The organism is Streptomyces sp. NPDC001544 (assembly GCF_042894285.1).
Classification (GTDB): Bacteria; Actinomycetota; Actinomycetes; order Streptomycetales; family Streptomycetaceae; genus Streptomyces.
Genome location: NZ_JBIAVN010000022.1, coordinates 33,047 through 90,717 on the forward strand (window position 1 = coordinate 33,047; position 57,671 = coordinate 90,717).

Sequence of the window (57,671 nt, forward strand, 5' to 3'; positions counted from 1 at the left end):
CTGTGCCTTCCCGGGGGGCGACCCCCGGACCCCCAGCAGATGCACGGCCGGCGCGTCGTCATCGTCTGACCTCCCGCCGCAGCCGTCGGATGTTGCTGTGCCTTCCCGGGGGGCGACCCCCGGACCCCCAGCAGATGCACGGCCGGCGCGTCGTCATCGTCTGACCTCCCGCCGCAGCCGTCGGATGTTGAACAGCATCACCGGGATCACCAGCAGCAGCAGGAACACCGCGATGGCGCTGGCGATGCCCGGCTGGCTCTCCGCGAAGCCCTTGCGGTACAGCTCCAGGGCCAGCACGTTCGCGTCGTCCTGGGAGGAGCCCGGCGCGATGATGAAGACCAGGTCGAACACCTTCAGCACGTTGATCATCAGGGTGACGACGACGACCGCGAGGACGGGCGCGAGCAGCGGCACGGTGACCTTGCGGAACACCTGCCACTCGTTGGCCCCGTCCACCCGGGCGGCCTCCAGCAGTTCCCGGGGCACGCCCGCGAGCCCGGCCGCGATCAGCACCATCGCGAAGCCCGCCCACATCCATACGTACGACCCGATGATGGCCGGGGTGACCAGTGACGGGCCGAGCCAGTCGACGCCGTTGTACGGCTCCTTGAAGTTGCTCGCGGGCAGCCGCAGTTGCGCCCCGTCCGCCTTCCCGGGCAGGGAGAACGTGCCGTCGTCGGCGGCCTTGGTGGAGGCCACCACCTCGCCGCCCTTGACCGCCTCGATCCGCATGCCCGCATAGCCCAGCTCGGACGGGTCGGGGGCGCCCAGCCTGCCGACGCCCTTGCCGCGGGTGAAGTCCTGCCAGGTGGTGCCGGTGATCTTCCCCGGCTCGGACTTCGCCGCCACCGCCTTCTTCGCGCTGTCCGGCATCTGGTCGGGGGCCACCCCGACCAGCGGCAGGGAGACGACCTGGCCGGTGTGCACGGGCGCCGAGGTGATGAAACCGCCGCCCTCGGGCCTGAGCGGCGACTCGCGGCCCGGGTGCGCCTTCGGGAACGCCGACGACTGGGCGAAGGTGTCGTGGACGCCGACCCACACCGCGTTGGCGACCCCCTTGTCCGGGTCCTGGTCGTACACCAGCCGGAAGATGATCCCCGCCGCCAGCATCGAGATCGCCATCGGCATGAAGACGACCAGCTTGAACGCCGTGCCCCAGCGCACCCGTTCGGTCAGCACCGCGAAGATCAGACCGAGCGCGGTGGAGACCGTCGGCGCGAACACCACCCAGATGATGTTGTTCTTCAGGGCGGTGCGGATGCCGTCGTCCGTGAACAGGGCCTTGTAGTTGTCTATGCCGGCGAACCCGTCACCGTTCGCGTCGTAGAAGCTGCGGATGAGCGAGTACCCGATCGGGTAGACCACGAGCGCGCCGAGCAGCACCAGGGCGGGCAGCAGGAAGAGGGCTGCCACCGCTTTGCGGGTGCCGGTCACGCTCTTGCGGTTCTTCGGTGCGGCGGGGCCCGGTGGGGCACCCGCCGCCGCTGCCGACGCCATGGCCGGATCAGCTCCCGTTCCCGTACGCGGCCGCCGCGTCCTTCTCCAGCTTCGCCTGGGTGCCCGCGACGTCCTTCGGGTTCGCCAGGAAGTCCTGCAGGTCCTTCCACTCGCCCTTGCCGGGGGTGCCACCGAAGGCCTGCGGCGCCTGGTCGGACATGTCGAAGCGGAAGTCGTCGCCGGCGGCGATCAGCGCCTTGGCGATCGTCTGCTGGACCGTGTTCGGGTACGCCGAGTTCGGCACGTTCTTGTTCGGGGACAGATAGCCGCCGAGCTTCGCCTGGATCGTCGCCGCGTCCGGGGAGGCCAGGAAGGTGACCAGCGCCTGGGCCGCCTTGGAGTCCTTCAGGACGACGGCCGCGTCACCGCCGGAGACCACCGGCGCCGAGGAGCCCACCGCCGGGAAGGGGAACACCTTCGCGTCCGTGCCCACCTTGGCCTTGGTGTCACCGATGTTGACCTGCGCGAAGTCGCCCTCGTAGACCATGGCGGCCTTCGGCTGGTCGCCGCCGGTGAAGGTCTGGGTGACGGACTGTGGGAACTCGGTCTGCAGCGCGCCCTTCGCGCCGCCGGCGACGTAGTCCTTCTTGCCCCAGATCTGCGCGAGGGTGGTGAGCGCCTGCTTCACCGAGGGATCCGTCCACTTGATCTTGTGCTGGGCGAGCTGGTCGTACTTCTCCGGGCCCGCCTGGGACAGGTACACGTTCTCGAACCAGTCGGTGAGGGTCCAGCCGTCGGCGCCGCCGACGGAGAACGGGGTGACACCGGAGTCGTACACCGCCTGCGCCGTCTTCAGCAGGTCCTGCCAGGTCTTCGGCTCCTTGGCGCCCGCGTTCTCGAACGCCTTGGCGTTGTACCAGACCAGCGACTTGTTGGCGGCCTTGTAGTAGGCGCCGTACTGCTTGCCGTCGACCTTGCCGATGTCCTGCCAGCCCTGCGAGTAGTTCTTCTGCAGCTCCTTGACCGCTTCCGCGCCCAGCGGCTTCGCCCACTTCTTGTCCACGGCCTGCTTGATGGCGCCGGGCTGCGGCAGCATCGCGACGTCCGGCGGCTGACCACCGGCGATCTTGGAACCGAGGAAGTTGATGATCGGGTCCTGGGCGGGTACGAACGTGACCTTGGCGCCCGTGCGCTTCTCGAACTCCGCGAGGACCTGCTTGAAGTTCTTCTGCTCGGTACCCGTCCAGACGGCGGCGATCTCCAGCTTCGCGCCGTTCAGCTTCGGGAGGGAGACGGTGGAGCCGTTTCCGGTGGCACCGGTGCTGCTGCCGCCGTCGTCCTTCTTGTCGTCGCTGCCGCCGCAGGCGGTGAGCGCCAGGGCCCCCGCGAGCAGCGTGGCGATGGTCGCGACGGCCCTGTTTGTCCGGATGGTGTTGCTTTTGCTGCGCATCACTGCCCCGTTCTTCGTTCTTCATTGAACGTATGAGCACTGTCCCGTGACGTCCGGTCTACGCCGGGTGACTTGACGCCTGCAAGAGCGCCTGCCGTGTCGACCGGGAGATCGTGACCGGCTCGTGATCACGCCCGCGATCACGCCCCGAGGCCTTCGGAGTTACGCCCTGAGGCCTACAGGAGGGACGGCACTTCCGCAGCCGCCACTTCCCGTGCCGCCCGCTCCACCGCGCTGGCGAGCAGGGCCAGGTCCGTCGGACCGTTGCCCAGCTCGCGGACCGGACGGCGGGTCGGCGGGTCGCCCATGCGGTGCCAGTCCAGGGGGACGACCGTGGGGCGCTGGGTGGCGGTGCGCGGTATACGGCCGGTCACGCGGCCCCCCTGGAAGGGGGTTATCTGCCCGTCGGCGCGCGTCAGGCGCCCGCGCCCCGGCGCCGGCTCGTCCGGGCCGGAGGACGGCGCGTCGAGCATGACGCGGAGGGTGGCCCGGCGGGCCGGTTCCGTCTCCGCCGTGCGTCCGCCGGGGCCGGTCGCGGCCACCAGGTGGACGCCGAGTCGCTCGCCCTCCTTGGCCACGGCCTCCAGGGCGCGTATCACCGAGCCCGCGGCGGGCCGGCCCGGTGAGCCGAGCGCAGGGGAGACCAGCGCGTCGAGGTCGTCCACGACCACCACCAGCCGGGGCAGCGGCGGCGCCGCCTCGGTCCGGCGCCGGGAGGCCGCTCCCGGCCGCAGCCGCATGGTCGAACTCGGCGGGGAGTCGAGGTCCCCCGCCCCGCCGCTGCCGGACGCACCCGTCCCGGACGAGCCGGTCCCCGACCCCCCGGACCGTCCGGCGGGTGTGCGCTGCGCGACGATGCGGCCGGACACCTCGCGGTGCGTGTGCCACTCGGTGAAGTCGACCCGCCCGAGCAGCTCGGCCCGCCGCTTCAGCTCGGCGCTCAGGGACTGGGCGAACTCCCGCATGCGCACCGGGTCGTTGGCCGTGAGATGGGTGGTGACGTGCGGTATGTCCGTGCACGCGCGCAGGCCCTCGCCGTGCGCCGGGCCGGTGCCGACGCCGTCCCGGCCGTCGATCAGGACGACGCCGAGGCGGTCGGGGCGCTCCGCCGCGGCGAGCGAGGCAACCAGCGCGCGCAGCAGTTCCGTACGGCCGCTGCCGGGTGGCCCCTCGATCAGCAGGTGCGGTCCCTCGGCGACCAGGTCGGCGCTGAGCGGCCCGCGCGGCCCGGCGCCGAGCACCGCCCAGGCCCGCCCGCCGAGCGACTCCGTGTCGTCGGCGGCGTCGGCCCAGCGCGCCATCAGCGAGGCCGGGGTCGCCCTGGCCAGACCCAGCTCGTCCAGGAGCCGCGCCGACAACGGCAGCGGCGCCGCCACGCGCGCCTGCCCCTCACCGACGGTGCCGTCCGTCCTGAGCGGCGCCAGCGCCCGTGCGAACCGCTCCGCCCAGGCCGGGGAGACCGCGTCGACGGCGGCGACCGTACCGTGCCCCACCGGTCCTGCGGGGGCGGTGGGAGTGTCGGTCCGGGCGACGCGCACCAGCCGCAGGGCGGTGGCGACATCGCCGCTGAGCAGCGCGACGGCCCCGCACGCGCGGAACGTCGGCGCGGCCGCGCACGCCGCCTCGTACGTCTCCGTCACCGGCGAGGCCGGCGAAGCCGGTGCCGTCTCGGCCAGGCACACCACGTGGACCCCGGCCCGCGGTCCCTCCAGGGCCAGCCGCGCCACCGACTCGCGCAGACCGGCGCCACCGGGGTCGCCGTCCACGACCACCACCGTGTACGGCCCCGGGACGCCGGGGTCCTTCTCGTCCGCGCCGGTCTCGCCGCGCGCCCAGGAGGGGCGGGGGCGGTCGTCCGGCTCGGTGGGCCTCGCGGGACGCGGGCGGTCGAACGCCGTCCGGGTCACCGGGTCGTCCACGCGGCGCAGCAGCTCCTCGGTGCGGGCCGCCGCCTGCTCCCGGTCGTAGGCCAGCAGGAGGCGGCAGTCCTGGCCGTGACCGGGCCGTACATGGGGCAGCCAGCCGAGCCAGGACCACTCGGCGGTGCGCTCCTCCAGGGAACGGCCGCGATCCGGACTGATCAGCACGATCTCCAGCACGTCGGGGGAGTGCAGCGCGGCCAGCTGGGCCAGCACCGCCCGCGCCAGCCCGGACAGCCGTGCGCGGGGCCCGGCCAGCCCCAGCGCCCCGGCCTCGCGCAGATCGGCGGTCACCGGTACGGCGGGCAGCAGGCCCGAGCCGTCCGGCACGGCCCGGTCGGCGGTGCCCAGCCGGACCGTGAGCGTCTCCGGGTGGCCCGGCCCGCGCTCCCACAGCCGGGGCCCGGGGCCCAGCGCCGTGAGCAGCAGTGCCGCCGGATCCGGCCAGGTCTCCGGCTGCTGCGCCGGGACACCGGCCGGCGGCGGGACGGCTTCCCCGGCGCCCTCCTCCTCGTACGCCTGCGGGCCGGTCGCCGACGGCTCGCCCCGGCCGCCGGTCAGCCGCCGCGCCCACGCGCCGAGCCCGCCGCGTCTGCGGACGCCCTGCGGGATGTCGGTGCCGCGCAGCGGGGTGGCCTTGCGGCCGCCCGCGGCGGGGTCCTGGGGGCCTTGGGCGGTGGGATCGTCCGCCGGGGCCTGCGTCGCGAAGGCTCCGGCCACTCCGGCGACGCCGAAGGGACCCGCGTGCGTGTCCCCGCCGTCCCGGCCCCCGGTCCGGGGCGTCGCGCCGTGTCCCGGCACTACCGGCTCCGCGGGCCCGTGGTCCCGGGTGTCCGGTGCGGCGCCGGGGGCGCCCCAGCCCGCCGAGCCGTAGGCATGGTGCGTGGGCTCCGGAGGCGTGCCGCCCACGCGCGTGTGCGCCGTGCCGGTCCCGGGGGCGACCCGGACGCACCCCTCCCCGTCGGGTGTCGTCTCCAGCCGTGCCCCGGGTCCCCCGGACGGAGTCAGCCGCAGCGCCGACTCGCCGATCCGCAGCAGCGCCCCCGCGGAGAACCGCACCGGCCGGCCGTCCACGCGCGTGCCGTCCAGCGCCGTGCCGTTGGTCGAGCCCAGGTCGGCGACGGAGACACGGCCGTCGGCGGCGACCGTGACCGCGCAGTGCAGCCGGGAGACGTCGGGGTCGTCCAGCGGGACGTCGGCGTCGGCGGAACGGCCGATGGTGACCTGGCCGCCGTGCAGCAGATGGACGCCGCCCGCGTCCGGGCCCGCGACCACGTGCAGCTGGGTCGGGGCGTCGTCGAGCTCGGGATGCGGTTCCGGGTCGGCGGGAGCCCCGAGGGACAGCACGGCGCCGTCGACCAGCGGGGGCTCGCCGACGGTGGCCCGGCCGGCGTCCAGCCGCTCCGCGCCGGCGTAGAGCACGACCGGGGCGCTCGTGGCCTCCCGGCCGCCCTCACCGGCGACCGCCGCGGCCAGCCCCGACGCCACCACGGCCAGGGCCGTGCCGGCGGGCGCTGTGACCAGCACGTCGCGGCTCGCCGCGCGGCCCCGCTGCGGGGACGGGGCCAGCGGGTCTACGACGGTCAGCCGGATCTGCATCGCCGTCAGCGGTCCCTTCTGCGCGGGCGCGGAGTACCCCCCCCACCACACACGAGCACGTCGGCCAGTACGCCAGCATCCTCGCACCTGCCACTGACAACGCACCCCTCGCCCGGCGTCAAGTGATCTTGATTGGTCAGCTCTGCCCCAAAAAGTGCCTGACCGGTAATGCACCGGCGATCACTTGAGATCGGTCACGTCCGAGCCCGGCAACCTGGAGACCGAGGCGAGCGTCTTTCCTTCGAACGTGCACCGGAACACTTACGTAGTGCCTTGGGGGGCGGCACTACAGTGGGCCGGAACAGGTAGGCAAGCAGCAGGGAGCGCATGACGTGCGGCCGGTTGGCAGCAAGTACCTGCTCGAGGAGCCGCTCGGACGCGGCGCCACGGGCACCGTCTGGCGAGCCCGCCAGCGTGAGACCGCGGGCGCCGAGGCCGCGGTGCCCGGTCAGCCCGGCGAGACCGTCGCGATCAAGGTCCTCAAGGAGGAGCTGGCGAGCGACCCCGACGTCGTCATGCGGTTCCTCAGGGAGCGGTCCGTCCTGCTCCGGCTCACCCACCCCAACATCGTCCGGGTGCGCGACCTGGTGGTCGAGGGCGATCTGCTGGCCCTGGTGATGGACCTCGTCGAGGGCCCCGACCTGCACCGCTACCTGCGCGAGAACGGCCCCTTCACCCCCGTCGCCGCCGCGCTGATGACCGCGCAGATCGCCGACGCGCTCGCCGCCAGCCACGCCGACGGGGTCGTCCACAGAGACCTGAAACCCGCCAATGTGCTGCTCCAGCAGTACGACGGCCAGCTGCACCCGCTGCTGACCGACTTCGGCATCGCACGTCTGGCGGACTCCCCGGGGCTGACCCGCACCCACGAGTTCGTGGGCACGCCCGCGTACGTCGCCCCGGAGAGCGCCGAGGGCCGCCCCCAGACCTCCGCCGTGGACATCTACGGCGCGGGCATCCTGCTGTACGAGCTGGTCACCGGCCGTCCGCCGTTCTCCGGTGGCTCCGCCCTGGAGGTGCTGCACCAGCACCTGAGCGCCGAACCGCGCCGCCCGTCCACGGTGCCCGACCCCCTCTGGACGGTCATGGAGCGCTGCCTGCGCAAGAACCCGGAGGAACGGCCCAGCGCCGAGAACCTCGCGCGCGGTCTGCGCGTCGTCGCCGAGGGCATCGGCGTCCACGCGAACAGCGCGCAGATCGCCGCCGCCGAGGGCGTCGGGGCCCTGCTCGCCCCCGACCCGGCGCCGACCGCCGTCCCGGGCGTGCCCGGGGCCGCCGACCCCACCCAGGTGCTGCCCACGGGCTCGGCGCAGGGCACGTACGACCCGAACGCGGCGACCAGCTACCTGCCCCACACCGCCGGCCCGCCCGGTGCGGCCGACCCCACCGCCGTACTGCCGAACACCGGCGCCGCGGACCCGACCGCCGTCATGCCGCCGGTGCCGCCCGGCCCGCCCGGCGCCGGGCAGCAAGGTCAGCAGGGCCAGCAGCCGCCGGATCAGCCGCACCCCTGGCAGAACCAGATGCGCGCCGCCCGCGACCGCAACGAGCAGACGCAGGTCCAGTACCTCGACCCGAACGAGGACCCGCTGCGCCGCCGTCCGCAGCGCCAGGTGGCCCGGCCGCAGCAGCAGCCGCGCCAGCCGCAGCAGGGCCGCCCGCAGCAGCCCCAGCCGCGCCAGGCCCGGCAGCGCCAGCAGCAGGGGCCGCCGCCCGGGTACGCCCCGCAGCAGCCCCAGCAGTACGCCCCGCAGCAGCAGCCCCAGCGGTACGCCCCGCCCGCTCCGGCGGAGCCCCGGCGGCCGGCCCGGGAGCCCCGGGAGCCGCGGCAGCGCAGCGCCAACCCGATGAAGATCCCCGGCCTCGGCTGCCTCAAGGGATGCCTGTTCACGCTCGTCATCCTGTTCGTGGCGGGCTGGCTGATCTGGGAGCTGAGCCCCCTGCAGGACTGGATCGGGACCGGCCGGAGCTACTGGCAGGAGCTGAGCAATCTGGTCGGCACGGCGACCAAGTGGGTCAAGGACCTGGGGAACGCCGCCGGCAAGTGAGCGCGGCAACCGATCGCGAGGTTGGGGATTTGTCGACATCTGACGGGTGATTTCCGTCTCCGCCGTGAAGGTTGGCTCGTCGGACGCGTAGTTTTAACGACAACACGCGTCTGTAGGAGCAGCCTTGGCACGGAAGATCGGCAGCCGGTACACCGCCCACCAGATCCTGGGGCGGGGCAGCGCCGGCACGGTGTGGCTGGGCGAGGGGCCGGACGGCCCCGTCGCCATCAAGCTGCTGCGCGAGGACCTCGCGTCCGACCAGGAACTCGTCGGACGCTTCGTCCAGGAGCGCACCGCGCTGCTCGGCCTGGAGCACCCGCACGTCGTGTCGGTGCGCGACCTGGTGGTCGACGGCAACGACCTCGCGCTCGTCATGGACCTGGTCCGCGGCACGGACCTGCGCACCCGCCTCGAGCGGGAGCGGCGCCTCGCGCCCGAGGCGGCGGTGGCGATCGTCGCGGACGTCGCCGACGGCCTGGCGGCGGCGCACGCGGCCGGGGTCGTGCACCGGGACGTCAAGCCGGAGAACGTGCTGCTGGACATGCAGGGCCCGCTCGGCCCCGGCGGCGCGCACCCGGCGCTGCTGACGGACTTCGGCGTGGCCAAGCTGATCGACTCGCCCAGGCGGACCCGGGCCACGAAGATCATCGGCACCCCGGACTACCTGGCCCCGGAACTCGTGGAGGGTCTGCCGCCGCGCGCCTCGGTCGACATCTACGCCCTGGCGACGGTGCTGTACGAGCTGCTGGCCGGCTTCACCCCCTTCGGGGGCGGGCACCCCGGGGCCGTGCTGCGGCGGCACGTGACCGAGACGGTCGTACCGCTACCCGGGATCCCCGAGGAGCTCTGGCAGCTCCTCGTCCAGTGCCTGGCCAAGGCGCCGGCCTCGCGCCTGCGGGCGTCGGAGCTGGCGGCCCGGCTGCGGGAGCAACTGCCCGTGCTGGCCGGGATGCCGCCGCTGGAGGTGGACGAGCCGGACGCGGAGTCCTCCGAGGAGACCACGGCCGAGGAGCCGTCGTCCCCGGCGTCGCCCGGCGGCGAGCCGGTGCGGCGGCGCGGGGCGGTGTCCCTGGTGCCGGGGGCCAAGCCGGACTCCAACCGGGACACGCACACCTCGATGCGCGTGCCGGGGCCGGACGAGCTGGCCGGAGGCGCGCGAGGCACCGCGCGTGCCCCCCGGGCCTCCGGAGCGCCCCGCCCCGGCTCGGCACGGCACCGGGCGGCGGCCCGGCGGCGCAGGATCACCCTCGGGGTGGCCGCGGCCGCGCTCGCGGCGGCGCTCGGGGTCGGCGCGTGGCTGGCGACGTCGGGCGACGACTCGGAGACGTCCCCGCAGAACACCCACTCCTCTTCGACGCCGTGAGGAGAACGAGCCGAGGCGGGGGCCCGGTGGCGGCAGCCCCCGGAGCCCGCCCGCACCGGCCCGGGCGCCCCCTTTCGGCCAGGGACGCCTGAAGGAACCGTTAGTCTGGATGACGTGGCAGTCGTCGATGTATCCGAAGAGCTCAAGTCCCTCTCCTCGACCATGGAGTCGATCGAGGCCGTTCTGGACCTCGACAAGCTGAGGGCAGACGTCGCCGTGCTCGAGGAGCAGGCGGCCGCGCCGTCCCTGTGGGACAACCCGGACGAGGCGCAGAAGATCACCAGCAAGCTCTCCCACCTCCAGGCCGAGGTCAGGAAGGCGGAGGCGCTGCGCGGACGGATCGACGATCTCGCCGTGCTCTTCGAGATGGCCGACGAGGAGGACGACCCGGACACCCGTGCCGAGGCCGAGGCCGAGCTCGCCGCCGTCCGCAAGGCGCTCGACGAGATGGAGGTCCGCACGCTGCTGTCCGGCGAGTACGACGCCCGGGAGGCGCTGGTGAACATCCGCGCCGAGGCCGGTGGCGTCGACGCCGCCGACTTCGCGGAGAAGCTCCAGCGCATGTACCTGCGGTGGGCCGAGCAGCACGGCTACAAGACCGAGGTCTACGAGACCTCGTACGCGGAGGAGGCGGGCATCAAGTCCACCACCTTCGCCGTACAGGTCCCCTACGCCTACGGCACCCTCTCCGTCGAGCAGGGCACGCACCGCCTGGTGCGCATCTCGCCCTACGACAACCAGGGGCGCCGCCAGACCTCCTTCGCGGGCGTCGAGGTCCTGCCCGTCGTCGAGCAGTCCGACCACGTCGAGATCGACGAGTCGGAACTGCGCATCGACGTCTACCGGTCCTCCGGCCCCGGCGGTCAGGGCGTGAACACCACCGACTCCGCCGTCCGCATCACGCACCTCCCCACCGGCATCGTCGTCTCCTGCCAGAACGAGCGGTCGCAGATCCAGAACAAGGCCACCGCCATGAACGTCCTGCAGGCCAAGCTGCTGGAGCGGCGCCGGCAGGAGGAGCAGGCCAAGATGGACGCCCTCAAGGGCGACGGCGGCAACTCCTGGGGCAACCAGATGCGGTCGTACGTGCTGCACCCGTACCAGATGGTCAAGGACCTGCGCACGGAGCACGAGGTCGGCAACCCGGAGGCCGTGTTCAACGGTGAGATCGACGGGTTCCTCGAGGCCGGTATTCGCTGGCGCAAGCAGCAAGAGAAGTAACTTTGTCGACTTGGCAACTGCCGCCTTCCGGGCGGCAGTTGCTGTTTTGTCTGGGTTTTACATCACACTCACACGCTGCAACTCCCGGCATACGCACCACGGTCGGACATTGCGCGCGCAACGGCCTTGACGTTGCTTTGAAAAATGGAAAAGGTGAGCGTGGCATGCGTATCTGAGGGGCGCATGTGAACCGGGGGATCCACGCGGAGAGTTGAACCTCTCCAGCTGCCTCCGTCGATCACGGCAGACCCCGCGCGCCGCCCATTGACCGACAGCTACTGGGGGTAGCAACCATATGACGAAGAAGACGCGGATCCGGATCGCGCGGATAGCCGCCGGCGCCGTGATCGCCGCGGGTGCCTCGCTGACCGCCGCGGGTGTCGCCTCCGCCACGGAATCGGACTGCACGCTCGGCATCCTGTGCGCCGGCGAACCGGCCCCGGGCGACCCGACGCCCCCGTCCGACCCGACGGACCCGACGCCCCCGTCCGACCCGCCGACCACGATCCCGGGCGACCCGACCGATCCCCCCACCTTCGACCCCACGGACCCGACGGAGAACCCGACGGAGCCCACCGAGGACCCGACGGAGCCCACCGCCCAGCCCACCGCCGAGCCCACGCAGGGCGGCGGCCACCACGGCAACGGCGGCGGCAACGGCGGCGGCAACGGGAACGGGCACGGCAGCACCGGCGGCGGCAACAAGACCAACCCCGACGGCGGCTCCAACACCTCCGCCCAGGACGAGGGCACCTCCGCCCTCACCGACACGGGCTCGGACGCCACCCCCGCCGGCACCCAGGCCCAGGGCGGCGGCGACCAGCTCGCCGAGACCGGTGCCGGTCAGACCGCGTTCCTGGTCATCGGCGCCGCCACCATGATCGCCGGCGGTATCGGCTTCCGCGTCCTCCCGCGCCTCGTGGGCGGCCGTGGCGGTGCGGCTGCCTGACGGTAGTCATTCGGGTACCATGCGTGCCCACCGCTTCCCCCGAAGGGCCCGGAGCTTGGCGCTCCGGGCCCTTCGGGCGTACGTGCAGCGTCTTTACGCGGTCTGGTGCGCCAGCAGCGCCACCGCGGCGATCAGCATCGCCAGCAGCGCGATCAGCGCCATCGGGTTCAGCCCCGCGAAGAAGTTCTCCTGCTGCAGTCGCTCGCGGTTGGCGCGGCACACGGGGCACCGGCCTTCGTTGACGGGCGCCGCGCAGTTCGCGCACACCAACCGGTCGTACGTCATGCGCTCGCCCTCCTTGCACCGGCCATCACTCGTTCAACGCTTCCGGAACCGAGAACGTTCCCCCTCCACTGTGACAGGTTCCGGCGATTCCCGCGGGGCCGGAACGAAGATGCGGTGCGTGACCCGGGGGCACGTCACCCGGTACAAAAGCGCACAAGCCCCCCGCAAGCGCGACCGGCGACTGCGCTTCCATACCCGATTCGCGTATGGTCACGCACATCTACCTCCGGCGACCCGTGGTGCATCCGTGATCCGATTCGACAACGTCTCCAAGGTCTACCCCAAGCAGACCCGCCCCGCACTCAGGGATGTATCCCTGGAAGTGGAGAAGGGCGAGTTCGTGTTCCTCGTGGGGTCCTCCGGCTCCGGAAAGTCCACCTTCCTGAGGCTGGTCCTCCGCGAGGAGCGGTGCAGCCAGGGCCAGGTGCACGTACTGGGCAAGGACCTCGCACGCCTCTCCAACTGGAAGGTGCCGCAGATGCGGCGCCAGCTGGGGACGGTGTTCCAGGACTTCCGGCTCCTGCCCAACAAGACGGTCGCCGAGAACGTGGCCTTCGCGCAGGAGGTCATCGGCAAGTCGCGCGGCGAGATCCGCAAGTCCGTGCCGCAGGTGCTCGACCTGGTCGGGCTCGGCGGCAAGGAGGACCGGATGCCGGGCGAGCTGTCCGGTGGTGAGCAGCAGCGCGTGGCCATCGCCCGGGCCTTCGTCAACCGCCCCAAACTGCTGATCGCCGACGAGCCCACCGGCAACCTCGACCCGCAGACCTCCGTCGGCATCATGAAGCTGCTCGACCGGATCAACCGCACGGGTACGACCGTCGTGATGGCCACGCACGACCAGAACATCGTGGACCAGATGCGCAAGCGCGTCATCGAGCTGGAGAAGGGCCGCCTCGTCCGCGACCAGGCACGCGGCGTCTACGGCTACCAGCACTGACGAACCCCCAGAGGGGCCTGGATCACGGAAAGGCTTGACAAGACGCCATGCGCGCCCAGTTCGTACTCTCGGAGATCGGTGTGGGTCTCCGCCGCAACCTCACCATGACCTTCGCGGTCATCGTCTCCGTCGCCCTGTCCCTGGCCCTCTTCGGCGCTTCGCTGCTGATGAGCGACCAGGTCAGCACGATGAAGGGCTACTGGTACGACAAGGTCAACGTCTCGATCTTCCTCTGCAACAAGAGCGACGCCGAGTCCGACCCCAAGTGCGCCAAGGGTGCGGTCACCGAGGACCAGAAGAAGCAGATCCTCGCCGACCTGAAGAAGATGGCGGTCGTCGAGAAGGTGACGTACGAGTCGCAGGACGAGGCCTACAAGCACTACAAGGAGCAGTTCGGCGACTCCCCGCTGGCCAGCTCGCTCACCCCGGACCAGATGCAGGAGTCGTACCGGATCAAGCTCAGGAACCCGCAGAAGTACCAGGTCGTCGCGACCGCCTTCGACGGGCGTGACGGCGTGCAGTCGGTGCAGGACCAAAAGGGCATCCTGGACAACCTGTTCGGGTTGCTGAACGGTATGAACTGGGCCGCGCGGATGGTGATGGCGCTGATGCTGGTGGTCGCGCTGATGCTGATCGTCAACACCGTGCGCGTCTCGGCGTTCAGCCGTCGGCGGGAGACCGGCATCATGCGGCTGGTCGGCGCCTCCGGCTTCTACATCCAGGCGCCGTTCATCGCCGAGGCAGCGGTCGCCGGCCTGATCGGCGGCACGGTGGCCTGCGCGTTCATGGTCGGCGCACGGTACTTCATCATCGACCACGGCCTGGCCCTGTCGCAGAAGCTGAACCTCATCAACTTCATCGGCTGGGACGCCGTGTTGACGAAGCTTCCGCTGATCCTGGCCACGAGCCTGCTGATGCCGTCGCTGGCCGCGTTCTTCGCGCTGCGCAAGTATCTGAAGGTGTGACGCACGTCAAGAGGGCCGTACGTTCAACCGAGCGTACGGCCCTTCACGTTGTCCTAGACTCACCCGCATGTCGGGCCGCGACCTGTTCCGCCAGCCCCGCCGTTTCGGCCGCGGGGCCGCCCTGACATTGGTCTTCGCGGGCGTGCTGGTCGCCGGAGCCGCCACCGGCTCCCTCCCGGACGGCGACCACCCCGACTCCTTCGGACGCAAGGCCGCGCAGGCGGCCGCCCGCGCCGGCACCCGGCACGACGACGTCGCGAAGGCCGCCGCCGACGCCATGGCCGACGGCAAGTCCCCCATGGAGGCCGCCGAGCGGGCCGTCAGCCGCAGCGGCGACCGCTGGGGCGCGGTGTACTCCGAGGGCGAGTACCAGGAGTTCCAGGAGGCCCTCGACGGCGAGTACACCGGCGTCGGCCTGTGGGCGCGGCGCGAGCGGAACGGGCGGATCGAGGTGACCCGGGTGCAGTCCGGGTCGCCCGCGGCCGCCGCCGGGATCCGCAAGGGCGACCGGCTGCGCAGCGTCGACGGCCACAAGGTCGACGAGCGCCCCGTCACCGAGGTCGTCGCCCTGCTGCGCGGCGACGCCCAGGACGCCCCGGCCGGCACCACTGTCCGCCTCGGCCTCGAGCGTGGCACGCGCGCGTGGAACGAGACCCTGCGCCGGGCCCGCCTGTCCACCGACTCCGTCACCGTCCGCAGGCTCCCCGACGGGGTGACCGTCATCAGGATCGCCGCCTTCACCAAGGGCTCCGGCGGCGACGTCCGCACCGCCGTGCGGCAGGCCCCGGCCGACGGCGGCATCGTCCTCGACCTGCGCGGCAACTCCGGCGGCCTGGTCACCGAGGCCACCACCGCCGCCTCCGCCTTCCTCGACGGCGGCCTGGTCGCCACCTACGACGTCGACGGCAAGCAGCGCGCCCTGCACGCCGAGCCCGGCGGCGACACCGCCCGGCCCCTGGTCGCCCTGGTCGACGGCGGCACGATGAGCGCCGCCGAGATGCTCACCGGCGCCCTCCAGGACCGTGGCCGCGCGGTCGTCATCGGCTCCCGCACCTTCGGCAAGGGCTCCGTGCAGATGCCGAGCAGGCTGCCCGACGGCTCCGTCGCCGAGCTGACCGTCGGCCACTACCGCACCCCCGCCGGCCGCGCCGTCGACGGCCGGGGCATCACGCCCGACCTGGAGGCCGGGCAGGACGCGCTGCAGCGGGCGGAGACGGTGCTCAGGGGCCTGGGCGACCCGTCGTAAACGGCTTTCCCGGGGCCCCCTCCGTAGTGCGAAAATGGACGGCACTATGAGCAAGGGAATGTACGTACCGAAGGAGTCCCAGCCCAAGCAGGGCGGAGGGGCCGCGAAGGCGGCCAAGGACGGCAAGCGCAAGATCGTCGCGCAGAACAAGAAGGCACGGCACGACTACGCGATCATCGACACCTACGAGGCCGGGCTCGTCCTCACCGGCACCGAGGTGAAGTCGCTGCGCCAGGGGCGCGCCTCGCTGACCGACGGCTTCGTCCAGATCGACGGGAACGAGGCGTGGCTGCACAACGCCCACATCCCCGAGTACAGCCAGGGCACCTGGACCAACCACTCCGTGCGCCGCAAGCGCAAGCTGCTCCTGCACCGCGAGGAGATCGACAAGCTGGAGTCGAAGTCCCAGGAGACGGGTCACACGATCGTGCCCCTCGCCCTGTACTTCAAGGACGGCCGGGCGAAGGCCGAGATCGCCCTCGCGCGAGGCAAGAAGGAGTACGACAAGCGGCAGACCCTGCGCGAGAAGCAGGACCGGCGGGAGTCGGACCGGGCGATCGCGGCCGCGAGGCGCAAGCAGCGCGGCGCCTAGGTCGCCCGGCCGGGGGAATACGCTGGCACGGACCTGCGTTGGTCACGTACGATGGCAGCTGCACCGCACAGCAGGTGCACGAGCCTCTCCGGCCTCCGGAGGGGATTGAAAAAACAACATGGGGATGATCGGTTTCGACAGCGGCTGTCGAAGCAGGGGAAGCGTGTCGAGGAAGCGGCAATGATCTCGTAAACCATATGTCGCAAAAAATAATCGCCAACACCAAGCGCGATTCCTCCTCGTTCGCCCTCGCTGCCTAATTAGCAGCTAGCGAACTCTCATAGGAGTGTCAGCCCGGGGCTGTTCCCGACCCGGATCCTGGCATCAGCTAGGGAACTAAACCTTGATCCCGGTCACGGGGTGAAGAGGGAAACCAAACAGTGACTGAGCCCGTCGGAGACTTGTCCGCGTGATCTCCGGGGCCGAGAAAATCGAAGCGGACTGCACACGGAGAAGCCCTGATTCCGCACCGTTGGACGCGGGTTCGATTCCCGCCATCTCCACTCATCCCATGTGGCCGAGGCCCTGTCGCTCGCGAGCGGCGGGGCCTTTGTCGTGCACCGCGTCTGTCGGAGGTGTCCATTCCGCTGCGAGCCCGGGATGGCAGAAAGGGTGGGGTATTCGTCGTTGCGGCCATCGTGGTTGCTGCGAAGGATGTATGCCATGACGCAGCGATCCGTGCTGATTGCCGTCTTCGACGACGTGCAGAGCCTCGATGTGACCGGCCCCCTGGAGGTGTTCACGGGAGCAGGGCGCCACAGCGGTGACCCGTACAGGATCCGTACAGCCTCGCTCGACGGTGCTCCTGTCCGTACCTCGAGCGGTCTCACGCTCGTCCCGGATCTGGCACTGTCCGAAGCCGAGACACCGCACACCCTGCTCGTCCCGGGTGGCAACGGCACCCGCCGTCCGGACCCTCGTCTGATCGACTGGCTGCGTGAGCACGCCCGGCACGCCGAGCGCATCGTGTCCGTGTGCAGCGGAGCGCTGCTGCTGGCCGAGGCCGGGCTGCTCGACGGCCGTAGGGCGACGACCCACTGGTCGCTCTGCGATCATCTGGCCAGGACGTACCCGGACGTGGATGTCGATCCCGATCCGATCTTCGTACGCGACGCGCACATCGCCACCTCGGCCGGAGTCACCGCAGGTATCGATCTCGCACTCGCCCTGGTCGAGGAGGACCACGGAAGGGAGACCGCGCTCGCGGTCGCCCGCCATCTCGTCGTCTTCCTCCGGCGCCCGGGCAACCAGGCCCAGTTCAGCGTTCAACTCGCCGCCCAGACCGCCCGGCGTGAACCCCTGCGCGAGGTCCAGCAGTGGATCACTGAGCACCCGGACACGGATCTGTCCGTCGAGAGCCTCGCGGAGCGCGCCAGTCTGTCTCCCCGGCACTTCGCCCGCGCCTTCCAGCTGGAGACCGGTATGACACCGGGCAGATACGTCGAGCGGGTACGTCTGGAGCACGCCCGGAGACTCCTCGAAGACACGACCGACGGTGTCGGGCAGATCTCCCGTGCCTGCGGTTACGGCACCCCGGAGGCGATGCGCCGCGCCTTCGTGAAAGCCCTGGGCACCGCTCCGGCCGAATATCGCCGCCGTTTCCACCCGATCCACCGAACGAACACGTGAGTTGAAAGGCCGACCATGCAGATCGCGATTGTCCTCTTCGACCGTTTCACCGCACTGGACGCGGTCGGTCCGTACGAGATGCTCTGCCGCCTTCCCGGCGCCGAGACGGTCTTCGTCGCCCAACAGCCAGGTCCGGTACGCAACGATCACGGTGACCTCCGACTCGTCGCGGACCGGAGACTTGAGGAGGTGCCCGCCCCCGACATCGTGGTGGTACCCGGCGGACCGGGCCAGTCCGCGCAGATGGAGAACGAGACACTGCTCGGCTGGCTGCGCTCCGCCCATGCGACCAGCACCTGGACGACATCGGTATGCACGGGATCGCTCCTGCTCGCGGCGGCCGGTCTGCTCAAGGGCCGCCGTGCCACCTCACATTGGCTCGCACTCGACAGTCTTGCCGCCTTCGGCGCCGAGCCGACCCGCGAACGCGTCGTCAGCGACGGCAAGTTCATCACGGCGGCCGGCGTCTCCGCGGGAATCGACATGGGGCTCACTCTGGTAGGCAGGGTCGCCGGCGACGAGCACGCGCAGGCGGTGCAACTGGGGGCCGAGTACGACCCTCAGCCGCCGTACGACGCGGGTTCGCCCCACAAGGCCCCCGCGGAGATCGTCGACAAGCTCCGCGCCAGGAGCCGGTTCATCCTTCAGTAGCGCTGCTCCAGTGGCTTCCGGCGACTCCTCACGCAAGCGCCCGCCGCGCCGTGCTGGCCCGTTCCGTCATCCGGGGTGGCAGCAGCGTCGCCCCGGGTACGTCCGACCCGCCCAGCTTGGCGATCAGCAACTCCACCGCCCGTTCACCCAGTTCGGTGGACGGCAGGGCCACCGAGGTGACGGGGACGCGGAGGGAGGCGGCGAGTTCGTCGGGGCAGATGGCGGTGATGGACAGGTCGGCGGGGACGCGCAGGCCGAGTTGTTCGAAGGCGTCGATCAGTGGTTCCAATACCGCCTCGTTGTGCACGACGACGCCCGTCAGCGCGGGGTGTTCGCGCAGCAGTTGCTCGGCGACCCGGCGGGCGGCGTCGGGCTGGGCCTCGCAGGGCTGGACGGAGGAGGCGAGCCCGCCCCGGGTGGCGGCGGCCGTGAAGCCCTGGACGACCCGCTGGGCGAACGCCGTCCGACGTACGTAGACCTCCGGCGGCGAGCCGATCAGCGCCACCACCCGGTGGCCGAGCCCCGCGAGCCGCTCCACGCACAGTTCCCCGGCCGCCCTGAAGTCCAGGTCGACGCAGGTCAGCCCGTCCGCGTCCTGCGGGAGCCCGATCAGCACGGACGGCAGGTCAAGCGAGCGCAGCAACGACAGCCGGGGGTCGTGCAGCCCGACGTCCATCACGATCAGCGCGTCGACCAGGGCCGTGTCCGCGACCCTGCGCAGCCCCTCCTCGCCCTCCTCCTGGGTGAGGAGGAGGACGTCGTGGTCGTGCTTGCGCGCGGTGGTGACCACGGACACCGCGAACTGCATGGCGACCGGGACGTGGATGCCGGCCCGTAAGGGGACGACCAGCGCCAGCACGTTCGACCGGCTGCCGGCCAGGGCCCGGGCGCCCGCGTGCGGCCGGTAGCCGAGTTCCCAGATGGAGGCCTCGATGCGCAGCCGGGTCTCCTCGGAGATCGGGCGCTTGCCGCTCAGCGCGTAGGAGACGGTGCTCGGGGACACCCCGGCGTGCCGCGCCACATCGGTGATCCTGACCATCAGTCCAGCTCCAGGGTGAGAAAGCCGGTGCCCGCCGCCGCCCGTGCCGTCCGCTCCCCGCAGCGCAGCGCCCACGGCGCCGACGGATCACTGGACGAGGCCCGCAGCGTGTCCCCCTCCCGTACGACGGTGAAGGTGACGCCCCCCACGGGCACCGTCACCTGCGCGCCCCGCCGCAGCCCGTACGCCCGCAGGGTCACCCCGTCCGGGTACGGGTAGTCGGGCCGGTCGTCCACCGCCCCCACCGGGATCACCGCCCCCGGCCGGACCAGCAGCGGCACGCTGGAGAACCCGTGCCGTTCGCGCACCCAGCGCGGCCCGGTCACCGTCCGCCCGCTCAGGTAGTGCGTCCAGGTGCCCTCGGGCACGTAGTAGGTGACGTCCCCCTCGTCGCTGAACACCGGTGCGACCAGCAGGTCCGGCCCGAGCATGTACTGCCGTTCCAGAGGCGCGCACCCCGGGTCGTCCGGGAACTCCAGCACCATCGCCCGCATCAGCGGCACGCCCTCGGCATGGGCGGTGCGGGCGGCCTCGTACAGGTAGGGCATCAGGCTCAGCTTCAGCCGGGTGAAGAGCCGCAGCACGTCGACGGACTCCTCGTCGAACAGCCACGGCACCCGGTACGAGGACGAGCCGTGCAGCCGGCTGTGCGAGGACAGCAGCCCGAAGGCCAGCCAGCGTTTGAACAGCGCCGGCGTCGGGGTGCCCTCGAAGCCGCCGATGTCGTGACTCCAGTAGCCGAACCCGGACAGGCCGAGGGACAGCCCGCCGCGCAGCGACTCGGCCATCGACTCGTACGTGGCCTCGCAGTCGCCGCCCCAGTGCACCGGGAACCGCTGGCTGCCGGCCGTCGCCGAGCGGGCGAAGACCACCGCCTCACCCTCGCCCCGGTGTTTGCGCAGCACCTCGAAGACCGTGCGGTTGTACACATACGAGTAGTAGTTGTGCATCCGCTCCGGGTCGGAGCCGTCCGACCAGGCCACGTCGGTGGGGACGCGCTCGCCGAAGTCGGTCTTGAAGCAGTCGACGCCCTGCGCGAGCACCGCCTGAAGTTTCGCCGCGTACCAGTCGCGGGCGGCCGGGCTGGTGAAGTCGACCAGCGCCATGCCCGGCTGCCACAGGTCCCACTGCCACACGCTGCCGTCCGGCCGCCGCAGCAGGTGCCCGAGCGCCTTGCCCTCGGCGAACAGCGGGGAGCGCTGGGCGATGTACGGGTTGATCCAGACCGACACCCGCAGTCCCTTGTCCTTCAGGCGGGCCAGCATGCCCTCGGGGTCGGGGAACACCCGGGGATCCCACCGGAAGTCGCACCAGTTGAACTCGCGCATCCAGAAGCAGTCGAAGTGGAAGACGGACAGGGGGAGTTCCCGCTCCCGCATGCCGTCGATGAAGGACGTCACCGTCTCCTCGTCGTACGACGTGGTGAAGGACGTCGACAGCCACAGGCCGAACGACCACGCGGGCGGGAGGGCCGGGCGGCCGGTGAGGGCGGTGTACTTGCGCAGGATGTCCTTGGGGGTGGGCCCGTGGATCACGTAGTACGTCAACTGCTGTGACTCCACGCTGAACTGGACCCGGGACACGGCCTCCGAGCCGACCTCGAAGGACACCTTGCCGGGGTGGTCGACGAAGACGCCGTAGCCGGCGTCCGTGAGGTAGAACGGGACGTTCTTGTAGGCCTGTTCGGTGGCCGTGCCGCCGTCGGCGTTCCAGACGTCGACGACCTGCCCGTTCTTCACCAGCGGCCCGAACCGCTCCCCGAGGCCGTACACGCTGGTCCCGACGCCCAGGCCGAGCTGCTCCCGCAGATAGTGGGCGCCGGACGCGTCCCGCATGATGCCCATGCCCTTGGGGCCGCTGGAGGTGAGGAGACGGCCGTGGGCGAGGAAGCCGACGTGCCACGGGCCGGTGCGGGCCACCCGGACCGACAGCGCGCCGGAGGTGAGGGTGGCGTGCTCGTCGTCGTACTCGGTGTGGGCGGCGGTCTCCGTCCCGGTGAGCTCGAACTCGGGCCCGCGCGGCTGCTCCCCCTGGAAGTGGGTGAGGGTCACCCCGATGACGTCGGGCATCGGGGTGTGCGCGGTGATCGTCACGACCGGTCCCTTCAGCAGGTCGCCGCGGTGGCGGATGGGCTGGGTCGGCGCGTGGATCTCCAGCGCGCCGTCCGGGGCTGTGACGTCGAGGACCTGGACCGGGTGGGCCGCGGTGACGCCCTCGCGCAGCAGCCAGTAGCCGTCGGTGAACTTCACACGCGCACCCCTTTACTTGACCGCGCCCACGGCGATGCCGCGGGTGAGCGTCCGCTGGAAGACGAGGAAGAAGACGATCGCGGGCAGCACGCCCAGCAGGGCGGCGGCGTTGGTCATCGTGGCGTCCATCAGGCGCTGGCCCTGCAGGACACCGAGCGCCACCGACACGGTCTGGTTGTCGTTGGAGATCAGCATCACCAGGGGCAGCAGGAACTCGTTCCAGGTCCAGATGAAGAAGAAGACCAGCAGCACCCCGAGGGTGGGGCGGCTGACCGGGACCACGATCCGCCACAGCACCTGCCACTTGTTCGCGCCGTCGATCCGGGCGGCCTCGATGATCTCGCGCGGGAACTGCCCGAGGACCGAGGAGAGCAGATACGTGCCGAAGGCCGCCTGGATCACCGTGAACACGATGATCACACTGAGTCGGGTGTCGTACAGGCCGACCTGCTTGCTCAGGTAGTACACCGGGTACACCAGCGCCTCCTGCGGCAGCATGTTGGCCAGCACGAAGAAGGCCAGCACCCAGGCGCGGCCCCGGATCCGGCCGATGCCGATCGCGTACGCGTTCAGCACCGACAGCACCGCGGCGAGCACCGCAACCGAGCCGCTGATCAGCACCGAGTTGACCAGCTTCCGGCCGTAGTCGACCCGCTGCCAGAAGTCCTTCAGGCCGTCCAGATAGAGGCCGTCGGGCAGGCTGAGCGGGCCGTGCGCGGAGTACTCGGCCGGCGACTTGACCGCGTTGACGGCCACGATCACGAACGGCACCACCATGAACAGTGCGGCGATGCCCAGGGCCACCAGTACCGGGTAGCGGCGCAGGGCGGCGGTCATGCGCGGGCCCCTTCCTCGGCGGTCATACGCGAACCCCCTCCTCGGCGTCCTCGGCGCGGGTCTGGAGTTTCAGGCCGACCAGGGAGAGCGCCAGGATGATCACCGTGAGGACCGTGGAGATCGCGGCACCGTAGCCGACCTGGGTCTTCTCGAAAAAGGTGGAGAAAGAGAAGTACGACGGCACGTCCGTCGCCCCGCCCGGGCCGCCCTTGGTCAGCACGTACACCGCGCCGAACACCTTGAGCGCGGCGATCGTGCACCAGGTCAGCACCACGTAGATCTCCGGGCGGATCTGCGGCAGCGTGATGTGCCAGAAGCGGCGCCACCAGCCGGCCCCGTCCAGTTCGGCCGCCTCCTGCAACTGCGGGTCGACGCGCTGCAGGCCCGCCATGAAGACGACCAGCGGGAATCCGAGCTGCACCCACACCATCACGCCCATCACGCTGTACAGCGCGATGTCCGGGTCGCCGAGCCAGTCCTGCTGCCACGAGCCCAGCCCGACGGCCTTCAGCAGTTCGTTGAGGGAGCCGTTGTCGGGGGCGAGGATCCAGCTCCAGACGATCCCGGCGACCGCGATCGGCAGCACCTGCGGGAGGTAGAAGCAGGCGCGCAGGACCGCGACCACCTTGCTGCCGAAGTGCTTGCCGATGTAGTCGAACAGCGCGGCGGCCAGGACCAGGCCGACCGCCGTCGGTACGGCCGCCATGGCGACGACCATGAACAGGCTGTGCCGGAAGGACGCCCAGAACTCCGAGTCGTCCATCAGCTCCCGGTAGTTGGCGAGCCCGGTCCACTTCGGGCTGCCGACGCCCTGCCAGTCGGTGAAGCTCACGCCGGTGTTCATCAGGAACGGGACGGCGACGACCGCCAGGAAGGCGAGGATCCCGGGGAGCAGGAAGAGGGCGTACGAGTCGCGGGTACGGGGGCGGCCCGGGCCGGCGTGGGCGTGCTTGCCGACGGCCCGCGTGTCCCGTTCGACGGTGGCCGTCATTGCTTCGGGGCGGCCTTGTCGTAGGCCTGCTGGAGTGCGCTGAGGTAGCCGTCCGGCTTCTCGTCGCCCGTCATCAGCTTCTGCGTCTCGGAGACGAGGACGTCGTAGAAGCCGTTCACCGGCCAGTCCGGGTAGAAGGCCAGGCCGTCCCGCCGGCTCAGCGTGTTGAAGTCGGTGATGAGCTTCTTGGACTTCGGGTCCGTGATGGCGGAGGCGTCGGCCGCGACCGGGACGCCGCCCTTGTCGCCGAGCAGGTTCTGGATCTTCTTCGACATGGTGATGTCGATGAAGTCGTAGGCGAGGTCCTTGTTCCTGGCGTTCTTGGGGACCACCCAGAGGTTGCCGCCGGAGCCCAGGGTCAGGTTCGAGCCGGGCCACAGCGCGGTGTCCCAGTCGAACTTGGCCTCCGACTGGAAGCGGCCGTACCACCAGCTTCCGGAGAACAGGATCGGCGCCTTGCCCTGGATCCAGGACACGCCCGCGTCCTCGGCCTTGGTGCTGGTGGACTTCTCGCTGATGTACCCCTTCTTCACCCAGTCGGCGAAGGTCTGCGCGGCGTAGGTCCAGGCCGCGTCGTGGAAGTCGGTCCTGCCCTTGTACAGCTCGTACTTGTCGACCCACGAGCGGTCGGCCTTGGAGAGGGCGAGCTGGTAGAGGTACTGCTGGGCGATGTACTCGGCGCCGCCGTTGGCGAGCGGGGTGACACCCTTCCTGGCGAAGGCGTCCAGGGCGGCCGTGAGGTCGTCGAACGTCTTCGGCTCGGCGATCCCGTACTTCTCGAAGAGGTCCTTGTTGTAGTACACCATCGTGTACTCCGCGTAGTTGGGCACCCCGTACCACTTGCCGGAGCCCATCACGCCGCCCGCGTCGTACATGCTGGTCGTGCGCACACCGGCGCTGAGCTTCTTGTCCCAGCCGCGCTCGGCGGCCTCGGCGGTCAGGTCGGTCAGCAGGCCCTGCCTGGACAACTGGCCGGCGGTCGCGTTGCCCTTGTTGTACTCCATGACGTCCGGCGCGTCCGAGGAGTTCAGGACCATCGGTGCCGTCTTCTGGATCTGCTCGAAGCCCTTCTCCTCGAACTTCACCTTCACGCCCGGGTGCTTGGCCTCGAACTCCTTGATGGCCTCGTTCCAGGCCGCGCCCATCGCGCTGTCGGGTGCCTCGTAGTGCCAGAGCCGGAGTGTCCTGCCGTCGGACCCACCGCTGTCCGAGTCACCGCAGGAGGCCAGGAGCAGCGATCCGGACAGGATCACCGCCGCGGCCGCCCATCGCCTTCGTGCCGTCAACATCCAGTGCCTCCAGGGGAGTCGGAGTCGGATGGTTCTCGGGGTGCCACGCAGCGTGCGTCGATGCGCGTGGATGCGCATCGATGCGATTCGATACGTGGCGTCGAAGCGCTTCGACGGAGGAAGGTATGTGGCGGGTGGGAGAGCGTCAATGACTCTGGCCGGAATTGCTGCAAGCGGTTCGACGGAGTGAACGCAGGGCGTTCCCCGCCGTGTTGATCAGCAGGGCCGTCACGGCCGCCGCGACCGGCACCGCGAAGCCGGCCGCCGGTGCGGTGTGCTCCGCCGCCCAGCCCCCGGCCGCCGAGCCGCAGGCGATGCCGGTGAGCAGGGCGGTGACGACCAGGCTCATCCCCTCGTTCAGGCGGTCCGCAGGGGTGCGGTCCTGGACCAGCGTCATCGCCGTCACCATCGTCGGCGCCGTCGCCATGCCCGCCCCTGGCAGGGCCACGGCCAGCGCGGGAAGCGTGCCCGCGGTACGGGCGGCGAGCAGCGGCAGGGTCATCAGCGCGGCCATGGCCAGCAGACACCACGGCAGCCTGCGTTCCGCGGGCCCGTCCGGCCTCCGGGCCCCGTACAGCAGGCCCGCGGCGCAGGAACCCGCTGCCTGCAGCGCGAGGACGACCCCGGCCGCCGAGCGGTGCCCCTGCGCGTCGGCGTACGCGATGGTGACGACCTCCATCGACCCGAACACCGCGCCGGTCGCGACGAAGCACGCCAGCAGCGGCGGTATGCCGGGGGTGCGCAGCGGTGACGCGGCCCGCGTACGCCCCCGGGGCTGCGGCTCGGTGGACCGCTGCGCGGCGAACAGCAGCACCCCGGCCAGCAGCAGCACCCCGCCCACGAGCGTGCCCGCCTCCGGGAAGAACGTGCCGGTCAGGAAGGACGCCAGGACCGGGCCCAGCATGAAGCACAGCTCGTCGGCGGCCTGCTCGAAGGAGTTCGCGGTGTGCAGGGCCTCGGCGTCGTCCCGCAGCAGGTGGGCCCAGCGGGCCCGGGACATGCCGCCGATGTTCGGGACGGTGGCGGTGGCGGCGTACGCGGCGAACAGGGTCCAGTCCGGGGCGCCCAGGCGCACGCACAGCAGCAGGGCGAGACCGCCCAGCACGGCGGTGACCGTGGCCGGCACGGCGACCCGGGCCTGACCGTGCCGGTCGACGAGCCGGGCGATCCAGGGTCCCGCCACCGCGGTCGCCGCGAGACCGGTCGCGGTGACGGCACCGGCGAGCGCGTACGAGCCCCGCGATCCGGCGATCATGACGACCGCACTCACCCCGAACATGCCCATCGGCAGGCGGGCGATCAGGTTGCCGGCGGTGAACGCACGGGTGCCGGGGCGGCCGAACAGTCGGCGGTACGCGCCGGGGGAGAGGGGAGGCATGACCTCACCGTCGCCCGCGGTGGATCACCTGGTCCAACACCTGATCCGTGCCGATTCACGCACCGCTGTTGTAAGTTCACGCGGTGCCCACTCCCGCCCACCTCGACCCCCGCCTCCTGCGCGCCTTCGTCACCGTCGCCGAGGAACTGCACTTCACCCGCGCCGCGGCCCGTCTGTACGTCGCCCAGCAGGCGCTCAGCAGGGACGTACGGCGCCTCGAACGGGAGCTGCGCGCCGAACTGTTCGTCCGCACCACCCGGCAGGTGGCACTGACCGCCGACGGCGAGCGCCTGCTGCCGCACGCCCGCCGCGTCCTGGCCGCCCACGAGGACCTGCTCGCCGCCTTCGGACAGGCCCGCGCCCTCCTGGTCGACCTCAACTCCCCGGACCTGGACACCGGCCGCAGCGTGCTGCACCGGGCACGTGAACTCGCGCCGGACCACGAGCTGATGGCCCGCTACGAGAGTGGCCTCACGGGAGCCGCGGCCGAACTGCTCGCCGGGCGCCTGGACGCGTCGTTCGGCAGGTTCGCGGGCCTCGACCCGGCGCTGCGGGCCCGGCTGGACCACCGGCTCGTACGGTACGAGCCGATGGCGGTCATCCTTCCCGAGACGCACCGGCTGGCCCCGCTGGAGGCGGTACCGCTGCACGCGCTGGCGGGCGAGACGGTGTACGCCGGTGCGGGGAACCCGCGCACGCCGGAGTGGACCGACCTCGCGCACCGGCTCTTCGCCGGACGCCGCATCGAGGTCGCGCCGCCGGCCCCGCTGGCCGTGGGCGTGGAGGAGTTCCACCGGCTCATGACCAGGACCGGGCATCCGGTCCTCGCGGTGACCGACTTCTCGGCCCTGCCGGGGACGGTGGTGCGGCCGCTCGTCGACCCCGTCCCGCTGTCGCCCGTGTCGCTCGTGTGGCGCAGAGGTCTGACACACCCCGCGTTCGACGCGGTTCGACGCGCGGCGGCGCAACTGGCGGCCGAGCGAGGCTGGTTGAGACGACCCGAAAGCGCATGGGTTCCAGCCATCGATGAAACGATCAGTAAATCGGACAGTTCCGTTCACCATTGAAACTCTGCAACTCCGACGCCCGGACCGGCGCTACGGTCGTGACAGCCGAGCACAGTGAGACGTGGGGGGCGCTCGGACCGGTGGGGGCCGGGTCCGGTGGCGGGGGCTCGGAGTCGTCTGCGCACCCGGAAACATTCCCGTGGAGGGAACGCAGGTGCGCGTGAAGAAATGGCCGGACGACGCCCGGACGGAATGGCCCGATCCCGAACCAGGGGACCGCGGTCTGCCGGCGACAGGGGCGCAAGCCCAGAGCTTCCCGGAGACCGGGACGACGGACGTCCTGGCGGACGGGGCCGTGCCCGACGCCGTTCCCACCGGGGTACTGCCCGCCGCGCGGACCCCCGGCTCCGCCGGGCCGGCCGGCCACGACCCGCACGAGCTGACGGTCCGGCTCGACACCGACCGGATCGCGGAGCTACGCCTGCCGGGCGCGAAGGCGGTGGGCGACGCCGGCCGGACACGCCCGGCCGAGCGCGGGCGGCCGCCGCACGCCGGTCGCCGGGACGCCCCCGACGGACCGGTGTTCGTCGACGCGTCGGGCCGCCGCGGCCGCACCTTCCGCCGCCTCGGGATGTTCGTCGGCATCGCCTGCGCGGCCTACGCCGTCGTCATCGCCGCCACCCTCCTGTCCGGCAGTTCGGACGCGCCCTGGCTGCCGGTGCCGGGCCAGAAGGAGAACGATCCGGCCGGCCAGGTCGACATCTCCCCGGTGCCCGCCGACCCCGCCCGGCCCTCCGCCCGCGTCGGCGCCGCGCCCGGCACCAGGGCGACGCCGCCCGCCGTCCCGGCACCGGGCGGCAGCGCGCCCGTACCCGGCGCCACCCGCGGCACCGCCAAGCAGCCGGACACCTCCGCCGACCCGCGCCCCACGCCGACGGCCCCCTCCGGCCCGGCCACCGGGGGCTCCTCCCCGGACCCCGAGCCCTCGGCCCCGACCCCCTCGGTCACCCCGCCGCCCCCGACCGGCCCCGCCGTCGGTTCCGGCAGCCCGTCGCCGTCCCTGTCCTCGGGCCCCGGTACGGGCACGGGCTCCGGCACCGGCACGCACATCTGATGGCCCGCCGCACACGTGTCCGGGGTGCCGGAACCGGACGTGGGTCCGCAGCCGGACCCGCGGCCGGACGTGGGCCCGAAGCGGGGCGCGCACCCGGAGCCGGACCCGCCACCGGACGAAGCCCCGGGACCGCACCGCCGACCCAGGACCGCACCCACACCCACACCCACACCCACACCCGTCCCCGGCGCCGCCGCCTCCCCCTGCGCCTGCTGCTCCCCCTCCTCGTCCTCCTCGTCCTGGTCGCGATGCTGATGCTGCGCGGCTACGTGCACAGCGAGATCCTCGCCGACCACCGCATCCGCCCCGAGGCCTCCACCGGCGAGGTGCCGGAGAAGATCCTGACCGGCGGTCCGGTCATCGACACCCGCGACGGCCGCACCACCAGCCTGCGCGTCCCCGACCGCCGCCTGGTCCTCACCTTCGACGACGGCCCCGACCCCACCTGGACCCCGAAGGTCCTGGACGTGTTGCGCAAGCACCACGCGCACGCGGTCTTCTTCGTCACCGGCACCATGACCTCCCGTCACCCCGAGCTGGTCAGGCGGATGGTGGCCGAGGGCCACGAGGTGGGCCTGCACACCTTCAGCCACCCCGACCTCTCCTACCAGTCCAAGAAGCGCATCGACTGGGAGCTGTCCCAGAACCAGTTGGCCATCACGGGCGCGGCCGGCATCCGCACCTCCCTGTTCCGTCCCCCGTACTCGTCCTTCGCCGACGCCATGGACGACAGGTCCTGGCCGGTGACCCGGTACATCGGCACCCGCGGCTACATCACGGTCGTCAACGACACCGACAGCGAGGACTGGCGCAAGCCCGGTGTCGCCGAGATCATCCGCCGGGCCACCCCACGCCACGGCAAGGGCGCGATCGTCCTCATGCACGACTCGGGCGGCGACCGGCACCAGACGGTCCAGGCGCTCGACAGGTTCCTGCCCCTGATGCAGCAACAGGGCTACACCTTCGACAACCTCACCGAGGCCCTGGACGCCCCCAGCGCCCACACCCCGGTGACCGGCCCCGGCCTGTGGAAGGGCAGGGCATGGATCTTCCTGGTCCAGGCCTCGGACGACGTCACCGACGTCATGGTGGCCGGTCTCGCGCTGATCGGCTCCCTGGTCATCGGCCGCTTCGCCCTCATGCTCCTGCTCTCCGGTGTCCACGCCCGCCGGGTCCGCCGTCCCGGCTTCCGCTGGGGGGAGCCGGTCACCGAACCCGCGTCGGTGCTGGTCCCGGCGTACAACGAGGCCAAGTGCATCGAGAACACCGTCCGCTCCCTGGCCGCGAGCGAACACCCCGTCGAGATCATCGTCGTCGACGACGGCTCGACGGACGGCACGGCCGGGATCGTCGAGGCGATGGGCCTGCCCGGCGTCCGGGTGGTGCGCCAGGTCAACGCGGGCAAGCCCGCCGCGCTCAACCGGGGCCTGGCGAACGCCCGTCACGACCTGATCGTGATGATGGACGGCGACACCGTCTTCGAACCCTCCACGGTCGGGGAGCTCGTCCAGCCCTTCGCCGACCGGAAGGTGGGCGCGGTGGCCGGCAACGCCAAGGTCGGCAACCGGGATTCGCTCATCGGCGCCTGGCAGCACATCGAGTACGTGATGGGCTTCAACCTCGACCGCCGGATGTACGACATCCTGCGCTGCATGCCGACGATCCCCGGCGCCGTCGGGGCGTTCCGCCGGTCCGCCCTGGAACGGGTCGGCGGCATGAGCGACGACACGCTCGCCGAGGACACCGACATCACGATGGCCCTCCACCGGGACGGCTGGCGGGTGGTGTACGCGGAGAAGGCCCGCGCCTGGACCGAGGCCCCGGAGTCCGTCCAGCAGCTCTGGTCCCAGCGCTACCGCTGGTCGTACGGCACCATGCAGGCCATCTGGAAGCACCGCAGGGCGCTGCTGGACCGCGGCCCGTCGGGCCGGTTCGGCCGGGTGGGCCTCCCGCTGGTCTCCCTGTTCATGGTGCTCGCCCCCCTCCTGGCCCCGCTGATCGACGTCTTCCTCCTCTACGGGATCGTCTTCGGCCCGACCCGGAGGACCATCGCGGCCTGGCTGGGCGTCCTGACGGTCCAGGCCGTGTGCGCCGCGTACGCGTTCCGCCTCGACCGCGAACGCATGACCCACCTGATCTCGCTGCCGCTGCAGCAGATCCTCTACCGCCAACTCATGTACGTCGTCCTGCTGCAGTCCTGGATCACGGCACTCACCGGGGGCCGGCTGCGCTGGCAGAAGCTGCGGCGCACCGGAGTCGTCGAGGCGCCGGGCGGCGGCCGGGTGCCGGGCCCGCGAACGCCCGACAGCAGTGAACGGAGGCCGGTGTCATGACCGGTACGGAAGCCGTGGCCCCCTCGTCCGTGGCCCGGAAGCCACCGGCCGGCCGGGACCGCTACCTGGACCTGCTCCGCTCGATCGCCCTGGTCCGCGTCGTGGTCTACCACCTCTTCGGCTGGGCGTGGCTCACGGTCCTGTTCCCCTCCATGGGCGTGATGTTCGCACTGGCCGGCTCCCTGATGGCCCGCTCCCTGAACCGCCCGGCGGCGAAGGTGATCCGGGACCGGGTGCGCAGGCTGCTCCCGCCGCTGTGGGCGTTCAGCACGGTGGCGCTGGCGCTGATGTTCATGGGCGGCTGGCACCCGGTGCAGGACCCGGACAACGGCGGCACCTGGGGACTGGTGAGACTGCTGGACTACGTGATCCCGGTCGGCGCCCCTCCCTACCCCTGGCACCTGGGCTCCGAGTCCGGCCTCCTGGAGGACAGTTGGGCGGTGCAGGCGGTGGGGCCGCTGTGGTACCTGCGCGCGTACCTGTGGTTCGTGGTGGCGTCCCCGCTGCTGCTGTGGGCACTGCGCAGGGCGCCGTGGCCGACCCTGCTGGCCCCGCTGGGCCTGACGGCGCTCGTGGGTACGGGCCTGGTCACCATCCCCGGGGAGACGGGCAACGCCGTCACGGACTTCGCGGTGTACGGGGGCTGCTGGGTCCTCGGCCTCGCCCACCACGAGGGTTTGCTGCACCGCGTCCCCCGCTACCTGGCCGTCTCCGCCTCGGCTCTGCTGATGTCCTTCGCCCTGTGGTGGGCCTCGGGGCATCTCGGGCCGGACGGCTGGGACCTGAACGACATCCCTCTGGCCCAGGCGACCTGGTCCTTCGGTTTCGTCGTGATCCTCCTCCAGTACTCCCCGTCATGGCGGGAACTCCCGGCCCGGCTGCGCCGCTGGGACAAGCTGGTCACCCTGTCCAACAACCGCGCCGTCACCATCTACCTGTGGCACAACATGCTGATCATGGCCACGGTCCCGATCATCGACCGGGCCTACGACCTCCCCTTCATGCAGGACGACCGCGCGGTGGCCGCACTGGACGCCTCCTACATGCTCTGGATGTTCCTCCTGGTCTGGCCCCTGATCGCCCTCACGATCCTCGCCCTGGGCTGGATCGAGGACCTCGCGGCCCGACGGAGCCCCAGGCTGTGGCCGAACGGGGCACAGCGCGCGGGCGCGCGCCGCAAGCCCTGATCCGCGGCGCCGGACTCCGCCGCCGCGCGACCTCTCACCCCGCCTCCGGGCGGGGTGAGAGCAACGTTCCCTTGCGGTCACCCATGGCCACAGGCAGGAAACGAGCCCTCCCTACCTTCGGGACTCATACCGCTCAGCACCGCGAACCGCCAGAGCCCCGGAGCACCGTGGAGGCGTCATGACAGCCCCTAGTACAGCCCCCGCCCCCAGCAGGGGAGGCCGCTGGATCGAGAACTGGGATCCGGAGGACGAGACCTTCTGGAACGAGACCGGGGAGAAGATCGCCCGCCGGAACCTCCTCTTCTCCGTTCTCTCCGAGCACATCGGGTTCTCGGTCTGGACCCTGTGGTCCGTCCTCGTGCTGTTCATGGGCCCCGCATACGGGCTGACACCCGCGGACAAGTTCCTGCTGACCTCCATGGTGACGCTGGTCGGCGCCGTCGTCCGGGTGCCCTACACCTTCGCCGTGGCCGTCTTCGGCGGGCGGAACTGGACGATCATCTCGGCGAGCCTGCTGCTCGTCCCGACGATCGCCGCGTTCACCGTGATGAAGCCGGGGACGTCGTTCGACACGTTCCTCCTCGTCGGTCTGCTCGCGGGCATCGGCGGCGGCAACTTCGCCTCGTCCATGACCAACATCAACGCCTACTTCCCGCTCCGTAAGAAAGGGTGGGCGCTCGGGCTGAACGCCGGCGGCGGCAACATCGGCGTGCCGGTCATCCAGCTGGTCGCCCTGGCGATCATCGGCGCGAGCGGCGGGCCGCGCGTGCTGCTCGGGATCTACATCCCGCTGATCGTCGTCGCCGCCGTCCTCGCCGCCCTGTTCATGGACAACCTCGCGTCCGTGAAGAACGACACGGGGGCCGCGAAGGACGCCGCCAGGGACGCGCACACCTGGATCATGTCGGTCCTCTACATCGGCACCTTCGGGTCGTTCATCGGCTACAGCTTCGCCTTCGGCCAGGTGCTCACCAACCAGTTCGGGCGGACCCCGCTGCAGGCCGCGTACCTCACCTTCATCGGCCCGCTGCTCGGTTCGCTGATCCGGCCCGTCGGCGGCTGGCTGGCCGACCGGTACGGCGGGGCGAAGATCACGCTGTGGAACTACGTGGGCATGGCCGCCGCGACCGCCGTGCTCGTCGTCGCCAGCATGCAGAAGTCGCTGCCGCTGTTCGTGGCCGTGTTCGTGGTGCTGTTCGTGCTCAGCGGGCTCGGCAACGGGTCGACGTTCAAGATGATCCCCGGCATCTTCCAGGCGAAGGCGTTGGCCAAGGGACTCGAGGGCGAGGCGGCGGCGGCCCACGGGCGGCGGCTGTCCGGGGCCTCCATGGGGCTCATCGGCGCGGTCGGCGCACTCGGCGGTGTGGGCATCAACCTGGCGTTCCGGCAGTCCTTCCTCTCCTACGGTTCCGGCACCGGCGCGTTCGTCGCCTTCCTCGCCTACTACGGTGTCTGCTTCGCGGTGACCTGGGCCGTATACCTTCGCCGTCCCGTCGGCCAGGGCAGGGCGGCGACCGCCGCCGAGACGAAGCCGCAGCTCAGTTACGCCGAGGTGTGACGTAACACCGGCGACATCCGCCCGAACCGAGCCTGTCACGCGCTGTTGACAGGCTCGTTCGGCATGCAGGCCAGCTAGGAGAGCCATGTACGACGAAACGCAGCGACCGGACCCCGGCCCGCACGGGCCGCTCTCCGGGTTCACCGTGGGCGTGACGGCCGCGCGCCGGGCCGAGGAGCTCGGGGCGCTGCTCCAGCGGCGCGGTGCCGTCGTGCTGCACGCGCCGGCCCTGCGCATCGTGCCGCTCGCCGACGACGGCGAACTGCTCGCCGCCACCAAGGAGCTCATCGACCAGGTGCCGGACGTGGTGGTCGCCACCACCGCGATCGGCTTCCGGGGCTGGATCGAGGCCGCCGACGGCTGGGGGCTGGGCGAGCAGCTGCTGGGGCGGCTGCGCGGGGTGGAACTGCTGGCGCGCGGGCCCAAGGTCAAGGGTGCGATACGGGCCGCCGGGCTGACCGAGAAGTGGTCGCCGTCGAGCGAGTCGATGGCCGAGGTGCTGGACCGGCTGCTGGAGGAGGGTGTCGAGGGACGCCGGATCGCCGTACAGCTGCACGGTGAGCCGCTGCCCGGGTTCGTGGAGGCGCTGCGGGAGGGCGGAGCGGAGGTGGTGCCGGTGCCGGTGTACCGGTGGATGCCGCCGGAGGACAGCGGTCCCCTCGACCGGCTGCTGGACGCGGCTGTCTCGCGCGGCCTGGACGCGCTGACCTTCACCAGCGCGCCGGCCGCCGCCTCACTGCTGTCCCGGGCCGAGGAGCGCGGACTGCTGTCGGAACTGCTCGCCGCCCTCAGCCACGACGTGCTGCCCGCGTGCGTCGGCCCGGTCACCGCGGTGCCCCTCCAGGCACGCGGCATCGACACGGTCCAGCCGGACCGTTTCCGTCTCGGGCCCCTCGTCCAGCTGCTCTGCCAGGAACTCCCGGGCCGGGCGCGCGTGTTGCCGATCGCCGGGCACCGGGTGGAGATCCGCGGGCACGCGGTGCTGGTGGACGGCGAGCTGAAGCCCGTACCGCCGGCCGGGATGTCCCTGCTGCGGGCGCTGTCCCGGCGGCCGGGCTGGGTGGTGGCGCGGGCGGACCTGCTGCGGGCACTGCCGGGAGCCGGGCGGGACGAGCACGCGGTGGAGACGGCGATGGCCCGGCTGCGTACGGCGCTCGGGGCGCCGAAGCTGATCCAGACGGTGGTGAAACGGGGTTACCGACTCGCCCTGGACCCGGCGGCCGACGCGAAGTACGCCGACTCCTGACGGGCACTGACACGGCTCAGGGGTTCCGGCCCCGCGTGCGGGCGGGCACTGTGGGAGGGGGAACGGTTCCCCAGCCCAAGGCGGTGGCGCATGGCACTGGGTACGGCCACGGACGGGTACGAGCTGCGGTTCGACGCGGGGCGGATCTGCCTGGATCTTCTCTCCACCTCCCACCCCGGTGAACGGCTGGACTCCGTCGAGCCGTTGCGCGCCTGGGTCACCGGCTCGGGGCTCGTCCCGCCCGGCACCCCGCTGGCGCACGCCGACGGCTCCTGGCTCACGGGCTTCAGGGAACTGCGGGACTGCGTCGGCGTGTTGGTCCGGGCCGTGGTGAAGGCGCAGGCGCCAGGGCCCGGCCACGGGACCCGGCCGCACGACTTCGCACTCGCCCGCCTGAACGAGCTCGCCCGGCCCGCGCCCCCGGCCCCGCGCGCGGTCCCCGGCGAGGACGGCCGGTTCGTACGGGAGTTGGACCGCCCGCCGCACTGCGCGGCGCTGCTCGCGGCCGTCGCCCGGGACGCCGTGGAGCTGCTGACCGACCCGGTGGTCCGGGCGGCCGTGCGGGAGTGCGAGGGGGACAATTGCACGATCATGTATCTGGACACCTCCCGCGGTCACCGTCGGCGCTGGTGTTCGAGCGAGATCTGCGGGAACCGGGAACGGGTGGCGCGGCACCGCCGACGGACGGCTCTCACTCGGGCCTGAGTGTCCGTTAGGAGTCGTCTGCGCGGTAAGTACCGGTCTGGCGTCGAAGTGATTTCGATAACACCGCGTTTGCCTCGATCGCCGCACGGGCAACTTCGCCCCCCTTGGCGATGTGTCGGAAATGTAAAGATCACGCGGTGGGAATGTGCGCCCATGTCCAGCTCGTCACACCGCCTCCGAGAAATTTGTCACCCGGGTTTGAACACGCCGCGGAACGCATCCGTACGTCTGGGGGAGCGACCGACTGGGGGAACCCCCGGACACCGGAGGTGGGCGTGCGCAAGGATGCGGCCGTGGCCAATGAACGTGGATCGAGGGCCCGACATCGCATGTCCCAGCCCTCGGAGCCTGATGAGGAGCTGATGCGTGCCCTGTACAGGGAGCACGCCGGACCCCTGCTTGCGTATGTCCTGCGCCTGGTTGCCGGAGACCGGCAGCGTGCCGAGGACGTCGTGCAGGAGACGCTCATCCGTGCCTGGAAGAACGCCGGTCAGCTCAATCGGGCGACCGGATCGGTACGCCCCTGGCTGGTGACGGTCGCACGCCGCATCGTCATCGACGGCCACCGCAGCCGGCAGGCCCGGCCGCAGGAGGTCGATCCGTCGCCGCTGGAGGTCATCCCCGCGGAGGACGAGATCGACAAGGCGCTGTGGCTGATGACGCTGTCGGACGCGCTCGACGACCTGACCCCTGCCCATAGAGAGGTCCTCGTCGAGACGTACTTCAAGGGGCGTACCGTCAACGAGGCGGCCGAGACGCTGGGCATACCCAGCGGCACGGTCCGCTCTCGGGTGTTCTACGCCCTGCGGTCGATGAAGCTCGCACTGGAAGAGCGGGGGGTGACGGCGTGATGAGTGTCTACGGTGGATTCGGAGCGGGTGGTCCGGGTATGTCTGGACCCATGACCCCCAGGCAGGGACCTCCGGTGCCCAACGAGCACGAGACCGTGGGCGCCTACGCCCTCGGCATCCTCGACGACGCCGAAGCGACCGCTTTCGAAGCGCACCTCGCCTCCTGCGAGTGGTGCGCCCAGCAGCTCGACGAGCTCGCCGGGATGGAGCCGATGCTGGCCGCGCTCGCGGACATGCAGGGCCCCGGGACACCCGCGATCGGCGAGTCCCTGTCCGCCAAGCCCGCACCGCGGCTGATGGACAAGCTCGTCGACGAGGTCGCGGTGACCCACGCCAAGAAGCGCCGCCGCAACTTCTTCGCGCTGGCGGCCGCCGTCGCGCTGATCATCACCGGCCCGGTGGCCGTGATGGCGGTGAACGGGGGCAACGACTCCGGCGGCCAGACCGCCACACCGCTCGCCGCCACCGCCAAGGACACCTTCAACGGCATGTCCGACAAGGTCACGGCGACCGACGCGAGCACCAAGGTCACCGCGACCGTGGCGATGGCGCAGAAGGCCTGGGGCACCGCCGGCGCGGTGAAGATCAGCAACGTCAAGGGCCCCCTGAAGTGCTCCCTCATCGCCGTCGGCAAGAACGGTGAACGCGAGACGATGACCTCCTGGTCCGTCCCGAACGAGGGCTACGGCATCCCGAACGCCAAGACGGAGATGGCGAAGGAACCGCTCTACGCCCAGGGCGGCGCCGCCTTCAAGCCGAACGAGATCGACCACTTCGAGATCATGACCTTCGACGGCAAGAAGCTGGTGTCGGTCAACGCCTGACGGCACAGGCGTACAGGGCCTGGTGCGCACATCCGCGACATGATCGCGGCTGTACGTGCCGGGCCTGCGTGTTTTGCGGGGAGATCGGCCGGGCGGGCCCCTCGCCTCGGGGGCTCCCCTTCGCGTACGGTTGACGGCTGCCCAGCACGTCAGAAGGGGGCCCGGTGGCCGCTCAGGCTCAGCAGGAAACCGCGGTCGGCTCGGTTCACGACCTGGCGCAGGACTCCCTGCGCGACCGAGAGATCAGCGTGGAACAGGAACACCTGGACCGGGTGTACCGGCGCCTCGAGGAGAAGATCCACGAGGCCGAGTTCCTCATGCACGACGCGGCCAAACGCGGCCAGGTCGGCACCCCCGGCGCGCTCGCCGAGCGGGACGCGCAGGTCTTCAGGGCGGGTATCCACCTGAACCGGCTGAACAACGAGTTCGAGGACTTTTTGTTCGGCCGGATCGACCTGCTCCTCGGCAAGGACGGCAAGAAGGGACCCGACGGCGCCTACACCGCGGTCGAGCCCGCGGAAGGGGTCGTACGCGAGGACGGCACGGCCGACATCGCCGAGACCCTGCACATCGGCCGCATCGGCGTCCTCGACCAGGACTACACCCCCCTCGTCATCGACTGGCGGGCGCCCGCCGCGGCCCCGTTCTACCGCTCCACCCCCGTCGACCCCGGACGGGTCGTCCGCAGACGCGTCATCCGCTCCAAGGGGCGCAGGGTCCTCGGCGTCGAGGACGACCTGATGCGCCCCGAACTGAAGGCCTACCTGCACGGCGACGAACTGCCGGCGATCGGCGACGGCGCCCTGATGGCCGCCCTCGGCCAGGCCCGCACGCACACCATGCGGGACATCGTCGCATCCATCCAGGCCGAGCAGGACCTGGTGATCCGCGCCCCCGCCGCGTCCGTGACCTACGTCGAGGGCGGACCGGGCACCGGCAAGACGGCCGTCGCCCTGCACCGGGCCGCCTACCTCCTCTACCAGGATCGGCGCCGGTACGCGGGCGGCATCCTGATCGTCTCCCCGACCCCGCTGCTGGTGGCGTACACCGAGGGCGTGCTGCCCTCCCTCGGCGAGGAGGGACAGGTCGCCATCCGCGCGATCGGCTCGCTGGTCGAGGGTGCCGAGGCCACGCTGTACGACTCCCCGTCCGTGGCTCGCGCCAAGGGGTCGTACCGGATGCTGAAGGTGCTGCGGAAGGCGGCGCGCGGGGCGCTGGAGCTGGGGCCGGGCGGCGGGGCCGCGCCTTCCGCCGGTGCCGGCCGGGCCGGTGCCGGTCAGCTCGCCTTCGGCGACGACGACACCGACGTACCGGCGCAGACGCACACCGGCCCGCCCACCCGGCTCCGTGTCGTCGCCTTCGGGCGGCGCCTGGAGCTGGAGGCCGACGCGCTGGAGCACGTCCGCCGCACCGCCCTGAGCGGAACCGCGCCCGTCAACCTGCTGCGCCCCCGCGCCCGCAAGCTGCTGCTCGACGCCCTGTGGGACCGGTCCGGAGCGGCCGGCCGGCACACCGACCCGGAGCTGGCCGCCGAGCTGCGGTCGTCGTTCGACGAGGACGTGAGCTCGGAGGACAGCTTCCTGGCGTTCCTCGACGCGTGGTGGCCCGAGCTGACCCCGAAGGCCGTCCTCGCCGCCATGGCGGACGAGCGCCGGCTCGGCCGCTGGGCCCGCCGGATCCTCAATCCCGGCGAGGTCCGCAAGGTCGCCCGCTCCCTCAAGCGGGACGGCCGCTCCGTGCACGACATCGCGATGCTCGACGAGCTCCAGGCGATCCTCGGCGCCCCCGCCCGCCCGAAGAAGAAGCGCGAGGCCGACCCGCTGGACCAGCTCACCGGCCTGGAGGAGCTGATGCCGGTCCGTGAGGAGTCGCAGCGCGAGCGGGCCGAGCGGCTGGCGCAGGAGCGCACCGAGTACGCGCACGTCATCGTCGACGAGGCGCAGGACCTCACGCCGATGCAGTGGCGCATGGTCGGCCGCCGGGGCAGGCACGCCACCTGGACGGTCGTCGGCGACCCCGCCCAGTCCTCCTGGTCCGACCCGGACGAGGCGGCCGAGGCCCGCGACGAGGCCCTGGGCACCCGGCCGCGCCGCCGCTTCCAGCTCACCGTGAACTACCGCAACCCGGCGGAGATCGCCGAGCTCGCCGCGAAGGTGCTCGCGCTCGCCATGCCCGGCTCCGAGGCACCTTCGGCCGTACGGTCCACCGGGATCGAGCCCCGCTTCAGTGTCGTGCGGGACACACTGGAGCAGACCGTGCGCGCCGAGGCCCAGCGGCTGCTCGACCAGGTCGACGGCACGGTCGGCGTGGTCGTCGCCATGCACCGGCGCGCGGAGGCCGCCCGCTGGCTCGCCGGGCTCGGCGACCGGGCGGTGGCACTGGGCAGCCTGGAGGCCAAGGGGCTGGAGTACGACGCCACGGTGGTCGTCTCACCCGCGGAGATCGCCGACGAGTCGCCGGCCGGGCTGCGGGTGCTGTACGTCGCCCTGACCCGGGCCACCCAGCAGCTCACGGTCGTCTCCGGGGAGCGGGACCAGCCGGACCCGGCCGGAGTGCCCGACCTGCTCAGGGACTGAGCGGCGCTGGTGTCCGGGTGGTGCCGGCGTCCAGGTTTCCTGTGAACCGCCCGCAGGGGAATGGCCTTACGGGATCCGTTTGTTAGCCTGGGTGTGGCACCGGCCCGATCCAAGCCCCCGGGCCCAACCTTAGTCGCTGCGAGCGACCACTTGCCGCGAGGCGAGCATGGCGGGTCGGTGTCACTGAACCTCCCAGAGGCCCACGTCACATGTGACGTGGGCCTCTTTCGTTGAGAACAAAACGTTCTCAATGCAGCCCGGCTAACGCCTACTCGGCGGTAGGTGCGACGATCGGACGGCATTACCCGCGACACCGGTGAAAGCAGAGGAAGTCGGCCATGGCAACGGCGCCCAGCGTCTCCTACTCGATGACCATCCGGCTGGAGGTGCCCGCGAGCGGAACCGCGGTCTCCCAGCTCACCACCGCCGTGGAGTCCTCCGGAGGCTCGGTCACCGGCCTCGACGTCACCGCGTCCGGGCACGAGAAGCTCCGTATCGACGTCACCATCGCGGCCACGTCGACCGCGCACGCCGACGAGATCGTCGAGCAGCTCCGCGGCATCGAGGGCGTCACGCTGGGCAAGGTCTCCGACCGTACCTTCCTCATGCACCTCGGCGGCAAGATCGAGATGGCGTCGAAGCACCCCATCCGCAACCGTGACGACCTCTCCATGGTCTACACGCCGGGTGTGGCCCGCGTCTGCATGGCGATCGCCGAGAACCCCGAGGACGCCCGTCGCCTCACCATCAAGCGCAACTCCGTTGCGGTCGTGACGGACGGCTCGGCCGTGCTGGGCCTCGGCAACATCGGCCCGAAGGCCGCGCTGCCGGTCATGGAGGGCAAGGCGGCGCTCTTCAAGCGCTTCGCCGGGATCGACGCCTGGCCGATCTGCCTCGACACCCAGGACTCCGACGCGATCGTCGAGATCGTCAAGGCGATCGCCCCCGGGTTCGCCGGCATCAACCTCGAGGACATCTCCGCGCCCCGCTGCTTCGAGATCGAGGCACGGCTGCGCGAGGCCCTCGACATCCCCGTCTTCCACGACGACCAGCACGGCACGGCGATCGTGGTCCTCGCCGCCCTGACGAACGCACTTCGCTGCACGGGCAAGGCGATTGAGAACATCCGCGTCGTGATGTCCGGCGCCGGCGCGGCCGGTACGGCCATCCTCAAGCTGCTGATCGCCGCGGGCGTGAAGAACGCCGTCGTGGCCGACATCGCCGGTGTCGTGCACGCCGACCGCGAGGACCTGGTGGACGCCCCGGCCGGCTCGGCGCTGCGCTGGATCGCGGACAACACCAACCCCGAGAACCTCACCGGCACGCTGAAGGAGGCCGTGCGCGGCGCCGACGTCTTCATCGGCGTCTCCGCCCCGAACGTCCTCGACGGCGACGACGTCGCGGCCATGGCCGACGGCGCGATCGTGTTCGCGCTCGCGAACCCGGACCCCGAGGTGGACCCGGCAATCGCCCGGCAGACCGCGGCGGTTGTGGCCACCGGCCGCTCCGACTTCCCCAACCAGATCAACAACGTGCTGGTCTTCCCGGGCGTCTTCCGCGGTCTGCTGGACGCGCAGTCCCGCACGGTGAACACCGAGATGATGCTCGCCGCCGCGCAGGCGCTGGCCGACGTGGTGACCGAGGACGAGCTGAACCCGAACTACATCATCCCCAGCGTCTTCAACGACAAGGTCGCGGGCGCGGTCGCCGGTGCGGTGCGGGAGGCCGCCAAGGCGGTGGGTGCGGCGTCGTAGAGCGGGTATGCGCCGTCGTGAGGGGTGCGCATGGCCTGTGAGCATCCCCACGGCGGGGCGTCGTACCGGCGCGTCGTGGAACCCGGTACCCAGGGCAGGCGTCTAGGGTGTCGGCCACGTTCCGGCGCTCTTTTCGTGTGACTCCCTAGGGTGTTCTCACGACTCCTACGGGTGCCGGATTGGCTTTCCCGCCGCAGGTAGGGGCAGGATGCGTCTCTGGGCGCGAGGGTCTGACGACGGACCCGGGTCCGGGGACTCACCGAGGACCCTGGCAGCATCGGCATGGCCGTGCCCGACATGCGGCTCAGCCGCGTGGCACGCCTCAACGGCAAGAAGAACACGGGAGTAAGAAAATGAACCGCAGTGAGCTGGTGGCCGCGCTGGCCGACCGTGCCGAGGTGACTCGCAAGGACGCCGACGCCGTGCTGGCCGCGTTCGCCGAGACCGTCGGCGAGGTCGTCGCCAAGGGCGACGAGAAGGTCACCATCCCTGGCTTCCTGACCTTCGAGCGCACCCACCGTGCCGCTCGTACCGCTCGTAACCCGCAGACCGGTGAGCCCATCAACATCCCGGCCGGTTACAGCGTGAAGGTCTCCGCGGGCAGCAAGCTCAAGGAAGCGGCCAAGGGCCAGTGATCTTGCCGTCCGTATGCCACGGGACGGTGTACGGCCTGTAGAACCCCGATGGGGCGGCCCCGGACCTCCGGGCGCCGCCCCGTCGTGATTGCGACCATGAACAGCACACAGGCCGCCGGCCCCGGAGCAGGGGCCGGCGGCCTGTGCGGGTTCAGCCGAGGGCTTGGCCGTGAAGCTCGACCTTCGCGCCGAGCTCCACGAGCTTCTCCATGCTGTGTCTGCCCGGGGGACGACCCCCGGACCCCCGGCCGGGAGCGGGCTGCTCGGGGCCGGGGGTGGGGGCCTGTCTGGGGTCAGCCGAGGGCTTTGCCGGGGAGTTCGACCTTCGCGCCGAGCTCCACGAGCTTCTCCATGCTGTGTCTGCCCGGGGGACGACCCCCGGGACCCCCGGCCGGGAGTGGGCTGTTCGGGGCCGGGGGTGGGGGCCTGTCTGGGGTCAGCCGAGGGCTTTGCCGGGGAGTTCGACCTTCGCGCCGAGCTCCACCAGCTTCTCCATGAAGTTCTCGTAGCCCCGGTTGATGAGTTCGATGCCGTGGACCCGGGACGTGCCCTGGGCGGCCAGCGCGGCGATCAGGTACGAGAAGCCGCCGCGCAGGTCCGGGATGACCAGGTCGGCGCCCTGGAGCTTGGTGGGGCCCGACACGACCGCGGAGTGGAGGAAGTTCCGCTGGCCGAAGCGGCAGTCGGAGCCGCCCAGGCACTCGCGGTAGAGCTGGATGTGCGCGCCCATCTGGTTCAGGGCGGAGGTGAAGCCCAGACGGGACTCGTAGACCGTCTCGTGGATGATCGACAAGCCCGTGGCCTGCGTCAGCGCCACCACCAGCGGCTGCTGCCAGTCCGTCTGGAAGCCGGGGTGCACGTCCGTCTCCAGAGCGATCGACTTCAACTGCCCGCCGGGGTGCCAGAAGCGGATGCCCTCGTCGTCGATCTCGAAGGCGCCGCCCACCTTCCGGTAGGTGTTGAGGAACGTCATCATCGAGCGCTGCTGGGCGCCCCGGACGTAGATGTCACCCTCGGTCGCCAGCGCCGCCGACGCCCAGGACGCGGCCTCCAGGCGGTCCGGGAGAGCGCGGTGGGTGTAGCCGCCGAGCTTGTCCACACCGGTGATGCGGATCGTGCGGTCGGTGTCCATCGCGATGATCGCGCCCATCTTCTGCAGAACGCAGATCAGGTCCTCGATCTCCGGCTCGACGGCCGCGTTGGACAACTCGGTGACGCCCTCGGCGAGTACGGCCGTCAGCAGCACCTGCTCGGTCGCCCCGACGGACGGGTACGGCAGCTGGATCTTCGTACCGCGCAGCCGCTGCGGAGCCTCCAGGTACTGGCCGTCCGCGCGCTTCTCGATCGTCGCGCCGAACTGCCGCAGCACGTCGAAGTGGAAGTCGATGGGCCGGCCACCGATGTCGCAGCCGCCCAGGCCCGGGATGAAGGCGTGGCCGAGACGGTGCAGCAGGGGGCCGCAGAACAGGATCGGGATGCGGCTGGACCCCGCGTGGGCATCGATGTCGGCGACGTTCGCGCTCTCCACGTACGTCGGGTCGAGCACCAGTTCGCCGGGCTCCTCGCCCGGACGGACCGTCACCCCGTGCAGCTGCAGCAGGCCGCGCACGACGCGCACGTCACGGATGTCCGGAACGTTGCGCAGTCGGCTGGGCGCACTTCCCAGCAGGGCGGCGACCATGGCCTTGGGCACGAGGTTCTTCGCGCCGCGGACACGGATCTCGCCCTCCAGCGGGGTGCCGCCGTGGACAAGCAGGACATCGTCGTTGACGGTCATGAATCTCGCGTTCCATGGAGTCGGGCAGGGTTCGGCCGATCACTTTGCGCAGGGCCGGAGAAGACAGGGTAATCGCCGATTACCCCCCTCCCGTAAGCCCAAGTACCGCCCAGCTAGGTCATAGCTGTGTCACAACACGAACCGTTCACCACCGGGCACATGGCGTCACCACCGGCCGGGCGCGCGCCCGGGTGCACCCATGTCCCTGAGCTGCATTCACTCCCCGGCCCCGATTGGCTCCCCACACCACGGGAAGATGCGGGATCATGTCTGGCATGACCGAGGTGTCCTCGCTCACAGGGCGGCTGCTCGTGGCTACCCCCGCCCTGGCGGACCCGAACTTCGACCGTGCGGTGGTGCTGCTCCTCGACCACGACGAGGAGGGCTCGCTCGGTGTCGTCCTCAACCGCCCCACCCCGGTGGACGTGGGCGACATCCTGGAGGGCTGGGCCGATCTCACCGGCGAACCCGGCGTGGTCTTCCAGGGCGGCCCGGTGTCGCTGGACTCGGCGCTCGGCGTCGCGGTCATCCCCGGCGGCACGGCCGGCGATCGCACCCCGCTCGGCTGGCGCCGGGTGCACGGCGCGATCGGGCTCGTCGACCTGGAGGCCCCGCCCGAGCTGCTGGCCTCGGCCCTCGGCTCCCTGCGGATCTTCGCGGGATACGCCGGCTGGGGCCCCGGCCAGCTGGAGGACGAGCTGGCGGAGGGCGCCTGGTACGTGGTCGAGTCGGAGCCCGGGGACGTCTCCTCGCCGTCCCCGGAGAAACTCTGGCGCGAGGTCCTGCGCCGCCAGCGCAACGAGCTGGCGATGGTGGCCACCTATCCGGACGACCCTTCGCTGAACTGAAGGGCGCGAGCTTCAGTACTCTGGGCCTTATGAGCACTCTCGAGCCCGAGCGCGGGACTGGTACGGGGACCCTCGTAGAGCCGACGCCGCAGGTGTCCCACGGCGACGGCGACCACGAGCGCTTCGCCCACTACGTCCAGAAGGACAAGATCATGGCGAGCGCCCTCGACGGCACCCCCGTCGTGGCGCTCTGCGGCAAGGTGTGGGTGCCGGGCCGTGACCCGAAGAAGTACCCCGTGTGTCCCATGTGCAAGGAGATCTACGAATCCATGGACAGCGGCGGCGACGAGGGCGGCAAGGACAAGTAGCGGCCGCTGGGGTTCATCCCCGGCCGCCGACGAGGCCCCCGGGGTGTCGGGCACACCCCGGGGGCCTTCGCGCGCCCGCGCGGGCGAGTGGTCGAGACCTCTTGTAGGCGGGTCGGCGCGCCCCTAGCCTCGTGCTGTTGTGATCCGGGGAACGGTCGTAGCGCAGAGCGCAACGGCGTGCAACGGCTTCGGGCACCGGCTGGGGACGAGGACTGACGTGAGCGAACTGATTCCGGCACCGCGCGCCGTCGAGGGCCCGATGCGCTGCGCCGTCACGCTCGACCGGGACACCACCCTGTGGGCCGCCCCGGGCACCGGCACCACGGAGCGCTGGCTGCGCGCCACGCTCGGCGCGGCCCTCGGCCTGCCCCTGCCGCCGGGGCCGCAGGACGCGCGTGATTCCGTACGCCTGCACCTGGACGACACGCTGGGGCCGGAGGCGTACCGGCTCGGCGTCGTGTCCGGCCGGGGTGTCGAGATCCGTGGCGGTGACGCGGCCGGGGTCTTCTGGGGCGCCCAGACCCTGCGCCAACTGCTCGGCCCCGACGCCTTCCGGCGGGCTCCCGTGCGCCCGGGGGCCGTCCACGTGATCCCGCACCAGATGGTCGAGGACGCACCGCGCTTCGCCTGGCGCGGCCTCCTGCTCGACGTCGCACGGCACTTCATGCCCAAGGACGGCGTGCTGCGCTATCTGGATCTCCTGGCCGCCCACAAACTCAACGTCCTCCACCTCCATCTGACGGACGACCAGGGCTGGCGGATCGAGATCGAGCGGTATCCGCGACTGACCGAGGTCGGATCCTGGCGGACGCGGACGAAAATCGGGCACGGGGCCTCACCGCTGTGGGACGAAAAACCGCACGGCGGCTACTACACCCAGGACGACATCCGGGAGATCGTCGCCTACGCCGCCGAACGGCATATCGCCGTGGTTCCGGAAATCGACGTACCGGGCCACTCGCAGGCCGCCATCGCCGCGTATCCGGAGCTCGGCAACACCGACGTCATCGACACCACCGCCCTTTCCGTCTGGGACACCTGGGGAATCAATCCCAACGTACTCGCCCCCACCGACAACACCCTCCGCTTCTACGAAGGGGTGTTCGAGGAAGTCCTCGCTCTCTTCCCTTCGGAATTCATCCACATCGGCGGCGACGAATGCCCCAAGGAGCAGTGGAGGCGATCGCCGGCCGCCCAGTCCCGGATCAAGGAACTCGGTCTCGCGGACGAGGACGAACTGCAGTCCTGGTTCATCGGCCACTTCGCGAAGTGGCTCTCCGCGCGCGGCCGCCGGCTCATCGGCTGGGACGAGATCACCGAGGGCGGGCTCGCCGAGGGCGCGGCCGTGTCCTCCTGGCGCGGTTACGCGGGCGGGATCGCCGCCGCGAGGGCCGGCCACGACGTCGTCATGTGCCCCTCGCAGCACGTGTACCTCGACCACCGCCAGGCGCCCGGCGAGGACGAGCCCGTACCGATCGGCTACGTGCGCACCCTTGAGGACGTCTACCGGTTCGAGCCGGTTCCACCGGAGCTGGACGAAGAACAGACCCCGCATGTGCTGGGCGCCCAGGCGAACGTGTGGACGGAGGTGATGGAGGACCCCGCGCGCGTGGACTACCAGGCCTTCCCGCGGCTCGCCGCTTTCGCCGAGGTGGCCTGGAGTGCGCTGCCCGCCCCGGCGGAACGGGACTTCACCGGCTTCGAGCGCCGGATGGCGGCCCACTACCGGCGGCTCGACGCCCTGGGCGTCGCCTACCGCCCGCCCGCCGGCCCCCGGCCCTGGCAGCGGCGGCCCGGGGTGCTCGGGCGCCCGGTCGACGGGCCGCCCCCGAACAGCTAGGGCGAACGCAACGGAAGAACCCCGTAAAGAGCTATGAAAGGCTTCAATCTCCGTACGTCGATGATGTCGTATAAAAACGGACCATCTCCGCAGCGACGGGTGTGAATCACTCCTAGCGGACCCCCGCGTCCGGGCCCTGCGAAGATGTGCCAGAGTTGCCACGTCCGCCCTGTCAGCACGTACCGTACGGCAACACAGGTGGGACCAGGTGGGGCAGCGGGAAGGGGCAGCCGGTTTGACCACGCACGCACCGCAGGCGGCGCAGGCCGTGACGCTGCCCACGACACTGGACGAGGCCGTGGCGGCGCTCGCCGCCATGCCCACGGCCGTACCCGTGGCCGGCGGCACCGACCTGATGGCCGCCGTCAACTCCGGGCAGCTCAGGCCCGCCGCCCTGGTGGGCCTCGGCCGGATCAGCGAGATCCGCGGCTGGCAGTACCAGGACGGCCACGCGCTGCTCGGCGCCGGCCTCACGCACGCGCGCATGGGCCGCCCCGACTTCGCGGCGCTCATCCCGGCGCTCGCCGCCGCCGCGCGCGCCGCCGGCCCGCCGCACATCCGCAACGCGGGCACCCTGGGCGGCAACATCGCCTCCGCCGCGCCCACCGGTGACGCGCTGCCGGTCCTGGCCGCACTGGAGGCGACGCTGATCATCGCGGGCCCGGGCGGGGCCCGCCGGGAACTCCCGGTCTCGCACCTGCTGGCCGGGGTCGACATGCTGCGCGGCGGCGAACTCATCGGCTACGTGCGCGTGCCGCTGCTGCACGCCCCGCAGGTCTTCCTGAAGGCCACCGGACGGACCGGTCCCGGCCGGGCGGTCGCCTCCGTGGCGCTGGTCCTGGACCCGGCCCGGCGCGGAGTGCGGTGCGCGGTGGGTGCCATAGCGCCGATGCCCCTGCGGCCCCTGGAGGCCGAGCAGTGGGTCGCCCGGCTCATCGACTGGGACGGGGACCGAGTGATCGTGCCGGAGGCGCTGAACGCCTTCGGCGAGTACGTCGCCGCGGCCTGCATCCCCGACCCGGCCCCGGAGCAGGACGGCTCCGTACCGCAGCTTCCGCCCGCCGTACTGCACCTGCGGCGCACCGTCGCCGCACTGGCCCGACGAGCACTGGGGAGGGCGCTGTCGTGACCGACGACCAGCACGGAGAGGGCACGCCCCAGGGAGGCGGGCGCTGGGACCCGCTGCCCCAGGGCGACTACGACGACGGCGCCACCGCCTTCGTCAAGCTCCCCGAGGGCGGCATCGACGCCCTCCTGGCCGCGCCGGGTCACGGCTACGTGCCGCCGCAGATAACGGTGGCCCCCGGAGTCGACCCGGGCGCCGACCCGGCGGCGGGCGGCACCTGGGCGGTGCAGGACACCGGTGCCCACTGGCCCGACCCGAACGCCGTGCCCCGGGGGACCGGCGCCGAGCCGGACGACCGGTTCACGTACAACCCCGCCGCCACGCAGCACTGGACCTACGACGAGCCCGCGGCCCCGCCGGCCCCCGGGCACGACGTCACCGGTGAGTGGTCCATCCCCGTGGCCGGGGGCGACCTCCCGGACGAATCGGGCGAGTTCACCGCCTCCTCCCTGGTCGAGCAGTGGGGCGGGGCCGGGAACCCGCCGGCCACCCTCCCGGGCGGCGCGCCCGCGCCCTGGGTGACGGACGCGCCGGGGCAGTCGTGGGGGCAGCAGACGGCGGAGGCGACCACCGAACACCCGGGCCACCCGGTGCCCGAGCACTCCGCCCACGAGGAGTTCCGGCCCGCCGCGACCTACCCCGAGCCCCCGGCCGAGCAGACGCCGGAGCCCGCGCAGGCGGACGGCCCCGAGGCGACCCCGGACACCCAGGAGGCCGCACAGGCCCCTGACGGGCTCGCTGAGCCGCCCGCGGATCCCGAGGCGGACGAGGGGCCCGCCGACGAGCCGGAGGCCGCGCAGGAGGCCGCCACGGCCGACGAGGCCGCAGCGCCGGACGAGACGCCCGTCCCCGGGCCCGCCGCAGCGGACGAGGCGGCCGCGCCGCCCGCGCACGACGAACACCCGCTCGCCTCCTACGTCCTGCGCGTGAACGACACCGAGCGGCCCGTCACCGACGCCTGGATCGGCGAGTCGCTGCTGTACGTCCTGCGCGAGCGGCTCGGGCTCGCCGGGGCCAAGGACGGCTGTTCACAGGGCGAGTGCGGGGCCTGCAACGTCCAGGTCGACGGGCGGCTCGTCGCCTCCTGCCTGGTCCCCGCCGTCACCGCCGCCGGCAGCGAGGTGCGCACCGTCGAGGGCCTCGCGGAGGACGGCCGGCCCTCCGACGTGCAGCGGGCGCTCGCCAGGTGCGGTGCGGTGCAGTGCGGTTTCTGCGTCCCCGGTATGGCGATGACCGTGCACGACCTGCTGGAGGGCAACCCCGCGCCGACCGAACTCGAGGCCCGTCAGGCGCTGTGCGGCAACCTGTGCCGCTGCTCCGGCTACCGCGGGGTCCTGGACGCCGTCCAGGAGGTCGTCGCCGAACGCGAGGCACATGCCGCGGCCGAGACCGAGACGGACACGGACGGGGTACGTATTCCCCACCAGGCGGGCCCGGGAGCCGGCGGCGTCAACACGTCGGCCTTCGACTCACCGGGGACCTTCGGCGGTGCCGGAGGGGTCTTCGGTGGTTCCGGAGGGACCTTCGGCGGTGCCGGAGGGGCCTTCGGCGGTCCCGGACCGCACGACCAGCACTACGGCCAGGACGGAGGCCAGGCGTGAGCAACGAGACCGCCACCGCGACCACCGCCGCGGAGCCGGCCCCCGCCGCCGACCCGGTCCCGCACGGCCTCGGCGTCTCCCTGCCCCCGGCCGACGCCCGCGCCAAGACCGAGGGCACCTTCCCGTACGCCGCCGACCTGTGGGCCGAGGGCCTGCTCTGGGCGGCCGTACTGCGCTCCCCGCACGCGCACGCGCGCATCGTGTCCATCGACACCTCCCACGCGCGCGAGATGCCCGGCGTACGGGCCGTCGTCACCCACGAGGACGTCCCCGGCACCCCGCGCCACGGCCGGGGCACCCCCGACCGCCCGGTGTTCGCCTCCGACGTCGTACGCCACCACGGCGAGCCCATCGCCGCCGTCGCCGCCGACCACCCCGACACCGCGCGGATGGCCGCCGCCGCCGTCATCGTCGAGTACGAGGTGCTCGACCCGGTCACCGACCCCGAACATGCCTTCGAGGCCGAACCGCTGCACCCCGACGGCAACCTGATCCGGCACATCCCGCTGCACCACGGCGACCCGGACGCGCACGGCGAGATCGTCGTCGAGGGCCTGTACCGCATCGGCCGTCAGGACCCGGCCCCCATCGGCGCGGAGGCCGGCCTCGCCGTACCCCGCCCCGACGGCGGCGTGGAGCTCTACCTGGCCTCCACCGACCCGCACACCGACCGGAACACCGCCGCCGCCGTCTTCGGCCTGGCCCCCGAACGCGTGAAGGTCGTCGTCACCGGCGTCCCCGGCGCCACCGCCGACCGCGAGGACCAGGGCTTCCAGCTCCCGCTCGGACTGCTGGCCCTGAAGACCGGCTGCCCGGTGAAACTGACCGCGAGCCGCGAGGAGTCCTTCCTCGGCCACGCCCACCGCCACCCCACACTGCTGCGCTACCGCCACCACGCCGACGCCGACGGCATGCTGGTCAAGGTGGAGGCGCAGATCCTCCTCGACGCGGGCGCGTACGCCGACACCTCCGCCGAGGCCCTGGCCGCCGCCGTCTCCTTCGCCTGTGGCCCGTACGTCGTCCCGAACGCCTTCATCGAGGGCTGGGCCGTACGCACCAACAACCCGCCCTCCGGCCATGTGCGCGGCGAGGGCGCCATGCAGGTGTGCGCCGCCTACGAGGCGCAGATGGACAAGCTCGCCAAGCGGCTCGGCCTGGACCCGGCGGAGGTGCGCCTGCGCAACGCCCTCGCGACCGGCGACGTCCTCCCGATCGGCCAGACGGTCACCTGCCCGGCGCCGGTCGCCGAACTCCTCCAGGCGGTACGGGACTTCCCGCTCCCGCCGCTGCCCAAGGACACGCCCGAGGACGAGTGGCTGCTGCCCGGCGGCCCCGAGGGCGCGGGCGAGCCGGGCGCGGTACGCCGGGGCGTCGGCTACGGCGTCGGCATGGTGCACATGCTCGGCGCGGAGGGCGCGGACGAGGTCTCGACGGCGACGGTGAAGGTCCACGACGGCATCGCCACCGTGCTCTGCGCGGCGGTGGAGACCGGCCAGGGCTTCACCACGCTCGCCCGGCAGATCGTCCAGGAGACGCTCGGCATCGACGAGGTGCACGTGGCCCCCGTGGACACCGACCAGCCCCCGGCCGGCCCGAGCTGCCACGGCCGCCACACCTGGGTGTCGGGCGGCGCGGTGGAACGGGCGGCCAAGATGGTCCGCACCCAGCTCCTGCAGCCCCTGGCGCACAAGTTCGGCATGTCCACCGAGCTGCTCCAGATCACCGACGGCAAGATCACGTCGTACGACGGTGTGCTGTCCACCACGGTCACCGAGGCGCTGGAGGGCAAGGAGCTCTGGGCCACGGCCCAGTGCCGCCCCCACCCCACCGAACCGCTGGACGCCTCCGGCCAGGGCGACGCCTTCGTGGGCCTGGCCTTCTGCGCGGTCCGCGCGGTGGTCGACGTCGACATCGAACTCGGCTCCGTACGGGTCGTGGAACTGGCCGTCGCCCAGGACGTGGGCCGCGTGCTCAACCCGGCCCAGCTCGAGGCCCGTATCGAGGCGGGCGTCACCCAGGGCGTAGGCATCGCGCTCACCGAGAACCTGCGCACCCCGCGCGGCCTGATCCGCCACCCCGACCTCACCGGGTACGCGCTGCCCACGGCCCTGGACGCCCCCGACATCCGGATCGTCAAACTCGTCGAGGAACGCGACGTGGTCGCCCCCTTCGGCGCGAAGGCCGCCAGCGCGGTGCCCGTGGTCACCTCCCCGGCGGCCATCGCCTCCGCCGTCCGCGCGGCGACCGGCCGCCCGGTCAACCGCCTCCCGATCCGCCCGCAGGCCGCGGTGGTGACGGCCCAGTGAGCGGCCAGGAACCGCAGGAGTCGCCGGAGCCGCGCTACGAGCCGCCACCGGCGGTCGGCAAGCTGCTGCTGTGGATCCTGCTGTTCGTGGTGGCGGCGGTCGTGGTCGTGCTGGGCGGGATCTACTTCACCTGACCACGTACCTCGGACCGGTCCGCACCCGCCCGCTGTACGCGATCCTCGCGGGGACGGAACGGGCCCGGGTCGCCTGACGTCCTCTCCTGAGGGGCGTTGTCAGTGGGTCGGCGTAGTGTTCCGATCAGTGGGGGACAGTCCGTGTCCCGCTCACGCACTACGCAGTGCGCACCACGCGGTGCGGCACCACGTACGACGCACCACGTACGACTGAATCGCGGGGGAGCGATGAGCACGACCGACGCCGGTGTAGCGGTGATCACTTTGACCGAGGACGACCTCGGTCCGTACGTCACGCACGCGCCGACCCGCCATTGGCTGACCGGCCCCGGACTGCCCGGCGACAGCGGCCTGTTGACGTTCGACCCGCTCCGCACGGCAGGCCTGCGCACGCTCGCGGACGCCGCGGACGACCCGGCCGAGCATCTGCGGGACCGGCTGGTCATAGGCGAACTGCTGTACCCGGCAGGGATGGAGACGGAATCGCTCCTTCTCGACGGCGGCACCGGCGAGATCACGACGACGTACCTCTTCGAGGCGATGGACAGCCGGCCCCTCGCGCCCTCGCTGGAGGCGCTGGTCCGGTTCGCCTCGGTCACCGAGGAACTCGCCGCACTCCGGGGCGAGTTCGCCTCGTACGCGGGCCGCCACGGCACCAAGGCGGCCACGGAGGCGTCCCGCCGCCTCCTGGCCCTCTTCGAGGAGGGCGCGGGCGGCGAGGTCCCGCCGTACTGGAAGGCGGCCGCCCTCATCCGCCCCCTCGCCCTGGTCGCGGGCCCCGGCACGGACTCCGGCCTCGGCCTGGACCTCCCCGCCCGCCTGCTGGACCAGGAGTTCGGCCAGGGCCGGGTGGCCCGTTTCGAGGAGGTCGACTTCCCGGCCGCGCTCACCCACGAGCCGACCCGCCGCTTCCTGCGCGAGACCGGCCTGCCGGAGAACGCGGACCTCTTCCACCTGGACACGGACGCCCCCCTCCCCACGCTCACGGAGTACTTCACCTCGGAAAGCGCCGACGGCTACCCCGTCGAGGCTCTCCCCGCCCACGCCGACCACCTGATCCGCCTCGGCCACCTGGTGGAGGAGAACAGCCTGGTGATCGACGGCAGGACGGGCGCGGTCCTGAACTTCAGTGAGCCCGAGGCGACCCTGTACCCCCTGAACACGGACGTCTCCACCCTCGCCTTCACCCTCTGGCTCCTCCACCACGAACGCAGGATCGACGCCCACCTGGGCCACGAACTGACCACCGAGGCCTACGACCAGCTGGCCGCGGCGATGATCCACACCCTGGCGTCCCTCGACCCGACCGGCGCCAGGCCGCACACCGACTGGCACTACTGGACGCAGCTCTTCCAGGACGAGGCGGGCGGCGTGCTCTGAGCGGTCGGTCAGAGCGCGGGCAACTGGTCGTAGGTCTTGAACGTGTACGTGGCGTCGTAGGTCATCAGGTTGCCGCTCGCGGCCGGCAGACCGAGCCGCCGGTTGAGCGGTCCGGTCAGCGGCCCGCAGTGCTCGGCGGCCGGGGCGGTGAAGGTGTCGTCGTACGCCGAGAACTTGATGACCGGCGGATCCTGCGAGACCCACTCCGAGGGCCCCGACCGCTGCATCCGGAAGTCGACGGGCTCGCCCGCCCCGATGACACAGCCGTGCGGCAGCCAGGGGCTGATCAACCGGAAGCGCAGACTGAACTGCCCCGTGTAGAAGTCGGAGCGGCCCCCGTACTCCGGCCGTATCGCCCCGGGCAACCCGTCCGGCAGCGTGGTCGGCACCGTGTGCAGAGCCCCCCACACCTGCCCGTTGCCACCGTCCGCCAGAGGCCCCTCGGCATGGGTCATGGTGATCGGCGCGAGCGCCACGCCGACCTTGCCGATCGTCAGCTTCGGCGCCGCGGTGTGCACCTCGCACCGCCACTTGCCCGGATCGACACCGGCGGGCAGGGCCGGGCAGTCACTGAAATCAGCAGCCGCCTGGGACTGCGCCGAGGCGACCCCGGGCGCGCACACCCCCATGACACCGGCCAGTGCAGCGGCACCCAGGACGGACACGGCGGCGCGACGGACAAGGGAAGCGCGAGGACGATCAGCAGTGGTGTTCGACATGCCCACCAGCCTGCCGACCACCAGGCGCACACCACCATCGGTGACAGCCCCGACGCCCCCCTGACATCACCCTGATGCCTGGTCGGGGGCGGCGGTTCCCTCAACGCCGCACGTGCGGACCCAGGTTGAGCAGCACCCTGCCGAGCTGGTCGGACGTGAGGGCGGGCTCGGGCAGAGGGGGTGCGGCCGGGCTGGGGCGAAGGCCGTCGAGGAGCAGGGTGAGCGGGCGGAGCCAGGCGTCCGGGGCGACCGTGGTGAGCGCGGGAACGGTCCTGCCCAGTGCTGCCAGGATGAGGAGCAGGTCCTCGACGGTGAGGTCTGAGCGGATGGTGCCCTGCTCCTGACCGCGCCGGAGCAGCTCGTCGATGGTTTCCCGGTTGTGGGCGTGGATCACCTCGAGGGAGGTGACTCCTTCCAGGTTCGTGGTCATGAGGTCGTTGGCGCCGCGGTCCGCGGCCAGGCCCGCGAACACCGTCCGCAGGTACTGCGTCAGCCCCGTCCACCCGTCCTCGGCTGTTCGCGCTCGCTCGCCGGCCGCCGTGGTCTCCGTGAGCGCGTCCCGGAAGACCTCGTCGACGAGCGCGGCGCGGGTGGGGAAGTGGCGGTAGAGGGTGGCGTTGCCCAGGCTCGCCCGCCGGGCGATCTCATCCAGCGGGGCGTCCAGGCCCTGTTCGGCGAAGACCTCGCGGGCCTTGTCCGTCAGCAGCTTCCGGTTGCGCTGCGCATCACGGCGCCCTGCCGGCGAACGGCCGCCCATCGTGTCTCCTCTTCCTCGCACCGTACCGGGGAGTGCTCCCCGGTACGGATGTTATCGTTGGGCGAGCAAACGGGGAGTGCTCCCCGTTTTGCTTCCCGCGGGTACGACACCCGTGTTCGTTCGTGGGGGAGGAGGAGTATGCCCGGCACCGCACTCGTGCTCGGCGGCGGCGGACCGGTGGGCGGAGCCTGGTTGACCGGGGTGCTCGCCGGACTCACCGAGGCCGGGATCGATCTCGGCAGCGCCGACGTCGTGATCGGTACCTCCGCCGGTGCCGTCTTCGGGTCCCGACTCCGGTCCGGGGCCTCGGCCGCGGATCTCTACGAGCGTCAGCTGTCCGGCGCGGACGCGGTCCGTCTGCCGGTGACACTGCGCCAGACGGCGCGCTTCCTCCGGGCGGCACTTGGTTCCCGCGATTCGCAACGGTCCATCGAACGCCTGTCCCGGGCGGCGTTGCACACCCGGACCGGCCCGGAGTCGGACGTCTTCGACACGATCGGCGCGCTGCTGGGTGACGTACGCGACTGGCCCGAGCGGGAGTTGCGGATCGCCGCGGTCGACGCGCTGAGCGGACGGACCGAAGCGTTCGACTCGCGCTCCGGAGTCACACTCCTCGAAGCGGTTGCGGCGAGCTGCGCCGTACCCGTCGTATGGCCGCCGGTCACCGTGGCGGGCCGGCGCTGGATGGACGGCGGCAGCCGTTCGACCGCCAACCTGCAGCTCGCACGCGGGTACCGCCGGGTCCTGGCGATCGCGCCGGTCCCGACGGCGGTCGGGCCGCATCCGAGCGCCTCGCAGCAGGCCGCGGAACTGTCCGACGACGGGGCACGCGTGATCCTGCTGTGCCCGGACCGCGCCGCGCGCCGCGCGATGGGCCGCAACATGACGGACGACACCCGCCGGCCGGCTGCCGCCCGCGCGGGCCACGCCCAGGCCAGTGCATCGGCCCCCGCGGTGGCCGACGTCTGGCAGGGGTGACGTGCGGCAATGGAGGCCGTGGCGGGAATCGAACCCGCGTAACTCGCTTTGCAGGTTTGTCCGGGGCGGTCAGATCGTGATCCGGACAAGTTCACCGGCGTTCATTCGTGTACGGAAGCCGCGTGCGCATCGACTGACCGAACGGCCCTGGACGGCCACGTACGGCGATGAATGAGACGGAGACTGAGACGGAGTGAACCTCCCTGCACCCGGCGCCTCCTCGACCGTGCGGGTGACTTGTAGGGCGCGTCCTGCCCCTGCCACAATCGAGGGCATGGCCACACAAAGCGAGCAAGCGGCATCGCCGCTTCGCGTAATCGCGCACTGCCTAAGGCGGTTGCGGCGGTTGACCGGTGGCTTCATTGCGCGCGTGGCTCTGCTGGTGGCTTTCATCGTGATGGCCCCGCCCTTGATGGTTACCGCGTTGTCCAGGCCCACCGCTCGTGCCAGCTCTGTTAGGTCTCCGAAGTTCGGCTCACTTCTGCCTGCACGCTGCTGAGCGCTCTGTCCCGTTCGGAACAGGGATGAGCTTTCAGGCGTACGTGCGTTTATCGGGAGCGCTGTAGAGCGTGCCTGAGCCCATCCTCCGGGCTAGGCGAGAGGTCAGTCGACCGTGTTCACGAAGATCAAGGAAGTAGTTCGACGATGGCGTAAGCGAGACAGGGCTGAGGTCAGCCTTCCGCCCGAACTGCCGAGCGTCGAACCGAGCTACCTGAAGGTTGCCATCGTGGGTGGCATCGTAGAGGGCATCGTTCACAAAGCCGTTGACCCCGCGTGGGACTTGGCGAAGGAGGTGGCTCCGCACATCGGCCACTTCCTGCAGCACTTGTTCTGATGCGGGGGGCCTCTGCGAGGTTCACAGCGGAGGCGCTTGATTGGAGCCCGTCCCGTACCGCTTGACGACGCTCGGGGCGGCGGCACTCCCGGACAGGACAGCCCGCCGCCCGGTCTCCATCCCGACACCAGAAACAGGAGTTTGCCTGTGGCAGACAAGCAAGAAGAGCACCACCGGCGGGGCGTGCTCTTCTCGCTGTTCGGCGCCACGCGCCGCCCGAGGGGCGCGCCGCGCAGCGGCCCCTTCTTCACGCCCTGAGCCGCACCGAACCACCCCAGACACCCCCCCCTTTTTTTCCTAAGTGGGAAACGCTGCGTCACCTGCGTCACCGGCCCCGGGAAAACGGCGGGTGACCTGCGCCAACACGGGCGAGTAGCCGAACGGTGCACTATTGAGCGGGCCAAAGGCGGACGTCGAAGACCGCTACCGCCGGCTGTCCGAACTGCCGCTGCCGGGACAAGAAGCTGAACATGCCCCTCACCATGGCCGTGCAGCGCATCACTGAGGCCCGCAGCGCGGTCCACGCGACCGCCCGGCCGCACGGCGTTCGATGACGCCATGGTGCCCCGGTAGATCCAGTGCTCGCCGAAACCCGCAGGCCAGACGTCTGTATGACGCAGATGACGAGGGTGACGCAGAAATCCCCACCTCGGACACACGGGCCCCCAGCCGCCGCCCGCCTCGCTGTCGACGCCCGGCCGGTGCGGCTGCCTCACGGACGCCCATGTCGCGCGGCTGTTCACCGCAGCGCAGGCCAAGGGTGAGTCCCCGAGGCACTGCGCGGACGCGTGGACCAACGCCCTGACCAACGCCGTTCGAGAGCTGGAGAAGCAGCGCGACACCAAGACCGTGAAGAAGCCCGGCAAGGCGTGGACGGTCAAGGCGTGGCTGACGCACTGGGTTGAGAACGTCGCACCCCTCGCCGTCAACGACAACACCATGGTCGGGTACGGCGTCGCGGTCCGAAAGCACCTCATCCCCGGCTTGGGCGCTCACCGGCTCGACAGGCTCAAGCCCGAGCACATCGAGAGGTTCTACGCCAAGATGCAGGCCAACGGCAGTAAGCCCGCCACCGCTCATCAGGTGCACCGAACCTTGCGCACCGCCCTCAATGAGGCCGTGCGGCGCGGTCATCTCGGCAAGAACCCCGTCCTGTTGGCCAAGGCACCGAAGACGGGGGATTACGAGGTGGAGCCCT

Annotated in this window: 45 protein-coding genes, 1 other RNA gene and 1 pseudogene (1 of these 47 cut by a window edge); 34 read left to right on the forward strand and 13 right to left on the reverse strand. The window is 71.5% G+C overall.

Annotation, left to right across the window (positions count from 1 at the left end; translation table 11 throughout):
* Nucleotides 1-153: 153 nt before the first annotated feature.
* The 3 genes from ACFY0F_RS35230 to ACFY0F_RS35240 all read right to left on the reverse strand — a co-directional run bounded on the left by ACFY0F_RS35230 (nucleotide 154) and on the right by ACFY0F_RS35240 (nucleotide 6,405).
* On the reverse strand, nucleotides 154-1,434 hold the full coding sequence (locus ACFY0F_RS35230; RefSeq protein ID WP_388804030.1) for a carbohydrate ABC transporter permease: 1,281 nt from the start codon (nucleotides 1,432-1,434) through the stop codon (nucleotides 154-156).
* A gap of 70 nt (nucleotides 1,435-1,504) precedes the next feature.
* Nucleotides 1,505-2,887, reverse strand: a complete 1,383-nt coding sequence (locus tag ACFY0F_RS35235; protein ID WP_388803845.1) for an ABC transporter substrate-binding protein — start codon at nucleotides 2,885-2,887, stop codon at nucleotides 1,505-1,507.
* Nucleotides 2,888-3,063: 176 nt separating this feature from the next.
* Entirely contained in the window at nucleotides 3,064-6,405 is a 3,342-nt protein-coding gene (locus ACFY0F_RS35240; protein ID WP_388803848.1) for an FHA domain-containing protein, read from the reverse strand.
* Nucleotides 6,406-6,737: 332 nt separating this feature from the next.
* Between ACFY0F_RS35240 and ACFY0F_RS35245 the strand changes: the two genes are divergently transcribed.
* From ACFY0F_RS35245 to ACFY0F_RS35260, 4 genes are all read left to right on the forward strand, one after another.
* The gene (locus ACFY0F_RS35245; RefSeq protein ID WP_388803851.1) at nucleotides 6,738-8,453 is read left to right on the forward strand and encodes a serine/threonine-protein kinase; all 1,716 of its coding nucleotides are present in this window, start codon (nucleotides 6,738-6,740) and stop codon (nucleotides 8,451-8,453) included.
* 124 nt (nucleotides 8,454-8,577) lie between these two features.
* On the forward strand, nucleotides 8,578-9,816 hold the full coding sequence (locus ACFY0F_RS35250; RefSeq protein ID WP_388803854.1) for a serine/threonine-protein kinase: 1,239 nt from the start codon (nucleotides 8,578-8,580) through the stop codon (nucleotides 9,814-9,816).
* Nucleotides 9,817-9,930: 114 nt separating this feature from the next.
* Entirely contained in the window at nucleotides 9,931-11,037 is a 1,107-nt protein-coding gene (prfB, locus tag ACFY0F_RS35255) for a peptide chain release factor 2 (RefSeq protein WP_388803857.1), read from the forward strand.
* A 295-nt stretch (nucleotides 11,038-11,332) separates the two neighbouring features.
* Entirely contained in the window at nucleotides 11,333-11,986 is a 654-nt protein-coding gene (locus ACFY0F_RS35260; protein ID WP_388803860.1) for a hypothetical protein, read from the forward strand.
* Between the two features lie 93 nt (nucleotides 11,987-12,079).
* On the opposite strand, the gene ACFY0F_RS35265 is transcribed toward ACFY0F_RS35260, so the two are convergent.
* On the reverse strand, nucleotides 12,080-12,271 hold the full coding sequence (locus ACFY0F_RS35265) for a hypothetical protein (RefSeq protein WP_388803863.1): 192 nt from the start codon (nucleotides 12,269-12,271) through the stop codon (nucleotides 12,080-12,082).
* Nucleotides 12,272-12,518: 247 nt separating this feature from the next.
* On the opposite strand from ACFY0F_RS35265, the gene ftsE reads away from it, so the two are divergent.
* From ftsE to ACFY0F_RS35300, 7 genes are all read left to right on the forward strand, one after another.
* Complete coding sequence (gene ftsE, locus ACFY0F_RS35270; protein WP_388803866.1) at nucleotides 12,519-13,208, forward strand: cell division ATP-binding protein FtsE; 690 nt, start codon at nucleotides 12,519-12,521, stop codon at nucleotides 13,206-13,208.
* Between the two features lie 47 nt (nucleotides 13,209-13,255).
* The gene (gene ftsX, locus ACFY0F_RS35275) at nucleotides 13,256-14,173 is read left to right on the forward strand and encodes a permease-like cell division protein FtsX (RefSeq protein WP_388803869.1); all 918 of its coding nucleotides are present in this window, start codon (nucleotides 13,256-13,258) and stop codon (nucleotides 14,171-14,173) included.
* 67 nt (nucleotides 14,174-14,240) lie between these two features.
* Nucleotides 14,241-15,419 carry a S41 family peptidase gene (locus ACFY0F_RS35280; protein ID WP_388803872.1) on the forward strand — a complete coding sequence of 393 codons (1,179 nt, stop codon included), beginning with the start codon at nucleotides 14,241-14,243 and terminating at the stop codon, nucleotides 15,417-15,419.
* A 46-nt stretch (nucleotides 15,420-15,465) separates the two neighbouring features.
* Nucleotides 15,466-16,011, forward strand: a complete 546-nt coding sequence (smpB, locus tag ACFY0F_RS35285) for an SsrA-binding protein SmpB (RefSeq protein ID WP_388803875.1) — start codon at nucleotides 15,466-15,468, stop codon at nucleotides 16,009-16,011.
* A 120-nt stretch (nucleotides 16,012-16,131) separates the two neighbouring features.
* Nucleotides 16,132-16,517, forward strand: a transfer-messenger RNA (tmRNA) gene (gene ssrA, locus ACFY0F_RS35290).
* Between the two features lie 157 nt (nucleotides 16,518-16,674).
* Nucleotides 16,675-17,640, forward strand: a complete 966-nt coding sequence (locus ACFY0F_RS35295) for a GlxA family transcriptional regulator (protein ID WP_388803878.1) — start codon at nucleotides 16,675-16,677, stop codon at nucleotides 17,638-17,640.
* 15 nt (nucleotides 17,641-17,655) lie between these two features.
* Nucleotides 17,656-18,291: a DJ-1/PfpI family protein gene (locus ACFY0F_RS35300; protein WP_388803881.1), complete on the forward strand. Its 636-nt coding sequence runs from the start codon at nucleotides 17,656-17,658 to the stop codon at nucleotides 18,289-18,291.
* 28 nt (nucleotides 18,292-18,319) lie between these two features.
* Here the strand turns inward: ACFY0F_RS35300 and ACFY0F_RS35305 are convergent, their stop codons facing one another.
* From ACFY0F_RS35305 to ACFY0F_RS35330, 6 genes are all read right to left on the reverse strand, one after another.
* The gene (locus ACFY0F_RS35305) at nucleotides 18,320-19,330 is read right to left on the reverse strand and encodes a LacI family DNA-binding transcriptional regulator (protein WP_388803884.1); all 1,011 of its coding nucleotides are present in this window, start codon (nucleotides 19,328-19,330) and stop codon (nucleotides 18,320-18,322) included.
* A complete protein-coding gene (yicI, locus tag ACFY0F_RS35310; protein WP_388803887.1) occupies nucleotides 19,330-21,579 on the reverse strand; it encodes an alpha-xylosidase in 2,250 nt (749 codons plus the stop codon). The genes ACFY0F_RS35305 and yicI overlap by 1 nt, the downstream gene beginning before the upstream one ends.
* A gap of 12 nt (nucleotides 21,580-21,591) precedes the next feature.
* A complete protein-coding gene (locus ACFY0F_RS35315; protein WP_388803890.1) occupies nucleotides 21,592-22,416 on the reverse strand; it encodes a carbohydrate ABC transporter permease in 825 nt (274 codons plus the stop codon).
* Between the two features lie 22 nt (nucleotides 22,417-22,438).
* Nucleotides 22,439-23,407 (reverse strand): carbohydrate ABC transporter permease, encoded by a 969-nt coding sequence (locus tag ACFY0F_RS35320; protein WP_388803893.1) that lies wholly within the window; start codon nucleotides 23,405-23,407, stop codon nucleotides 22,439-22,441.
* Entirely contained in the window at nucleotides 23,404-24,696 is a 1,293-nt protein-coding gene (locus ACFY0F_RS35325; protein WP_388803896.1) for an ABC transporter substrate-binding protein, read from the reverse strand. The genes ACFY0F_RS35320 and ACFY0F_RS35325 overlap by 4 nt, the downstream gene beginning before the upstream one ends.
* Before the next feature lie 145 nt (nucleotides 24,697-24,841).
* Entirely contained in the window at nucleotides 24,842-26,074 is a 1,233-nt protein-coding gene (locus ACFY0F_RS35330; RefSeq protein ID WP_388803899.1) for an MFS transporter, read from the reverse strand.
* Between the two features lie 83 nt (nucleotides 26,075-26,157).
* On the opposite strand from ACFY0F_RS35330, the gene ACFY0F_RS35335 reads away from it, so the two are divergent.
* The 12 genes from ACFY0F_RS35335 to ACFY0F_RS35390 all read left to right on the forward strand — a co-directional run bounded on the left by ACFY0F_RS35335 (nucleotide 26,158) and on the right by ACFY0F_RS35390 (nucleotide 41,864).
* Nucleotides 26,158-27,141 carry a LysR family transcriptional regulator gene (locus ACFY0F_RS35335; RefSeq protein ID WP_388803901.1) on the forward strand — a complete coding sequence of 328 codons (984 nt, stop codon included), beginning with the start codon at nucleotides 26,158-26,160 and terminating at the stop codon, nucleotides 27,139-27,141.
* 154 nt (nucleotides 27,142-27,295) lie between these two features.
* Nucleotides 27,296-28,195 (forward strand): hypothetical protein, encoded by a 900-nt coding sequence (locus ACFY0F_RS35340; RefSeq protein WP_388803904.1) that lies wholly within the window; start codon nucleotides 27,296-27,298, stop codon nucleotides 28,193-28,195.
* Between the two features lie 248 nt (nucleotides 28,196-28,443).
* Complete coding sequence (locus ACFY0F_RS35345; protein ID WP_388804033.1) at nucleotides 28,444-30,528, forward strand: glycosyltransferase; 2,085 nt, start codon at nucleotides 28,444-28,446, stop codon at nucleotides 30,526-30,528.
* Nucleotides 30,525-31,715: an acyltransferase gene (locus tag ACFY0F_RS35350; RefSeq protein WP_388803907.1), complete on the forward strand. Its 1,191-nt coding sequence runs from the start codon at nucleotides 30,525-30,527 to the stop codon at nucleotides 31,713-31,715. The genes ACFY0F_RS35345 and ACFY0F_RS35350 overlap by 4 nt, the downstream gene beginning before the upstream one ends.
* A gap of 178 nt (nucleotides 31,716-31,893) precedes the next feature.
* Complete coding sequence (locus tag ACFY0F_RS35355; protein WP_388803910.1) at nucleotides 31,894-33,273, forward strand: nitrate/nitrite transporter; 1,380 nt, start codon at nucleotides 31,894-31,896, stop codon at nucleotides 33,271-33,273.
* An 85-nt stretch (nucleotides 33,274-33,358) separates the two neighbouring features.
* On the forward strand, nucleotides 33,359-34,519 hold the full coding sequence (locus tag ACFY0F_RS35360; protein ID WP_388803913.1) for a uroporphyrinogen-III synthase: 1,161 nt from the start codon (nucleotides 33,359-33,361) through the stop codon (nucleotides 34,517-34,519).
* A 90-nt stretch (nucleotides 34,520-34,609) separates the two neighbouring features.
* Nucleotides 34,610-35,224, forward strand: a complete 615-nt coding sequence (locus ACFY0F_RS35365; protein ID WP_388803916.1) for a CGNR zinc finger domain-containing protein — start codon at nucleotides 34,610-34,612, stop codon at nucleotides 35,222-35,224.
* A 329-nt stretch (nucleotides 35,225-35,553) separates the two neighbouring features.
* Nucleotides 35,554-36,075, forward strand: coding sequence for a sigma-70 family RNA polymerase sigma factor (locus ACFY0F_RS35370; protein ID WP_010039908.1), 522 nt, complete (start codon nucleotides 35,554-35,556; stop codon nucleotides 36,073-36,075).
* 50 nt (nucleotides 36,076-36,125) lie between these two features.
* Nucleotides 36,126-36,899 (forward strand): anti-sigma factor family protein, encoded by a 774-nt coding sequence (locus tag ACFY0F_RS35375; RefSeq protein WP_388803919.1) that lies wholly within the window; start codon nucleotides 36,126-36,128, stop codon nucleotides 36,897-36,899.
* Between the two features lie 164 nt (nucleotides 36,900-37,063).
* Nucleotides 37,064-39,475, forward strand: a complete 2,412-nt coding sequence (locus ACFY0F_RS35380) for a HelD family protein (RefSeq protein ID WP_388803922.1) — start codon at nucleotides 37,064-37,066, stop codon at nucleotides 39,473-39,475.
* Nucleotides 39,476-39,813: 338 nt separating this feature from the next.
* A complete protein-coding gene (locus ACFY0F_RS35385) occupies nucleotides 39,814-41,229 on the forward strand; it encodes an NAD-dependent malic enzyme (RefSeq protein ID WP_388803925.1) in 1,416 nt (471 codons plus the stop codon).
* A gap of 353 nt (nucleotides 41,230-41,582) precedes the next feature.
* Nucleotides 41,583-41,864: an HU family DNA-binding protein gene (locus tag ACFY0F_RS35390; protein ID WP_067273695.1), complete on the forward strand. Its 282-nt coding sequence runs from the start codon at nucleotides 41,583-41,585 to the stop codon at nucleotides 41,862-41,864.
* A 436-nt stretch (nucleotides 41,865-42,300) separates the two neighbouring features.
* Here ACFY0F_RS35390 and murA read toward each other — a convergent pair whose 3' ends face one another.
* Complete coding sequence (gene murA / locus ACFY0F_RS35395) at nucleotides 42,301-43,641, reverse strand: UDP-N-acetylglucosamine 1-carboxyvinyltransferase (protein ID WP_388803930.1); 1,341 nt, start codon at nucleotides 43,639-43,641, stop codon at nucleotides 42,301-42,303.
* A 275-nt stretch (nucleotides 43,642-43,916) separates the two neighbouring features.
* Between murA and ACFY0F_RS35400 the strand changes: the two genes are divergently transcribed.
* From ACFY0F_RS35400 to ACFY0F_RS35435, 8 genes are all read left to right on the forward strand, one after another.
* The gene (locus ACFY0F_RS35400; protein WP_388803933.1) at nucleotides 43,917-44,489 is read left to right on the forward strand and encodes a YqgE/AlgH family protein; all 573 of its coding nucleotides are present in this window, start codon (nucleotides 43,917-43,919) and stop codon (nucleotides 44,487-44,489) included.
* Between the two features lie 29 nt (nucleotides 44,490-44,518).
* A complete protein-coding gene (locus tag ACFY0F_RS35405; RefSeq protein WP_388803936.1) occupies nucleotides 44,519-44,797 on the forward strand; it encodes a DUF3039 domain-containing protein in 279 nt (92 codons plus the stop codon).
* A 217-nt stretch (nucleotides 44,798-45,014) separates the two neighbouring features.
* A complete protein-coding gene (locus ACFY0F_RS35410; protein ID WP_388803939.1) occupies nucleotides 45,015-46,637 on the forward strand; it encodes a beta-N-acetylhexosaminidase in 1,623 nt (540 codons plus the stop codon).
* A gap of 235 nt (nucleotides 46,638-46,872) precedes the next feature.
* On the forward strand, nucleotides 46,873-47,766 hold the full coding sequence (locus tag ACFY0F_RS35415) for an FAD binding domain-containing protein (RefSeq protein ID WP_388803942.1): 894 nt from the start codon (nucleotides 46,873-46,875) through the stop codon (nucleotides 47,764-47,766).
* A complete protein-coding gene (locus ACFY0F_RS35420) occupies nucleotides 47,763-49,364 on the forward strand; it encodes a 2Fe-2S iron-sulfur cluster-binding protein (protein ID WP_388803944.1) in 1,602 nt (533 codons plus the stop codon). The genes ACFY0F_RS35415 and ACFY0F_RS35420 overlap by 4 nt, the downstream gene beginning before the upstream one ends.
* Complete coding sequence (locus ACFY0F_RS35425; protein ID WP_388803947.1) at nucleotides 49,361-51,670, forward strand: xanthine dehydrogenase family protein molybdopterin-binding subunit; 2,310 nt, start codon at nucleotides 49,361-49,363, stop codon at nucleotides 51,668-51,670. The genes ACFY0F_RS35420 and ACFY0F_RS35425 overlap by 4 nt, the downstream gene beginning before the upstream one ends.
* A complete protein-coding gene (locus ACFY0F_RS35430) occupies nucleotides 51,667-51,804 on the forward strand; it encodes a hypothetical protein (protein ID WP_388803949.1) in 138 nt (45 codons plus the stop codon). The genes ACFY0F_RS35425 and ACFY0F_RS35430 overlap by 4 nt, the downstream gene beginning before the upstream one ends.
* A gap of 228 nt (nucleotides 51,805-52,032) precedes the next feature.
* Nucleotides 52,033-53,184, forward strand: coding sequence for an SUKH-4 family immunity protein (locus ACFY0F_RS35435; protein ID WP_388803952.1), 1,152 nt, complete (start codon nucleotides 52,033-52,035; stop codon nucleotides 53,182-53,184).
* Nucleotides 53,185-53,192: 8 nt separating this feature from the next.
* Here the strand turns inward: ACFY0F_RS35435 and ACFY0F_RS35440 are convergent, their stop codons facing one another.
* Together ACFY0F_RS35440 and ACFY0F_RS35445 are read right to left on the reverse strand one after the other, a co-directional pair.
* On the reverse strand, nucleotides 53,193-53,903 hold the full coding sequence (locus tag ACFY0F_RS35440; protein ID WP_388803955.1) for a hypothetical protein: 711 nt from the start codon (nucleotides 53,901-53,903) through the stop codon (nucleotides 53,193-53,195).
* Nucleotides 53,904-54,003: 100 nt separating this feature from the next.
* Nucleotides 54,004-54,660 (reverse strand): TetR/AcrR family transcriptional regulator, encoded by a 657-nt coding sequence (locus ACFY0F_RS35445; RefSeq protein ID WP_388803958.1) that lies wholly within the window; start codon nucleotides 54,658-54,660, stop codon nucleotides 54,004-54,006.
* A 138-nt stretch (nucleotides 54,661-54,798) separates the two neighbouring features.
* Between ACFY0F_RS35445 and ACFY0F_RS35450 the strand changes: the two genes are divergently transcribed.
* The 3 genes and pseudogenes from ACFY0F_RS35450 to ACFY0F_RS35460 all read left to right on the forward strand — a co-directional run.
* Nucleotides 54,799-55,638 carry a patatin-like phospholipase family protein gene (locus ACFY0F_RS35450; protein WP_388803961.1) on the forward strand — a complete coding sequence of 280 codons (840 nt, stop codon included), beginning with the start codon at nucleotides 54,799-54,801 and terminating at the stop codon, nucleotides 55,636-55,638.
* Between the two features lie 613 nt (nucleotides 55,639-56,251).
* Nucleotides 56,252-56,473: a hypothetical protein gene (locus ACFY0F_RS35455; RefSeq protein WP_388803964.1), complete on the forward strand. Its 222-nt coding sequence runs from the start codon at nucleotides 56,252-56,254 to the stop codon at nucleotides 56,471-56,473.
* 804 nt (nucleotides 56,474-57,277) lie between these two features.
* Nucleotides 57,278-57,671: pseudogene (locus ACFY0F_RS35460) on the forward strand (tyrosine-type recombinase/integrase) (its annotated part continues 698 nt past the right edge of the window); the annotation flags it as partial.

Coding starts and splice junctions, on each gene's coding strand:
- ACFY0F_RS35235 (WP_388803845.1), bottom strand. CDS start 2,887: ATGCGCAGCAAAAGCAACACCATCCGGACAAACAGGGCCGTCGCGACC.
- ACFY0F_RS35240 (WP_388803848.1), bottom strand. CDS start 6,405: ATGCAGATCCGGCTGACCGTCGTAGACCCGCTGGCCCCGTCCCCGCAG.
- ACFY0F_RS35260 (WP_388803860.1), top strand. CDS start 11,333: ATGACGAAGAAGACGCGGATCCGGATCGCGCGGATAGCCGCCGGCGCC.
- ACFY0F_RS35265 (WP_388803863.1), bottom strand. CDS start 12,271: ATGACGTACGACCGGTTGGTGTGCGCGAACTGCGCGGCGCCCGTCAAC.
- ftsX (WP_388803869.1), top strand. CDS start 13,256: ATGCGCGCCCAGTTCGTACTCTCGGAGATCGGTGTGGGTCTCCGCCGC.
- ACFY0F_RS35280 (WP_388803872.1), top strand. CDS start 14,241: ATGTCGGGCCGCGACCTGTTCCGCCAGCCCCGCCGTTTCGGCCGCGGG.
- smpB (WP_388803875.1), top strand. CDS start 15,466: ATGAGCAAGGGAATGTACGTACCGAAGGAGTCCCAGCCCAAGCAGGGC.
- ACFY0F_RS35295 (WP_388803878.1), top strand. CDS start 16,675: ATGACGCAGCGATCCGTGCTGATTGCCGTCTTCGACGACGTGCAGAGC.
- ACFY0F_RS35300 (WP_388803881.1), top strand. CDS start 17,656: ATGCAGATCGCGATTGTCCTCTTCGACCGTTTCACCGCACTGGACGCG.
- ACFY0F_RS35305 (WP_388803884.1), bottom strand. CDS start 19,330: ATGGTCAGGATCACCGATGTGGCGCGGCACGCCGGGGTGTCCCCGAGC.
- ACFY0F_RS35315 (WP_388803890.1), bottom strand. CDS start 22,416: ATGACCGCCGCCCTGCGCCGCTACCCGGTACTGGTGGCCCTGGGCATC.
- ACFY0F_RS35320 (WP_388803893.1), bottom strand. CDS start 23,407: ATGACGGCCACCGTCGAACGGGACACGCGGGCCGTCGGCAAGCACGCC.
- ACFY0F_RS35325 (WP_388803896.1), bottom strand. CDS start 24,696: ATGTTGACGGCACGAAGGCGATGGGCGGCCGCGGCGGTGATCCTGTCC.
- ACFY0F_RS35330 (WP_388803899.1), bottom strand. CDS start 26,074: ATGCCTCCCCTCTCCCCCGGCGCGTACCGCCGACTGTTCGGCCGCCCC.
- ACFY0F_RS35345 (WP_388804033.1), top strand. CDS start 28,444: ATGCTGATGCTGCGCGGCTACGTGCACAGCGAGATCCTCGCCGACCAC.
- ACFY0F_RS35350 (WP_388803907.1), top strand. CDS start 30,525: ATGACCGGTACGGAAGCCGTGGCCCCCTCGTCCGTGGCCCGGAAGCCA.
- ACFY0F_RS35355 (WP_388803910.1), top strand. CDS start 31,894: ATGACAGCCCCTAGTACAGCCCCCGCCCCCAGCAGGGGAGGCCGCTGG.
- ACFY0F_RS35360 (WP_388803913.1), top strand. CDS start 33,359: ATGTACGACGAAACGCAGCGACCGGACCCCGGCCCGCACGGGCCGCTC.
- ACFY0F_RS35365 (WP_388803916.1), top strand. CDS start 34,610: ATGGCACTGGGTACGGCCACGGACGGGTACGAGCTGCGGTTCGACGCG.
- ACFY0F_RS35370 (WP_010039908.1), top strand. CDS start 35,554: ATGTCCCAGCCCTCGGAGCCTGATGAGGAGCTGATGCGTGCCCTGTAC.
- ACFY0F_RS35375 (WP_388803919.1), top strand. CDS start 36,126: ATGACCCCCAGGCAGGGACCTCCGGTGCCCAACGAGCACGAGACCGTG.
- ACFY0F_RS35385 (WP_388803925.1), top strand. CDS start 39,814: ATGGCAACGGCGCCCAGCGTCTCCTACTCGATGACCATCCGGCTGGAG.
- ACFY0F_RS35390 (WP_067273695.1), top strand. CDS start 41,583: ATGAACCGCAGTGAGCTGGTGGCCGCGCTGGCCGACCGTGCCGAGGTG.
- murA (WP_388803930.1), bottom strand. CDS start 43,641: ATGACCGTCAACGACGATGTCCTGCTTGTCCACGGCGGCACCCCGCTG.
- ACFY0F_RS35400 (WP_388803933.1), top strand. CDS start 43,917: ATGACCGAGGTGTCCTCGCTCACAGGGCGGCTGCTCGTGGCTACCCCC.
- ACFY0F_RS35405 (WP_388803936.1), top strand. CDS start 44,519: ATGAGCACTCTCGAGCCCGAGCGCGGGACTGGTACGGGGACCCTCGTA.
- ACFY0F_RS35435 (WP_388803952.1), top strand. CDS start 52,033: ATGAGCACGACCGACGCCGGTGTAGCGGTGATCACTTTGACCGAGGAC.
- ACFY0F_RS35440 (WP_388803955.1), bottom strand. CDS start 53,903: ATGTCGAACACCACTGCTGATCGTCCTCGCGCTTCCCTTGTCCGTCGC.
- ACFY0F_RS35445 (WP_388803958.1), bottom strand. CDS start 54,660: ATGGGCGGCCGTTCGCCGGCAGGGCGCCGTGATGCGCAGCGCAACCGG.
- ACFY0F_RS35450 (WP_388803961.1), top strand. CDS start 54,799: ATGCCCGGCACCGCACTCGTGCTCGGCGGCGGCGGACCGGTGGGCGGA.